This window comes from Sphingosinicella sp., assembly GCF_041916975.1.
Classification (GTDB): Bacteria; Pseudomonadota; Alphaproteobacteria; order Sphingomonadales; family Sphingomonadaceae; genus Sphingosinicella.
The window spans coordinates 392,416-446,814 of sequence record NZ_JAYRYK010000001.1; the positions used below are offsets into that span (position 1 = coordinate 392,416).

The window sequence follows — 54,399 nt, forward strand, 5'->3', positions numbered from 1 at the left end:
AGCGGAAGGTCACGTTTTCGAAGCTCACGCGCCCTACCGGCGGCTGCGGCAGCGGCACGGGGTTCGCCGGCGCCGTGATCCGCGGCACCGCGCTCAGCAATTCCTTCATGCGGCCCGCCGCGCCCGTCGCCCGCATCACGTCGCCGTAAACTTCGGTAAGCGCGCCGAACGCGCCCGCAACGATCGCGGCGGTCAGCACGAAGGCCGTGATCTGGCCGCCCGTCATCACCTTGTTGATCACGTCGCTCGCACCTTCCCACAGCACCATCGTGATGCCGCCGAAGATGATCGTGATCACGATCGCGGTCAGCACCGCGCGCATACCGATGCGTCGCCGTGCCGCGGCAAAGGTCGATTCCACCGCACGGGTGAAGCGCGCTGCCTCGTTCCGTTCCTGCGTGAACGCCTGCACAATGCGGATCGCGCCCAGCGCCTCGCTCACGATCGTCCCGACACTCGCGACATTATCCTGCGAGCTGCGAGAGAGCGCCTGCACGCGCCGGCCCATGATCGCCATCGGCAGAACCGCGAGGGGGATGCCGAGCAGCAACATGCCGGTGAGCTTGGGGCTGATCGTGAATAGGTAGATGACGCCGCCGATGCCGAGAATGGAGTTCCGAAGCGCCATCGAAAGGCTGCTGCCCACCACCTGCTCGATGATCGCCGTATCCGCCGTTAGCCGCGAGGCGATCTCGGAGGGCCGGTTTTCCTCGAAGAAGGCCGGATCGAGTGTCAGCAGGTTGGCGTGGACGCTCTGCCTGAGATCGGCCACGACCCGCTCGCCAAGCCACGACACGTAGTAGAAGCGCACCGCCGTGGCGATGCCGAGCACAGCGACCACGCCAAGCATACCGTAGAAATAAGGCGCGATCGTCGTGTCCGTTTCCGCGCCGAAGCCGTTGTCGACGATACGCTGGAAACTGCGCGGAATCGCCAGCGTCGCGAGCGCCGCGATGAACAGCGAGACGAAGAACGCCGTCACTTGCACGGGATAACGTCGCGCAAAGTTCCAGAGCAATTGCAGATTGCTGAGGGAACGCTTTTCCTTGGGCTCTTTGCCGGACTCGCTGATGCTCATTGCGGCGGATTAGCAGTGGCCGCGGCCGCGCTCAATGCTGCTCAGCCCTTCGGCGGCCAGTGCACCTCGATCTCAAGGCTCGCCGGACGCCGCGCGGGCGGCGGCGGCAACTGGCCGACCTTGAAGAACAGGTCGTCGGTGGAGCGCGTGAGAATCGGCTCCAAGCACGGTTTCACGATGTCGTAGCGCGTGATCAGCCCGTTGCCGTCCACGGCAATCCGCACTCGCGCCACGCAGGTCGCGCGCCGAACCACGGCCGAGCGCGGCATCGCCTGCGCCGCCCGCACCGCCCCGGACGCCGCCTCGGGCCACGTTGTCGCAGCCGCCGCCGGCGCCGGGGCCATCAGAACCAGAAACATAATGAACAGACGCACGCACATCGCTCCCGCGAGATGGATCACACGCCGGCATTGCGCCCGAATGGTTTCCGGTTTCGGAAAGCGCCCGTGAATTTTTCGTGACAGCACCCCAACGATCAGGCGGGTGTGGCCGTGCCTCAGGTCCCCTCGGCGGGCCAGTCCGGTTCCGGTCGGCCTCGGGTCTTCCACAGCGAATAGACGATCCCCGCCGCGATCAGCGCGAAGGTCACGCCTAGGCTCAGCACAGGCGGAAATTTGTCGCCGCCGAGCAGGAAGTCCGCGATGAAGATTTTCGCGCCGATGAAGATGAGCACCGCCGCAAGCGCGTATTTCAGGTAGTGGAAGCGATGTACCATCGCGGCGAGCGCGAAGTAGAGCGCGCGCAGGCCGAGGATGGCCATGATGTTCGACGTATAGACGATGAACGTATCGGTCGTAATCGCGAAGATCGCGGGCACGCTGTCGACCGCGAAAACCAGATCGGCGAGATTGATGACCATAAGCGCCAGAAACAGCGGTGTGGCCGCCGTCACCAGCTTTCCGGTCCGGGCATCCGGTGTCTTCACGAAGAAGTGCTGACCATGCAGGTCAGGCGTCACGCGCATATGACGCGATATGAATTTCACCGCAGGGTTATTCGCCACGTCCATCGGTTCGTCACCGGCGAAGAACATCTTGATGCCGGTGAAGATCAGGAAGGCGGCGAACAGATAGAGCACCCAATAGGCCTCGTTCACCAGCGCGGCGCCACCCGCGATCATCAGGCCGCGCAGCAGGATCACCGCAATGATGCCCCACAGCAGCGCGCGGTACTGATATTTGGGAGGGATCGCGAAATAGGTGAAGATCAGGCTGATGACGAAGACGTTGTCGATCGACAGTGCCTTTTCGATGAAGAAGCCGGTGTAATATTGCATCCCGGACTCAGGCCCACGCGCATACCAGACCCAGGCGCCGAACAGCAGCGCGATACCGATGTAGAATGCAGAGAGTCTCAGGCTCTCGCCGATGCCCATTTCGCGGTCCTCCTTATGAAGCACGCCGAGATCGAACGCCGTCAAAGCGATGACGAGCCCCAGGAAGGACAGCCAGAACCAGGCCGGTGTGCCAAGCCAATCAGCAAACAGAAACTCCATCAGCGCACCTCGGGGGCGGAGCGCCGGGAACGACAGGGATTAAGCATTCGTCTATCTCCTCTTGTGGACCGTATCGGTCGCCGGAGGATCCGCGCTTTCAGGGAACAGACGTAAGCCGTCGGGCCACAAGCATCGGATCATCCGATGCGGTCCGACATCACGAGACGTGTCTCGTCAGAGGGGCCCGGGCCGCGCCCCGTTAATGGGAATGCCCGGTGCAGCTGTCAATGGGGGGCTGGAAAGGTCACTGCGATGGTCTGGGTCACAGCGAATATCCCCCGTCGCTTTGTATCAGCGCGCCGGTAATCGTTGCCGCGGCGTCCGACAGCAGGAACGCGATCTGCCCGGCGATTTCGTCTGCGGTCGCGAAGCGTCCGAGCGGGGTCGCCGCAGTCGCCATGGCCTGCAGCGCAGCTTCGCGGCTGCCGAGGTCACGGACCATGTCCTCGAAAAAGGCCATTCCGTTCCAGATCGGCGTATCGACACCGCCCGGCAGAATGGCGTTCACGCGGAGGCCCCGCGACGCGCCTTCCTTGGCGGCGACCTTCGCGAGATGCGCGGCGGCGGCCTTGGATGCCCCGTATGCCGCGACGCCGGGCTCGGCCTTGATCCCGGAGATCGAGGAGACGACCACGATCGCCCCCGCCCCTGTTATCAGCCGCATCGCCGCGCGGAGCGTCAGGAAGGCGCCGTCGAGGTTCACCGAGAGCACGCGGCGCCATTCGTCGAAGCTGAGGTCGGCGATCGGGCCGGCGCCGGAGACGCCGGCGTTGACGACGGCGAGATCGAGCCGACCGAAACGGTGCGTGATGGCGCGTTCGGCTTCCTCCCAGGTGGATGGGTCGGCGACATTGCCGGTGATCTGCAGGACGTCGGCGTCAGCAAGGGGTGGCGCGTTGTCGATATCCACCAGCGCGAAACGCCTGACGCCTTCGGCATGGAGTCGCTCGGCCGTTGCCTTGCCGATGCCGGAGGCCGCACCGGTGATCAGCACTGCCGTGGCAGACGAAAAGCTCACCGCGCCGTCCAGCCGCCGTCGATCGAGAGGATGTCGCCGGTGAACGAGCGCCCGGTTTCGCCCGCGAGGAACACCGCGAAATCGGCGACTTCTTCCGGTTCGATGAAGCGCTTGTTGGGTTGGGCGGCGAGGATGACGTTCCGCACGACCTCCTCCTCCGACATATTGTGCACCTTCGCCTGGTCGGCCACCTGACCGGCAACGAGCGGCGTGCGCACGTAGCCGGGGCAGATCGCATTCACCGTGATGCCCGTTTCGGCGAGTTCGAGCGCCGCCGTCTTGGTGAAGCCTACAATGCCGTGCTTCGCGGACACATAAGCCGCCTTGAATGGCGAGGCGACGAGGCCATGTGCGGACGCGATGTTGATGATGCGGCCCCAGTTCTTCGCCTTCATTGCCGGCAGTGCCGCCTGCGTCGTGTAGAAAGCGGCGGAAAGGTTGATCGCGATGATCGCTTCCCACTTCGCCGGTGGAAATTCGTCCACCGGTGCGACGTACTGGATGCCTGCGTTGTTGACGAGGATGTCCACCCCGCCGAGCGCCGCCGCGCAGTCGGACACGAGCTTCGTCGCTTCCGCGCCCTTGGAGAGATCCGCGGGCAGGAACGCGCAGCGCACGCCGAAGTCCGTCTCGATCCCGGCGCGTTCGCGTTCGATCGCGTCCGCATCGCCGAAGCCGTTGATGGCGATGTCGGCGCCCGCGGCGGCCATGCCGCGCGCGACTGAAAGCCCGATTCCGCTTGTCGAGCCGGTGACGAGGGCAATGCGGCCCTCAAGCGTTCTGGCGGTCATGGCGTTCTCCTTTGCAGCATTTGCGAAGCGCTTGCAGAACCGTCGTTAACGGCCCGCTCATTGTGCAATGCAATAATCGATGGACTCGCGATTTGCACGGGTTAAGCTGATCGGGAGACGACCGGCGTTCGATGCAAATGCCGGCGTTGCGAGCGGGGTATTGTGAATGATTTATCATAGCTACGAGCTGCATCGTTCCATGATGGCCGGGGCCAGCGCCTTCGCCAGCATGGGCGCCAACTGGCTGGCACATCCGTCAAATCCCCTGGCCTATATCGGCATGAGCCCGGTGATCGCCTCAGCACTCGATGTGTTCGCCCATGCCTCGGCGCCGCGCGGCAAGCCGGAGTTCGGTATCCGAAGCGTCAAGATCGGCGACGACGATGTCGCCGTGCATGAAGAGATCAGCTTCCGCCTGCCGTTCGGGCAGCTCAAGCATTTCGTGAAGCAGAATGGCGTGGCGGCAGGGCCGAAGCTGCTGATCGTCGCGCCGATGTCCGGCCACTATGCGACGCTGCTGCGCGGCACGGTGGAGCGCATGATTCCCGGCCATGACGTTTACATCACCGACTGGCGCGATGCGAAGCTCGTCCCGCTCGATGAAGGCCGCTTCGATCTCGACGAATACATCGACTACATCGTCGCCTTCCTCGAACACATCGGCCCCGGCACGCACATGATCGCCGTGTGCCAGCCTTCGGTGCCCGCCTATGCGGCGGCGGCGCTGATGTCCGCGAAGAAGCACAAGGCACGGCCGCGCTCGCTGACCATGATGGGCGGGCCGATCGACACGCGCGAGGCGCCGACCGAGGTCAACACGCTCGCCACCGGGCGCCAGCACAGCTGGTTCGAACACAACGCCATCACCACCGTGCCGCCGATGTATGCGGGCGCGGGACGCCGTGTGTATCCGGGCTTCCTGCAGCTTGCCGGCTTCATGTCGATGAACCTCGGCAACCACATGATGAGCCACTGGGAGATGTTCAAACATCTCGTCGTCGGCGACGGCGAAAGCGCCGATTCCACCAAGGCGTTCTACGACGAGTACCGCGCCGTCTGCGACATGACCGCCGAATTCTACCTGCAAACCGTGGATGCCGTGTTCCAACGCCATCTGCTGCCCAAGGGCGAGTTCATGCATCGCGGCACGCGGATCGACCCCGGCGCCATCACCGATGTCGCGCTCCTGGCCGTGGAAGGCGAGCGCGATGACATCTCCGGCGTCGGACAAACGAAGGCGGCACTGACGCTCGCCACTGCGCTTCCCGACGCGAAGAAGACATATCTTCTCGCAATGGAGGTCGGCCACTACGGCATCTTCAACGGCCGCCGCTGGCGCGAGAAGATTGCGCCTGTCGTCGAGGACTTCATCGCGAAGCACGACTGACACACCCGGCGCTTTCACCGAACAGACAAAAAAACAAAAAAAGGGGCGGACCGTCAGGTCCGCCCCTCTTCTTTTGGATCAGAGACCTCGCCCTAGTTGGCGTAGGCCTCGTTGCCGACGAAACCGATCTTGGTGACGCCAGACATCTGCGCCTGCGCCATGACGTTGTTCACAACGTCGTAGCGCGACAGCGCGTCGGGCTTCAGATGGATTTCGGGCTGAGGCTCCATGCGGGCCGCGTCGTTGAAATACGTACGCAGCGTCGCAAGGTCCACTTCCTGATCGTTCCAGTAGATCGTGTTCAGGAAGTCGATGCTCACGCGGTTGATCACCGGATCGACCTGAGAGTTCTGCGGCTGGTTCTGGTTCGACGGGAGGTCGAGCTTCACCGCGTGCGTCTGGATCGGAATCGTGATGATGAACATGATGAGGAGCACCAGCATCACGTCGATCAGCGGCGTGGTGTTGATGTCCACCATTTCGCCGCCCTCGGCTCCGCCTACACTCATTGCCATAATATGGTTTCCTTGCGGCTTAGCGGGTGACAGAACCGGCGGGCGGTTCTGAAATGAAGCCCACCTTCACGAAACCGGCACGCTGCATCGTGTAGATGACGCCGCCGATGTTGCTGAACTCCGTACCCGCGTCGCCGCGGATGTGGACTTCAGGCAGTTCGATCGGTGTGCCCGCGGCTTCCTGACGCTCGATTTCCTTCTTCAGGTGCGTAACCGCCTTGTCGAAGAGCTCCTGCTTGCTGTCGAGACGCTGGACACCCCAGAAGATGTCGCCGGCGTTATCGACCGCGATGAGGACGTTCTCCGGCTTCGTCGTTGTCGGCATGCTGCTCACTTTGGGAAGTTCGAGCGGCACGGTCTGGATGACCACGGGAACGGTGATGAGGAAGATGATCAGCATAACCAGCATGACGTCCACGAGGGGCGTCGTGTTGATGTCCGCCATCGGCGCGTCATCGTCGTCCGAGGGTCCTACTTGCATCGCCATGTCTAGCGATCCTTCCTGATATCAAACAAATCGGGAGGGGTGCGGCGGACGGGCCGCCGCACCCCTTCGTGCAATCAGGCCTTCGGCGCCGCAGCCGGAGCCACGCCCGTACGTGCCACGCGTGCACCCGACATCATGTAGCCATGCACGTCGGCAGAGAAGTTGTTCAGGCGGTCCTGAACGTCCTTGTTGCGGCGGATCAGCCAGTTGTAGCCAAGCACGGCCGGAACGGCCACGGCGAGGCCGAGCGCGGTCATGATGAGCGCCTCACCGACCGGACCCGCGACCTTGTCGATCGAGGCCTGACCGGCGACGCCGATGTTGATGAGCGCGCGGTAGATGCCGACAACGGTACCGAACAGACCGACGAACGGCGAGGTCGAGCCGACCGAAGCGAGCCAGGCAAGACCGCTCTGCAGGCGGGCGTTGATCGAGTGCGTCGAACGCGCCATCGACATCGTCACCCACTCGTTCTTGTCAATGCTGTCGGTCAGGCGACCTTCATGGTGATCGGCGGCGCGCAGGCCGTCGTCGACGATCTGACGGAACGCCGAGTTCTTGTCGAGCTTGGCAGCACCGTCCTTCAGGCTCGGCGCCGACCAGAACTTCTTGTCGAGTTCCTTGGCTTCGATGAGCAGCTTCCGCTGGTCCCACCACTTCGTGAAGATCACGTACCACGATGTCAGCGACATCAGCACGAGAATGGCGAACGTGCCCTGGGCGATCGGACCGCCCTGCTCGAGCGCGGCGCGAAGGCCGTACGGGTTTTCGGTGGCGATTTCTTCCGCCGCGAACGCCGGAACCGAAACCATCAGCGTGCCGAGCGCAACACTTGCCGCAAGGCCGGCGCGCGAAACAAAATTCTTCATGTGTAGTCCCCTAGACTGAATAAAAATGTTGGTTTGAAAACGGAAAGGCCGCAGGCCGGTCTTGCCCAGCCCACGGCGACATCCTGCTTATTTCGGAATCTGCCAGCGGAACGCCTGGCTGCGCGTCTCCTGAACCGGCTGGCCGTTCTGCTGCGCCGGATTGAACCGGAAGCGGCGTTCGATCAGGCTGCAGGTCTGCGTATCGAGGCGGCTGAAACCGCTCGATGTCTGAATCGAACAGCTGCCCTTCACGACCTTACCATCGGTATCGATGGTGTAGCGCGCAACCACCGAACCCTCTTCCTCTGCACGGATGGAGGCTTGCGGATAGTCGTCAGCCGTGATGGTGGCGCCGAGACGCCCCCTCGGCTGAGCACGCGTGGTCGGACCAGCAGGCGGCGGCGCGGGAGGTGCCGGCGGCGCAACCCGAGGCGGATCCGGACGCGGTGTTTCGGTCTGAATCGTAATCGTCGGCTGCGGCGGTGCGATCGTTTCGACGATCACTTCCGGCGGTGGAACATACGGCGGAATCTCTTCGAGTTCCGGCGGCGGAGGCGGCGGCTCTTCATCGACCGTAGGCTCCTCGACCTCGAACGTCTCCATCGGACCTGTCACGACCTTAACCACACGCAGCGCAAGGCCGCTTATGAATGCGTAGCCGAGAAAGGCATGGAGTAGCGCAACGAGCGCCAAGGAGACCATGCGCTTCGAGCTTACGCCTTGATCTGCATATGCCATGGACGCGGGTTACTCCCTCTTAGCTGACCCTTAACCATCGATCCCATAGGAATCGATCAGAAACCAGTTGCGGCTATGACCGCAATCTTATCCCTTTTTGCAACGCTCATGAAGCGGTTGAAAACCGGCTCAAACCGTCCCTGAGCGACCTACTAGCTTGGGCGCCCTGCACCCGCAACTGCTTTGTGGCAGGGTTGTGGCGCGATTGGCCGCTTGCCCAATTCATGCCACGGTCATGTCAAACATGGCTCAAATGCGTTAAGCTGCCAGCAAATATGGATTTTGTTCGATTTCATAACAAAAGGGACGGCCTGATGCGCCTGTGGGCTTTTTTTGCGCTTCTTCTCTCCGGGGCACTGATTCCGCTTACCGGCGTGTCAGCGAACCCGGGGCGGGCGGACCTCGTGGCACTGACCACCGAGGCGCCGATCATCGTCCGCGCGACGGTGGCGAAAGCTTCAAAGCTCAGCGAAAAACTGTCTCCCGGCCTCGCGCCCGGCTTTCGCCGTCACCTGGTCACTGCTGAAATCAGCAACGTGCTGATCGCGCCGGGATTCGTTCCGAAGAATATCGAGTATCTCGTCGATATCGGTACCGATCCGCGCGGAAAGGCGCCAAAACTCAGGGGGCTTCCCGTTCTGCTGTTCCTTGCGCCAAGCGGCCGTGAAGCGCAGTTCCAGCTCGTCCGTCCTTGGGCTCAGGTGGACTGGACGGCCGAGCGCGACGCCTATGTGCGCGCCGTCGCGGCCGAAGCCGTTGCTGCGCCCGACATTCGTGACATGCAGATTTCCGGCCTCGGACAAGCCTTCCATGTCCCCGGCAGCCTGCCCGGCGAATCCGAAAGCCAGATCTTCATTCAGACGAAGGCGGGGGAACCGATGTCGCTCGTCGTGCTGTCGCGCCCCGGCCAACCAAAGGCGTTCAGCATCGCGACCGGAGACATCATCGACGATTCTGCCGCAGGCGTGAAGGACGGCAGCCTGCTCTGGTATCAACTCGCCTGCGGTCTGCCGCGCAGCCTGCCTGCGACGAGCACCACGACGCTCGATTCGGAAACCGCAGCCGCAGCGAAGGCAGACTATCGTTTCGTGCTCGATTCGCTCGGCCCCTGCGACCGGTCCTATTCGAAATAACCCATCGGCAACGACGACAGCTCCACGCCCACGAAATCGCAGTCGGGATAGATGTCAGGCTTGGCGGTGGCAACGCGCAGCGCCAGCACACCCTTGCGCGCCGCGATGATATCGTAGACCGCGCGGCAGAAGGTCTCCTGCAGGTTGAAGCGCCGCGACGCCGCCAGCGTCTTCACGGTTTCGCGCAGGAAATCGTAGTTCCACGCGCTTTTCACCTGATCGTCCGTGGGAAACGACGCTTCGTCCACCCACAGATCGACATCGACGCGCAGCCGCTGCGGCGCGCCGACCTCGAAGCTGTGGAAGCCGATATCGACGAGCAGTTCGTAGCCGTGCAGCCGAATCCGCCGCGCCTTGGGCGCCAGCGCTTCGGGAACGAGGCCGCGCGGCGCGGGGCTCATGCGCCCTCTCCCACCATGAAGGCGACGTCGCGCGGCATACCGAGCATACGCTGCCCGGCATCGAGCACGATCACCTGGCCGGTGATGGTCGGAAGGGCGATCAAATATTGCATCGTCATGACAACATGCTCCACCAGCACGCCGCGCCGCAGCGGGTTATACACATGCGCGCGATCGAAGTTCTCTCGCGTCTGCGGGCCGCTGACCAGCGTCACCGAGGGCGCGATGCCGTTCACACGGATATTGGGGGCGAGCGCCCTCGCCTGCAGTTCGGTGAGGCCGGCAAGGCCGAGCTTGCTCACCGTGTAACTGTAGAAATCGGGATTCGGGGCGGCGACCTTCGCGTCGAGCAGGTTGACGACGAGGCCGTTCCGCCCGGCACAACGCGCTGCGAACTGCTGCGTCAGCAGCGCCGGCGCGCGCAGGTTCACGTCGATCTGTTCGTCCCACTGTGCGGCGCCAAAGTCCGTCTGCGTGTCGTAGCGAAAGACGGAAGCGTTGTTGATAAGCAAGGAAACCGGCGGTTTTCCGGGCGCCAGGCGATCGAACAGCGTGCGGCACGCCTCCGCATCGGCAAGGTCGGCCCGGACAAGCGAGGCACTACCGCCGGACGACGCGATCTCGGCGACAAGCGCTTCCGCCTCGGCCACCGATTCGTTGCAGTGGATATGGACGTGCCAGCCGTCCGCCGCGAGCGCGCGCGACAGCGCGGCGCCGATGCGCTTCGCGCCACCCGTGATGAGCGCACTTGCAGGATTGTCGAACTCGGGTGTCATCGGCGAGCGCTTACCCGCCGGCGTACCAACGGGCAAGCCGCTGCCTTTTTTTTCGGCAGTCACGGCAGATCAGTGCCAGCGCAGGTGAGGCCGACATCTCCAGAGACTTATCCACAGGCACCGGGGACAAGTCATTTTCGTGACAGTTGAGAGGTCCGCCTCCCTCGCCTACATCTGAAGGCGATGGCTGAACCCCCGCAGATTGATCGCTTTTCCGAGGAGCAGGCGACGTATGCCGTGCGCGGTCGCGACACGCCCGACCTCGACGCGGGCGTGTCGGCGATCCGCAACGTGCTGAAGACGTTGCCGGTGCGGCCGGGCGTCTACCGGATGCTCGATGCGGGCGGCGACGTGCTCTACGTGGGCAAGGCGCGCAGCCTCAAGAACCGCGTGACTAACTACACGCAGGTCGCGCGGCTGCCGAAGCGGTTGCAGCGCATGGTGTCGCTGACGCGCGCGATGACGATCGTCACCACCGCGAGCGAAGCCGAGGCGCTGCTGCTCGAAGCGCAGCTCATCAAGCGCTTCCGGCCCGCGTTCAACGTGCTGCTGCGCGACGACAAGAGTTTTCCGTTCATCTTCCTCAACGAAGACCACGCCTACCCGCGCATTTCGAAACATCGCGGCGCGCGAAAGGGCAAGGGCATCTATTTCGGCCCCTTCGCAAGCGCGGGCGCGGTGAACCGCACGCTGAACGCGCTTCAGAAGGTGTTCCTGCTCAGGAGCTGTTCGGACAGCTTCATGGCGAATCGCGCCCGCCCCTGTCTGCTCCACCAGATTCGCCGCTGCTCGGCGCCCTGCGTCGACCGGATCGATGCGGCGGGGTACGCGGAGCTTGTCGGAGATGCGAAGGACTTCCTTGCCGGCAAAAGCCAGGCCGTGCAGCGCAAGCTCGGCGAGGCCATGCAGATCGCCGCCGAAAAACAGGATTATGAACTGGCCGCGGTCTACCGCGACCGCCTGCGCGCGCTCACCTACATCCAGGGCCAGACGGGCACCGCCGAAGGCGTGAAGGACGTCGATGTCATCGCGCTCGCGGAAAAGGCCGGGCAGTTCTCGATCCAGGCGTTCTTCATTCGCGGCGGCCAGAACTGGGGCCACCGCGCCTTCTTCCCGAAGAACACGGCGGGCAGCACCCCCGAGGAGGTGCTGGGCAGCTTCATCGTACAATTCTACGAGGACATGCCGCTGCCGCCCGAAATCCTCGTCGACCGCCTGCCCACCGAATGCGATCTGATCGCGGAGGCGCTCTCCAGTCGCGGCCGCCGCAAGGTCGCAATCCGCCAGCCGCAGCGCGGCGCACTCAAACGCCTCGTCGATCAGGCGGCACGCAACGCCATCGAAGCGCTCGACCGCAACCTCGCCGAGGGCGCAACGCAAACCAAGCTGCTCGTCGAGCTTGCCGACATCTTCGAGCTGCCCGAACCACCGCGTCGCATCGAGGTTTACGACAACAGCCACATTCAGGGCACGAACGCCGGCGGCGGCATGATCGTCGCGGGGCCGGAGGGCTTCCTGAAGAACAGCTACCGCAAGTTCAACATCAAGGACGCATCGATCACGCCCGGCGATGATTTCGGCATGATGCGCCATGTGCTCGGCCGCCGCTTCGCGCGGCTGGGCAAGGAAGACCCAGACCGCAAGGGCTCGGACTGGCCCGATCTCGTGCTCATCGACGGCGGCAAGGGGCAGCTGTCTGCGGCCATGGATATCCTCGCCGAGCAGGGCATCGACGACGTGACGCTCGTCGGCGTCGCCAAGGGGCCGGACAGGAACGCCGGGCGCGAGGTGTTCCACCTGATGGACGGCCGCGAACTCACCCTGCCGCTCAATTCGCCGGTGCTGTTCTACCTCCAGCGTCTGCGCGACGAGGCGCACCGCTTCGCCATCGGCGCACACCGCGCCAAGCGCAGCAAGGCGATCGCCGCGAATCCCCTCGACGACGTGCCCGGCATCGGCCCGACCCGGAAGCGTGCGCTGCTGATGCACTTCGGCACGGCAAAGGCCGTGCGCTCCGCCGCACTCGAATCGCTGATGGCCGCGCCGGGCATTTCAAAGGCGATGGCCGAGGCGATCTACGACCACTTCCATCCGCGCGGATAAAGGCTAACGTGAGCGCGACTCGAATCGGGCCTTTGGGGAGGCGTTCCGTATGATGAAGCTCTACACCGCAGCGACGCCGAACGGTTACAAGGCCTCGGTCGCGCTCGAGGAAATGGGCTTCGATTACGAATTCGAGAAGATCGACCTCACCGGCGGTGTGCAGAAGCAGGACTGGTTCCTGGAGATCAACCCGAACGGCCGCATCCCGGCGTTCGTCCACGACGATTTCCCGATCTTCGAATCGGGCGCGATCATGCTCTACCTCGCCCGGATTTCCGGAAAATTCTATGGCACCGACGCCAAATCGCAGAGCCGTGTCGAGCAGTGGCTGATGTTCCAGATGGGCGGCATCGGCCCGATGATGGGTCAGGCGAACGTCTTCTACCGCTACTTCCCCGAAAAGATTCAGCCCGCGATCGACCGCTATCAGAACGAAGGCCGCCGCCTGTTCGAAGTGCTGGAGCGTCAGCTTTCGCGCACCGAATATCTCGCGGGCGACTATTCGATCGCAGACATGGCCAACTGGTGCTGGGTGCGCACGCACAAATGGTCTGGCATCCCGATCGACGGCCTGCCGAACCTCCAGCGCTGGCTTGAAGCGATCATGGCGCGCCCCGGTGTGCAGAAGGGCATCACCGTGCCCGAGGACATACGCGCGCGGATTCGCGACGACGATGAGGATTCGGCCAAGAAATTCGCCGAACAGGCACGCAAGATCGTGGTGACGGGCAAGCCCGCCTGATCGCCTTCAAGGAGGGGGGAAACAATGCAGATGTACCCGCTGACGCTGCTCGGCATGCTCGCCGCGCTGACCGTTTTCGTATGGGCGTCGATCCCGGTCGGGCAGGCGCGCGGCAAGCACGGTGTCAAGGCACCCGCCGTCACAGGCCATCCCGAGTTCGAGCGCGCCTTCCGCGCCCACCAGAACACGATGGAGCAGATCGTCCTGTTCCTGCCGCTCGTCTGGATCGTAGCGACGCTGTTCGGCGACCTTTGGGGCGGCATTTATTCGGCGGCCTGGGTGGTCGGCCGAATCGCTTACGTGATCGGCTACATCAAGGATGCGGAAAAGCGCGGCGCGGGCTTCCTCATCTCCAGCCTCGCCAGCCTCGCAGCACTGGTCGGCGCGATTGTCGCCGTAGTGATCGACCTCGTCCGCTAACCGTCGCAACGCTTCAGGAAATCCTCGATCAACGCCTTGTCGGGGCGGGCGAGCAGCGTCATCGCTGTCCCCTGCCCCGCCAGCGTTACACGCTTGCCGGCCCAGTCGCGCAAGAAGGTCGGCGGTAGGCTGGCCCGCGCGACGACCATCATCTCGCCCGAGGGATGATACTGGACCGACGCCATCAGCGGCGTGATCCGATTCGGCGGCCCGATGAGAAGCTGAGTACGCGTTCCTTCGGCCACGGACCGATCCGAATCCGCCGTGAAGAACGCGAGTTCGAAGACCTTGGCATCACGGTCGCAAACCGCGAACAGGTCCAGATCATCGCTGTTCGGTACGCCGTAGACCAGCTTCACGGCATTGCCCTCGGACGGCTCGGCATCGAAGATCGCCCAGCCGCGATTGTAAGTTGGCGCCCGCGTGGCGCAGGCCGCGACGAGCAGCAACATCGCAAGCGCGGCGACGCGCTTCATAGCCCCCTGAACTCCGCGAATTCGGCGAGCGGCACGCGCTTCGCATGGAGCTTGTTGGCCGGATCGTCGGGATCTTTCCAGCCGATCGCCATGCCGGTGAACAGCATCCATGCGTCCGGCGCGCCGAGGAATGTGCCGATCGTCTTGGGGTACATCGCCCAGCATTCCTGCGGGCAGGAATCGAGCCCTGCCTCGCGCAGCAGCAGCATCACGTTTTCGAGATACATGCCGAGATCGGACCATTGCGGCGGCCCCATCGTGCGGCTCACGTAGCAGAACAGCGCGACCGGCGCGCCGAAGAACATGAAGTTGCGCGCAAACCAGCGCCGCCGCGCTTCCCTGTCCTCACGCGGAATCCCGACATGGCCGTACATCTCCTCGCCGACCTGAAAACGGCGAGAGGCATAAGGTTCGCCGAGCGCCTTGGGGTAGATGTCGTATTCCATGTCCTCGCCGCGCGGCGCTTCGACGATGCGCCCCGCCATGATCTCTTTCAGCCGCGTCAGTTCGTCGCCGCCGACGGCATAGATGTGCCACGGCTGCAGGTTGCCGCCTGAAGGCGCGCGCGCCGCCTTCTCGATGATCTCGCGCAGCAACGCGGGATCAACGGGTCGATCGAGAAAGCCGCGTACCGAGCGGCGGGTTGCAATCGCTTCACTGACGTTCACTTCGATTCCCAAAGCCATGTTGAGCACGCGCATACGATAGCCTAACGTCCGCCCATGCTGTCCAGCCTCCCCAATCTACTCACGCTCTCGCGCATCCTCGCGGTGCCGCTTCTGGTCATCCTGATGTGGAACGCGAGCTGGTTTGGCTATCTCGTTGCGTTCGTTGTCTTCTGCATTGCCGGCGCGACCGATTACCTGGACGGATATCTCGCCCGCGCGCAGGGCACGGTTTCGAAGCTCGGCGTTTTTCTCGATCCGATCGCGGACAAGATCATGGTGGCGGGCGCGATCATCATGCTCGTGGAGAACAATATCGTTCGCGGCTGGACCGTGATTGCGGCGATCATCATCCTCATCCGCGAGATCACCGTGTCGGGGCTTCGCGAATATCTCGCCGGGATCCAGGTCTCCGTGCCTGTCAGCCGGCTCGCCAAGTGGAAGACCGCGTTTCAGATGATATCGCTCGGCGCACTGATTCTCGCGGGCGCGGCGGAGATCAGGTTCACGTCGCTCCCGGCCTATGAAGTGGGCGTTGCCTCGCTCTGGGCCGCCGCGATCCTCACGCTCGTCACAGGGTACGACTATCTTCGCGTCGGCCTCAAGCACATGGCCTGAACCGGTGAAGCTCGATCTCCTCTATTTTGCATGGGTGCGTGAACGCGTCGGCCTGGACGGCGAGACCCGCGACCTTGCCGCGAACACCGTGGGCGAAGCACTCGCGGCGCTTTCCGCGCTGGGGGACGGCTATGCGTCCGCCTTCGCCGAGCCGCACCGCCTGCGCTTCGCGCTCGATCAGGATTTTGTGGATGCGGACGCGGCGCTTCGCGAAGGCGCGGAGCTTGCCATCTTCCCGCCCGTGACCGGCGGATGATCACCGTCCGCGTTCAGACCGAAGCGTTCGATCTGGGCGCGGAGACCCGCGCGCTTTCGGACGGGCGCACCGATATCGGCGCCGTCGCCAGCTTCGTCGGCCTCGTGCGCGGCGGCGAGATCGAGGCGATGACGCTGGAACATTATCCGGCAATGACCGCGAAAGCGCTCGAAGCCATCGCCGCCGAGGCCGCAGCGCGCTGGCCGCTGCTCGGCGGAACGGTCATTCACCGGCACGGCAGGCTGCTTCCCGGCGATCCCATCGTGCTCGTCGCCATCGCCGCCACGCACCGCGGCGCCGCCTTCGACGCCTGCGCGTTCATCATGGACTATCTGAAGACCGGCGCGCCGTTCTGGAAAAAGGAAGAAACCGGCGGCGAGAGCCGCTGGGTCGAAGCCAAGGCCGAGGACGACGCCGCACGCGACCGCTGGAATTAGGGCGCGGGCGGCGGTTCGGGTTCGTCCGCGACAGCGTTGTTGATCCGATCCGAAAGCGCGCGCGCGGCCGCGCGAATCCCCTCCGCATCCTCAGGCGTATTGGCGATGACATTGCCGAGCTGACCAAGCAGCGCCGCCGCCCGCGCGACATCGATCTCTTCGCCGCGCATCACCGCCTCCGCATCCGGCCCGAGCAGGACCGAAAGGTCGACCTGCGCAGCGGCGTCCGCCTCTTCCCGCGCGCGCCGCTCTTCGGCCTGACGCTCGGAGATCTGCCGCACCTCCGGCAGCGCCTCCATCATGAACTCGTGCCACATCGCTGCCGGCATCGTGGAACCGAGCACGCCCTTCATCGGCGAATTGTCGTCATTGCCGACCCAGACGCCGACGACGAGATCGCCCGCGAAACCCACGAAGATCGCGTCGCGCGAATCCTGCGTCGTGCCGGTCTTGCCGAAGGCCGCGACCGGCAGCTTCGCACGCGTGCCCGTGCCGTAATCAATCGTGGCGCGCATCATTTCGCGCAACGCCGCGCGCTCGGGGAGACTATCGCCACCGAGCGCGCGCAGGCGTGACATCACGCCTTCATCGCGCGGCGGCGCCGAGACCGCATAGGGCGCCACCGGCGGCGTGCCGCCCGCAACCGACGCATACGCCGAAGTGAGATCGAGCAGCGACATCGTCGAGGTGCCGAGCGCGATGGTGAGGTCGTCGCCGATCTCGTCCTTGATGCCGAGATCGCGCGCCGCCTTGCGGATCGCCCCTGCCCCCACTTCGTTCGCCAGCCGTGCTGCCGCGACGTTGGAGGACAGCGCGAACGCGCGCTTCAGCGTGATCGGGCCGCGGTATTTGCCGTCGTTGTTCTTGGGGCTCCAGTCGCCGATGGTGACGGGCTCGTCCTCGATCTCGGTGTCGACATCCATGCCGCTGCGCAGCGCGGCGAGGTAGACGAACAGCTTGAACGCTGAGCCCGGCTGCCGCTTCGCCTGCACGGCGCGGTTGAATTCGCTCTTCTGGTAGTCCCGGCCGCCGACCATCGCGACGACGCGGCCGTCCGGGTGCATGGCGACGAGCGCCGCCTCGCCGACGTTGTGCCAGCCCGCGCGGTCGAGGTTGCGCTTCACGACGCGCTCGGCGAGCTTCTGCAGGCGGCTGTCGAGCGTCGTCGCGACCTTCACCTCGCCGAACGTGTCGGGCGCGCTGTTCGCAGCCTCGCTCCAGGCCCAGTCGGCGAAATAGCTCCCGGTCGGCAGACCTTTCCGGCCCGGACGCAGCGCCGCACGCCGGGCGCCGCGCCATTCCGTATCGGTGATGAGCCCCTGTTCCCTCATCGCGGCAATGACAAGCTTTCCGCGTTCGCGCGCAGCTTCATAGTTATTGGTCGGCGCGAGCCGCGACGGCGCTTTCACGAGACCCGCCAGCATCGCCGCCTCGCCGAGCGTCATCTGCTCGGGTTCCTTGCTGAAATACTGCTCCGACGCCGCGCGCAGGCCATAAGCACCGTCGCCGAAATAGACGCTGGAGAGGTAGCGCGAGAGGATTTCGTCCTTGGTCAGCCAGGCTTCCAGCCAGAAGGCGATGATCACCTCCTGCGCCTTGCGCGTCAGGCTGCGGTCGAGGCTGAGGAAGCTCGTCTTGGCAAGTTGCTGCGTGATCGTGGAGCCGCCCTGCACCACGCGGCCCGCCGCCGCGTTCGCCTGCGCGGCCCGCAGGATGCCGCGAATGTCGATGCCGATGTGATCGTAGAAACGCCGGTCCTCGATCGCGACGAACGCTTCGCCGACATGATCGGGCAGCTTCGTCACGTCGACCGGCTCGGCTTTGAAGCTGCCCCGGCGCGCGATCGGCGTGCCGTCGGCGGCAGTCAGCACCAGTGCAGGCGTTTCCAGCGGTTCGAGCGCCTTGCCGAGCGGCGCCGTGATCGCGAGCCACGCGACGATGCCGAAGAACACGAGAAGCACGCCCGCCGCGATCTTGGGAAGCCAGCGCAGCCAGCGGGAACGCGGCTTCGGCGCCTCGTCAGGAGGGGGGCCCTCCTCTCCGCCAAACTCGGCAGACCATGCGCGGTAATCATCCGGATCGAGCGACTCGACGCGCGGGCGGCGGAATATCATTGCGGAGTCGCCATTCTCATACTGTCATACTTACGCAAAACAGTGGCCCGTTCAATCAGTCGTGGGCGGCCGATGGGGCGATGCGTGGTGGGCCCGGAGGGACTCGAACCCCCAACCTAGCCGTTATGAGCGGCCAGCTCTAACCATTGAGCTACAGGCCCGTCGCCCCGCCTTTTCCCCCGTGCCGGACGACCGCAGCGCTTAGACGCTCAGGGCGTGCTCCGCAAGAGCGGCGGCCTTCCCGTCGCGCTGGGCATGGGCCGCAGCAACGACCTCCTCGACGCTGGCGGGCTTCACGCCGGCGCGCGTCAAAGTCGTCAGCACGCCATCCCACCAGGCATAGAAATCGGCGAGGTCGCGCGCATCGCGCACATAGGGCGTGTGGCCCGGCTCGACGGAAGGCGAATGGAAGGAGATGGAGAATATCTGCGTTCCAGCCTCGACGAGCAGCTCGATCGCCTGGATCGCCTCGTCGAGCGGTATGCCTTCGGGCGTCAGCGCCACGCGGCCGAGCAGCGAGGTGCGCGAGAGGAGACCGTTCAGGCGGGGCACGCGCGTTGCGAGTTCAAAAGCACGCTCGCCGAATACGCGCAGACCGCCGGTGAAGGTCGAGGTCAGCGGCAATTCGAGAAGTCGGCGTTCCGGCCCTGTCCAGTAAAGCTGCGGGCGGATGTTGCGGAAACTGGGGCCACCTTCGTCGCTGTAATCGAAATAGGGTCGAACGGACACGTCCATCCGATAGCCGAGTTCATCGAGCAGCGCCTCGGTGTTCGGCCCCACACCATAACGCCCTGCCCTGTAGACGATCGGCGCCGCGCCGAAGTTCTCGTCGATGGCCTCGGTCAGCGCCTTGATCTTGGCCCGCTCCACCTCGCGCGGCAGATTGCCGGGAAAGCTGTTCGGGCCGCCCACACGTTCGAGGAACGGCGGGTTCACCCACGGATGCAGCTGCGTGCCGATCGTGGCGCCGCCATTTTCGGAAAGTGCGCGCAGCACCTCGACGCTCTCGGGGGTCGTCGCCACCGGATAGTCGACCATGTACGCAGGCTTGATGTCGAAGCCGCGCATCAGACTGTGCACCTTCGGCAGCGACTTCACCGTTTTCACCGAAGTCGAATCGCGGCTCTTCGGCTGCGTCCAGTCGAACTCCTCTTCGGTGTCGACGAAAACGAGCACGCGTTGGCCGAATTCCGGGCCGAATGAGATGTACTGATTGTCCGAGGGGGCCAGCATGTCGCGACAATAAGCGTTCGGACGTTTCCGGCAAGTAAAGCTGCAAAAAGGGGAGGTTTCGGAAAGGGTTAGGTCCCCGGCTTCTTGGGAGGGAGGGAGGTGAAGCCGGGGACCCGTCTACCGAGGCCCGCGGGGAGGGAGGGGAGCGGGCCTTCGATTTCCTTTGCAGCGGTGTGTTGCTGCGTTGGAAGTGATGTACGGAAAGCCGGCTCTATTGTGCACTGCCGCAAATCACAATGCAGCTATGCGTCCAGCGCATAACTCTCGTCGATGTCGAGTGTCGCGGGGGTCATCTTCTCGATGAGAAAATCACGTAAAACTTTGATTCTTATAGCATTTCTAAGCTCGGGCACATAAACGAAATAGGTTCGGAATACTGGCCCCTGCACCTCCGGCAGGATCACCTTCACACGCCCGGAAGCCCGGATCAGATAGCTCGGCAATGCTGCGATGCCCACACCGGCTTCCACCGCCTGCAGGATCCCGAAAACACTGTTCACAACGAGCACCGGACGGCGCGGCGGCCCTTGATGCCCGACATCCTGAATCCAGTTGACGCCGCGAATCGTCGAAGGCGCGGTCTCACCGAAGGCGATGATGCGGTGATGATCGAGATCGGCGATGGTTTGCGGTACGCCGTAACGCGCGAAATAGTCGGGTGAACCGCACAGGCGGTAGCGGATCGCTGCGAGCTGCCGCTGCACCAGATCGTTCTGCGTGGAGGGATGAAACCGGATGGCGACATCCGCCTCTCGCCTTTGAAGGTCGAGATCGTCATCCGCCAGCACCATGTTGATCTCGATATCCGGGTAACGCTCCAGAAATTCGGGAAGCATGGTCGGCAGCCACGTCGAGCCGAACGACATGGTCGTTGTCAGCCGAATCTCACCGGTCGGCCGGTCTTTGGAAAGATCGATCGCCTGGCGCGTGCGTTCGACGCTTTCGAACATCTCGGTGGTGGTGGCGGCAAGCTGCTCGCCCTCATGCGTCATCGCGAGGCCGCGCGCGTGGCGATGGAACAGCTTGGCGCCGAGCGTCTCCTCGAGCGATGCGATCTGGCGCGACAGCGCCGGCTGGCTCATGCCAAGCCGGCGCGAAGCCTCGGTGAAGCTGCCCGCTTCCGATACCGTATGAAAAAGCCTGAGCTTTTCCCAGTCGAGCACGGCTACTCGGCCGCTTCCGCGAGTCCGGCTTCATTGTGCGCAAGGAAGCGCTCGGCCTCCAACGCCGCCATGCAGCCCATGCCGGCGGCCGTCACGGCCTGACGGAACACCTTGTCCTTCACGTCGCCCGCCGCGAACACGCCGGGCACGGAGGTTGCGGTGCTGTCGGGCGCGGTGAGGATATAGCCCTCCCCGTCCATGTTCAGCTTGCCCTTGAACAGCGCCGTCGCCGGATCGTGACCGATCGCGATGAACAGGCCGTCGACATCGAGCGTACGGTCGGACCCGCCGTTCGTGCCGCGCAGCTTGAGGCCGGTGACGCCAAGCGGATCGCTGGCGCCGATCACTTCGGCGACCTCTGCGTTCCAGACAGCCTCGACCTTCGGATTGGCGAGCAGGCGCGCCTGGTTCGTCTTGTCCGCGCGCAGTTCGTCGCGGCGGTGGATCAGATACACCTTCTGCGCGAAGTTGGTGAGGAACAGCGCTTCCTCCACGGCCGTGTTGCCGCCGCCGACCACCGCGACGGTCTTGCCGCGATAGAAGAAGCCGTCGCAGGTCGCGCAGGCCGAAACGCCAAAGCCGCGGAAGCGTCCCTCGCTCTCAAGCCCGAGCCAGCGCGCCTGCGCGCCGGTCGCGATCACGACCGTATCGGCGAGGTAGACGTTCCCCGAATCGAGCGTCAGCCGAAACGGCCGCTGCAAGAAATCCACGTCGGAGACAATGTCATCGACGATCTCTGCGCCCACGTGCTTCGCCTGCGCAGCCATTTTCTCCATGAGGTCGGGGCCCATGATCATCGATTCGCCCGGCCAATTCTCGACATCCGTGGTGATGGTGAGTTGTCCACCCGGCTGCAGGCCACGGATGATGACGGGATTGAGCGCTGCGCGCGCCGCATAGACGCCGGCCGTATATCCCGCCGGACCCGAACCAATCACCGCAACGCGAACCTGCTTCGTATCACCCATCACACCTCATCCCTGCTGCCCAAAAGTCGACAGGAGATGTAGTCGCTGGATGCGCGAATTACGAGGCCTCGCTTGCGTCTTCATCCTGACGCTGCGGCGGCTGCCCGAGCGGGATCGAAAGCTCGAAGACATGCGGCGCCAACCGGAACGTGCCGCCCACCGTCGCGGCAAGACTGCCGACAAGCTTGAGCCCGAAGCCAACGCCCAGAATCGGTGCTGCGTCCTCGCCGCGCGGGATGCCCGCAGGATCGAACAGCTCGTCCTCGCTCTTGCCGAGCGTGGCACGCGGCCGGGTCACTGCAACGCGAAGCGCACTGCCTTCGGCCTGCACGATCACCAGAACCGATTCGTCGGCCGCTGCAGAAGCCACGGCGGCGGTGAGCAGACGCGCCAGCGCGCGCTCGAAAATAGACGAATCGGAAGCGACGGCAGGGATATTGTCGGCCACGAAAGGCACCAGCGCCACGCCGCGATCCCCGGCGAGCCCCTCGTAGCGCGCGATCACCTCACGCGCCTTCGCGGCCGCATCGAACGTGCCGAGTCCCGGCCGGTAACGTCCCTGCTCGATACGCGCGGCATCTGACAGGTCATCGAACGCGCTCAGCAGCTTCTCAGCCTGCTTCAGAATGCTGCCCGCCTGCGATCGGTATTCGGCCCCCGCCTCGCCAAGGATTTCACCCTCGATCAGCTGCGCGAAGCCGATGATGGCGTTGAGCGGCGTCCGCACCTCGTGCGCCATCGTCGCGAACGCCTCGCTCGACGCACCCGTGCCGAAGAGGCCCGCCGCCTGCGATGCCGCCACGGCAATGCGCTCGGGCGGATCGAGCGCGATCGCGCTTCCCCAATAGCCCGTGAAACGCCCGGTCTTGCGATCGAACTGCGGCAGGCCGGACATGCGCCAGCGGCCGGGAAGCCCAAGCTCCGGCTGGCAGGTGACGATCACGTCGCGGAACGGCACGCGGCGCTCCGCCGCGCGGCGCACCTGCCCACTGCCGTCCGGCGTATCGAACTCGACAAGCCAGTGGCCGACAAGCTGCGGCGGCGTCGCCGGGCTTTCGATGAGAACGCCCTGCTCGTCGCAGCGCCAGGTCCATCGGCGTTCCAGCTCCTCGACAGGCGGGCTTTCACGCGATTCGAAGCCAGCTTCACCTGGGGCTTCGCCATCTTCGGGCTCGTGCCCGCGCGAGCGGAATGCCGAAATCCGATCCAGCAGTTCCTTTATCTGGCTGCGCCCCGATTCGAGCGCCGGGGCGGCCGGTTCATCGAGCACTGCGGGCGGCATCGTGGGCGCGAAGCGGGCTTTGTCGACCACGGCGGCGGGCGTTACGGCAATCGCGGCATCGGGCACGAACAGCCGTTCAGCCCCACCCCCGGCAGCAGGCCCCGCACCGCCCGAGAGCAGCTCACGCACCGGCCCCGGCAGATCGCGGCGAGACAGCATCCCGGCATGGAGGTGCCTCGGCGCGCGTCTTGCGAGCCGCCACCATTCCGGCTCGTCGAGGCGCGCGACCTGCAGCATCCGGTCGTAGTGGTGCGAAACATGGCCCCGGAACAGGCGCAGGTGCAGGCTCCGCGCACCCGCGCGCGCCGCCTTGTCGATCATCGCGTTCCTGAGCGATTCGGGCACATCCCGGCTCAGCCGCGACAGTGCCCGCAGCGCACGCCGCCGCAGGCGCGCATCCGCGCAATCCCGGCGCTGGAGCGACAGGTCGATGAGCTGACGAAAGGCAGCCGCGCGGGCGTCGGGAGAATCCCGCTCCGCCAGCGCAACGGCCGTTCTTATGGTATCGTCATGGCGCATCGCGGAATCGCGCAGTCCTTTCGGGAACGTAATGTGTCCCGTTTGGCGCGAATTTTGAAGTCTTCCGGTTAAATCCGCCTTTACGACGTGTTCGAATTGCGCTTCTTCGCAACTATATTATAACCGTTCGCAAGAAATCATTGAAAGGTTGCGGCGAATGCCGTCGAATCGACATATTATCGACGAAACCGACCGGATCGTTTTGAAAAGCCTTCAGGATGAAGGCCGCCTCACCAATGTCGATCTCGCCGCACGCGCCGGACTCACCGCTCCCCCGACGCTCCGCCGCGTCCGCGCGCTCGAAACCGCCGGGATCATCCGGGGCTACCATGCGGACCTCAATCCCGAGGCGCTCGGCTACAGCATCATGGTCTTCGCGATGGTCAGCCTCAAGAGTCAGGCGGAGAACGACCTCCGCGCCTTCGAGGAGCACGTCGCGCAGCTCCCGCCCGTTCGCGAATGCCACATGCTGAACGGCGAGATCGACTTCATCCTGAAAATCGTCGCGCACGACCTTCAGGAGTTCCAGCGCTTCCTCACCGCGCATCTCACCTCGGCGCCGAACGTCGAGCACGTGAAAACGTCGCTCACCATCCGCACCTCGAAGAACCAGCCGGGCATCCCCGTCGACGACGCCTGACCGGGCGTTTTACCAGATCTTGCCAGGCATGACCGGATGCGAGGCGGACAATCCGCCGTCGACCGCAACCGCCTGCCCGTTCACATAGGACGCATCGCCCGAAACGAGGAATGCCGCCAGCCGCGCGACCTCGATCGGCTGCGCGGCGCGTTTCAGCGGGTTGAGCTGGCCGATCTTGCCTTCGGTGCCGCGTTCGCGCGCCATATCGAACATCGGTTGCGTCATCCCGGTTTCGATGACGCCGGGGCAGATCGCGTTGATGCGGATGCCCGTGCCGGAAAGCTGGTAGGCGCTCGTCTGCACGAAGTTGATCACGCCGGCCTTCGACGCGCTGTACGGCGAGCCGCCCGCGCCCGATCGAATACCCGCGACCGAGGCCGTGCAGAGGATTGCCCCCTTCCCCGTCTTCACCATCTCGCGCGCAGCGGCCTGCACCAGCAGGAACACGCCGATCAGGTTTACGCGCAGCACCTGTTCCCACTCGCTGACCTCAAGCTCGAGCAGCCGGTTGAAGCCGCCGGAAATGCCGGCGTTGGCAAAGGCGATGTCGAGCGGACCGTCCGCCGTCGCCGCCACCACGAGGCTATCGACGAAGCTCTTGTCGCCAGCGTCTCCAGTGAAGGCCGTGGCCGCACTCCCGATCTCGGCGGCGACATCGCGAACCGCATCGCTGCGGTCGGCGATGAAGACGCGCGCGCCTTCCTCCGCGAAAAGCCGTGCGCTGGCGCGGCCGATGCCACTCGCCGCGCCCGTGATGATCGCCGTCTTGCCTGCGAGCTTGCCCATATCGCGCCTCCCTCTGGTCCGGAGGCTATTTGTGACGTCACATCACCGCGGCGTCAGCTATGAAAACGGTCATCCACGAGCGGCTGCGGCGCCGCGTGTCAGCCCGAAAAAGGCCACCGCAGCGATCGTGAGCGACACGCACATCACCGCCGCCATGGGAACCGCCGTCCCGTCCGCGAACAGGCTGGCAATCGTCATCGCGAGGCCGCCCACCGTGAAACCGGTAGCCCCCATCAGCGCGCTGATCGAGCCCGCCCGAGACGGGTCCACGCTAAGCGCACCCGCGCTCGCATTGCCCATCATGAAGCCGAAGCTGGAAAGAATGCCGAACAGCATCACCATCGCCACCGGAAGCCCGCCGACGTCCAGAAGCGCAAACACGAGGAACGTGAACCCGAACAAGGCGGCGATGATACTCGCAACGGCAAGGATGCTGTCGGCCCGGAAGCGCGCAAGCGCAAAGCGATTGAACTGGCTGGCAAGCACAAGTCCGAGGGCATTGATCCCGAAAAGCCAACCGAAACCGGTCGGCGAAACACCGTGGGTGCCCATTATGAGCGCCGGAGACGCCGAGATATAGGTGAACAGGCACGCGCTGTTGCAGGCGCTCGCGAGCATATAGCCGAGCAGCTTGCGGTTGGTCGCCAGCAGCGTCAGCGCGGCGATCGGATGCTCGCCCCGCGCTGTCGCTTCGGTCGCATCGGAGCGCGTCTCGCCGAGACGGAACAGAACGGCGTAGAGCATCAAGAGACCGAACAGCGTCATGAAGACGAAAATCGCCCGCCAATTCGTCACCACCATCAGATAGCTGCCGAGCAGCGGTGCCAGCACCGGCGCCAGCCCGAACACGAGCATGATCATCGAGAACACCCGCGCCGATTCCTGATGATCGAACACGTCTCGAACGATGGCGCGTGAAATCACCATACCCGCGCAGGCTCCCAGCCCCTGTCCGAAGCGAAGTGCGGCAAGCATGTTGGGAGACGTCGCGAAAACGCACAGCACGGACGCCAGCACATAAATGGCAATGCCCGCGATCAGCGGCGGCTGCCGCCCGATCCGGTCCGAAAGCGGCCCGTAGAACAACTGCCCGAGTGCGAGGCCCGCAAGGAAAGTCGCCAGCGAGCGTTCGACGACACCATCGGATGCGCCGAAATCCGCGGCGATCACGGGAAGCGCGGGCAGGTACATGTCGATCGAGAGTGCACCAAACGCCGTCAGGCCGCCCAGCAGGACGACCATGCCCAGCGTCGATTTCGACGCATTTTCCCGTGAAGTTCCGTGCACGCTTCCTGTTCCTCTAGGCGGGTGACTCTCCGCACAGGTGTCACTATGCGTGATCGCCGATTCGGGCCATCGGATGGAGAAATGCCGCTATGACTGCCATCAACGACGTTGTCGACCTTTCCCGCGACGGGGAAATCGCCGTGATCACGGTGAATTCGCCGCCCGTGAACGCGCTCTCCGCGCCGGTGCGCGACGGCATCGCGGAGGGCGTGACGTCTGCCGTGGCCGACGCCGAAGTGAAGGCGATCGTGCTGATTTGCGCGGGCCGCACGTTCATTGCCGGCGCCGACATCACTGAGTTCGGCAAACCGCCGCGCGGCACCAGCCTGCACCAGATGATCGACGTCATCGAAAGCGCGACGAAGCCGGTGATCGCCGCGATTCATGGTACCGCGCTTGGCGGCGGTCTCGAAACCGCGCTCGGAGCGCACTACCGCGTCGCCGTGCCGTCCGCGAAACTCGGTCTTCCCGAAGTGAAACTCGGCCTCCTTCCCGGCGCGGGCGGCACGCAGCGCCTGCCGCGCGTCGTCGGCGCTGAAGCCGCGCTCAAGATGGTCACGTCCGGAAACCCGATCGGTGCGAAGGCGGCGCTCGATTCGGGCCTCGTCGACGAACTCGTCGATGAAGCCAACCTCCGCGGCGGTGCGATTACCTTCGCGCAGAAGGTCGTCGCCGAAAATCGCGCGCTCAAAAAAATTCGTGACCGCAGCATCACCGCAGATCCTGCGCTGTTCGCCGAATTCCGCGCCGCGAACGCCCGTAAGTTCCGCGGCTTCGATGCTCCCGAGGCCAACATCAAGTGCATCGAGGCCGCCGTCACCCTGCCCTTCGAGGAGGGCATGAAGCGCGAGCGCGAGCTGTTCATGGGGCTGATGACGGGCACGCAGTCTGCCGCACAGCGGCACATCTTCTTCGCCGAACGTCAGGCTGCACGCATCAAGGATCTGCCGGAAGGCACCACGCCACGCCCCGTGAAGTCGGTGGGCGTGATCGGCGCGGGCACGATGGGCGGCGGCATTTCCATGAACTTCCTGTCGGCGGGCATCCCGGTCACGATCGTGGAAACAAACCCCGAAGCGCTCGAGCGCGGCGTCGGCATCATGCGCAAGAACTATGCGGCAAGCGCCGCCAAGGGAGCGCTCAAAGCCGAAGCGGTCGAAGCTAACATGGGGCGCCTCACCCCCGTGCTCGACCTCGAAGCGCTGAAGGACTGCGACCTCATCATCGAGGCGGTGTTCGAGGACATGGCCATCAAGAAGGAGATTTTCGCGAAGCTCGACCGCATCGCGAAGCCCGGCGCGATCCTCGCCAGCAACACCTCGTACCTCGACGTCGACGAGATCGCCTCGGCCACATCGCGGCCGCAGGATGTCGTCGGCCTCCACTTCTTCTCGCCCGCGAACGTGATGAAACTGCTCGAGGTCGTCCGCGGCGCGAAAACGGCGCCTGATGTGCTGGCCACCGCGATGGGCCTCGCCAAGACGATCGGCAAGGTCGCAGTCGTCGCCGGTGTCTGCTTCGGCTTCATCGGCAACCGTATGCTGCGCGCCCGTCAGGATCAGGCGCAGGCGCTGATCCTCGAAGGCGCAATGCCGTGGGACGTCGACCGCGTGCTCTACGACTTCGGGTTCCCGATGGGGCCGTTCCAGATGGCCGATCTCGCCGGGCTCGACATCGGCTGGTCCGCCGCGACCTCCAAGGGCGAAACCGTGCGCGACCGGCTCTGCGAAGCAGGCAAGCGCGGGCAGAAGACGGGCAGCGGCTTCTACGACTACGACGAGAAGCGCAACCGCACGCCCTCGAAGGTCGCCGAGGAGATCATCCTTGCGAAGTCTGCCGAACTCGGCATCGCGCGCCGGCAGATTTCTGACGCGGAGATTCTTGAACGCTGCATCTATCCGATGATCAACGAGGGGGCGAAGATCCTGGAAGAGGGCATCGCACAGCGCCCGTCCGACATCGATGTCGCGTGGATCTACGGCTACGGCTTCCCTGTCTACCGCGGCGGCCCGATGTTCTACGGAGACACCGTCGGTCTCAAGGCCCTACTCGAAGGCCTCGAAAAGTACCAGAAAGCCCACGGCGCCGCCTTCGAGCCCGCCGCGCTCCTCACCAAGCTCGCGGCCGAAGGGAAGGCCTTCCGCGACCTCAACTAAGACATACGCGGAACAATCCGCCGTTTGCTTCGCTTTATTGGCTCAGGTTCAGCACCTGAGCCAATAGAGGGAGCTCGCCATGAATCTCATACTCGTGCTTATTGTCGGCGGTCTGATCGGCTGGGTTGCCAGCATGATCATGCGTACGGATGCCCAACAGGGGCTTTTCCTCAATATCGTGGTCGGCGTCGTCGGCGCGCTTATCGCCGGCTTCCTGCTCGGTGGCGGTGCATCGATCCTGAACGCACCCCTTAACCTGATGACCATCCTGTGGTCACTGCTGGGCGCGGTCGTCTTGCTGGCAATCGTCAATCTGGTTCGTCGCGGCGCTGTCCGCTAGCATCAGGTTGCTGCGAACGAAAAGGGCGTCCCACGGGACGCCCTTTTTTTGTTACGCTTCCGAGCGGAACTTTAGAATTTTGCCCGGTTCACGCGGCGGCTCGCCCTTGGGCAGCGCATCGATGTGCTCCATGCCCTCGATCACCTCGCCCCACACCGTATACTGGCGGTCGAGGAAGCGGGCGTCATCGAAGCAGATGAAGAACTGGCTGTTGCCCGAGTTGGGGTTCGCCGAGCGCGCCATCGAGCAGACGCCGCGCACGTGCGGCACGTCGTTGAATTCAGCCTTGAGATCGGGCTTGTCGGATCCGCCCATGCCTGTGCCGGTGGGATCGCCGCCCTGCGCCATGAAGCCGGGGATCACGCGGTGGAACACGACACCATCGTAAAAGCCTTCGTCGGCAAGCGTCTGAATGCGTTCCACATGGCCCGGCGCCACATCGGGACGAAGGCGGATTTTCACATCGCCCGTTGCGAGCGTCATCACGAGTGTATCTGCGGTCACGGCTTGTCCTTTTTGCTGATATAGGGCTTGCCGCGTCCCTAGCCGTTGGGCAAAAGCACGCGCAAGTGAATAAGGGCGGTTAGCTCAGTTGGTAGAGCATCTCGTTTACACCGAGAGGGTCGGCGGTTCGAGCCCGTCACCGCCCACCACCTTCCCTGCGGAACCCCGGAACGCCCTCACCCGTTGAGCGGAAAACCGCAATGGAAGGATCCGCATGACAGACGTTTTCAAGCTTTTGAAGGCCGACCACGACAGGCACCGCGCGCTTCTCAAAGCGCTCGACGAGATGAGGGGCGACAGCCCGGAACGGCGCGAACTCTTCGAAGCCTTTCGCGTAGAGGTCAGCGCGCACGCCAACGCCGAGGAGCAATCGCTCTATGCCGTCATGCTCGGCAATCCGGATCTCCAGAAGGAAGGCCGTCATTCGGTCGCGGAGCACAAGGAAATCGACGACTTCCTGGAAGAACTCCAGGAGGCGGACATGGCCACCCCCGAATGGGAAGCGACCTTCCGCAAGATGAAGCACCGCTACGAACACCACATCGACGAGGAAGAAGAGGACATCTTCCCCGCCGCGGAACAAGAATTGTCGCGTGCGTGTGAAGAGGAACTCGGCGGCGTGTTCGCGAAGCGAAAGGCTGCCGAAAAGGCTGAAATTCGTGCAGAGTCATAAAGGAAATGGTGGGCGCGACAGGGATTGAACCTGTGACCCCTCCCGTGTGAAGGGAGTGCTCTACCGCTGAGCTACGCGCCCGCCGGATGTACCGGACCGGCGGAGCAGATACGGTCCTGCCCTGCCCCTGTCCAGCCCGTTTCTGACGAAACATGCCCCAAAATGCGAAGGGCGCCGCGGATGCGACGCCCTTCGACTAAACCCTTGCGGGCGCGGTCTTAGTTGACCGCGTCCTTCAGGCCCTTGCCGGCCTTGAACTTGGGCTGCACGCTGGCGGCGATCTTCATCGTTTCGCCCGTGCGCGGGTTACGGCCCGTCGAAGCCTTGCGCTTCGCCGTCGCGAAGGTGCCGAAGCCGACGAGGCGAACTTCGTCACCCTTCTTCAGGGCCTTCGTGATGCTCTCGAACACGGCCTCAACGGCCTTGCCCGCGTCAACGCGCGAAAGACCTGCTGCGTCCGCAACCGAGCCGATAAGTTCCTGCTTGTTCATTCCCTGTACCCCCAAGACGGAAGAGTGGTTGGATCGGCGAATAAAAGCCGGGCGCCATGTAAGTGCCCGGCTTTATGAGAGTCAAAGGGAAAACCGCAGAATTTGGGGCTTTCCCGAACTTTTTATCGCTTTTTCGTCTCAATGACGGACGGAAAGGTCTCCAGCCTCCGAAGCCGGAGCCACGGCGGGCGCCGGAAGCACCGGTTCGACCCACTCGATTGGCTCGATAGGACGCACGAGCGCCGCCGCAAGCACCTGATCGACGTGACTCACGGGACGAATCGTCAGCCCCTCCTTCACGTTCGCCGGAATATCAGCGAGGTCCTTCTCGTTTTCTGCCGGGATCAGCACCGTGGTGATTCCCCCGCGCAGTGCCGCGAGCAGCTTCTCCTTGAGACCCCCGATCGGCAGCACACGGCCGCGCAGCGTCACCTCGCCCGTCATCGCCACATCTTTGCGAACGGGAATGCCGGTCAGCGTCGAAACGATCGAGGTCACCATGCCGACGCCCGCCGAGGGGCCATCCTTCGGCGTCGCGCCTTCCGGCACGTGCACGTGGATGTCCTTGACCTGGAACACGGTCGGCTTGATGCCATACTGCGGCGCGCGCGACTTGATGAACGAGTTCGCGGCTTCGATCGATTCCTTCATCACGTCGCCAAGCTTGCCGGTCGTGCGGATCGCGCCCTTGCCGGGTACCGTCACCGCCTCGATGGTCAAAAGCTCGCCGCCCACTTCCGTCCAGGCGAGGCCGGTGGTCGCGCCGACCTGATCCTCTTCCTCGCCGATGCCGAAGCGGAATTTCTGGACGCCGGCATATTCGCCGAGGTTTTCCGGTGTGATCGTGACCTTCTCGGCTTTACCCTCCAGAATCTGGCGGAGCGCCTTGCGTGCCAGTCTGGCCAGCTCGCGTTCGAGCGTGCGGACGCCCGCCTCGCGGGTGTAGTAGCGGATAAGGTCGCGCAGGCCTGCGTCCAGAATCGCGAACTCGCCATCCTTCAGGCCGTGCGACTCGATCTGCTTCGGCAGCAGGTGCGCCTTGGCGATCTCCAGCTTCTCGTCCTCGGTGTAGCCCGAGAGGCGGATGATCTCCATGCGGTCGAGCAGCGGCTGCGGCATGTTGAGGCTGTTCGCCGTCGTCACGAACATCACGTCCGAAAGGTCGTAATCGACCTCCAGATAGTGATCGTTGAACTTGGCGTTCTGCTCCGGATCGAGCACCTCGAGCAGCGCCGACGACGGATCGCCGCGGAAATCCTGACCCAGCTTGTCGATCTCGTCGAGCAGGAAGAGCGGGTTAGACGTACCAGCCTTCTTCAGGTTCTGGATGATCTTGCCGGGCATCGAGCCGATGTACGTGCGCCGGTGGCCGCGAATCTCGGCCTCGTCGCGCACGCCGCCGAGCGACTGGCGAATGAACTCGCGCCCCGTCGCCTTGGCGATCGAGCGGCCGAGCGAGGTCTTGCCGACACCGGGCGGGCCGACGAGGCACAGGATCGGCCCCTTCAGCTTGTTCGCACGGCTCTGCACCGCGAGATATTCGAGGATGCGCTCCTTGACCTTGTCGAGGCCGTAGTGGTCCTCATCCAGAATCTTCTCGGCTGCGCGGATATCCTTGCGAACCTTCGTCTTCTTGCCCCAGGGCAGCGCCAGCAGCGTGTCGAGGTAGTTGCGCACCACCGTCGCTTCGGCAGACATCGGCGACATCGCCTTCAGCTTCTTCAGCTCGCCTTCCGCCTTGTCGCGGGCTTCCTTGGAAAGCTTGGCCTTCTTGACCTTGTCGGCGAGCTCATCGACCTCGCTGCGGCCCTCATCGTCGCCGTCGCCCAGCTCGCGCTGAATCGCCTTGAGCTGCTCGTTTAGGTAGTATTCGCGCTGCGTCTTCTCCATCTGGCGCTTGACGCGGTTGCGGATCTTCTTCTCGACCTGCAGCACGCCCATCTCGCCTTCCATGAAACCGAAGACCATCTCCAGCCGTTTCGACGGCGAGCGCTCGGAGAGCAGCGCCTGCTTGTCCGCGATCTTCAGGCTGAGGTTGGACGCGATCGTGTCGGCGAGACGCGAGGGTTCCTCGATCTGGCCGACCTGCACGACGACTTCCGGCGCCACCTTCTTGTTGAGGCGCACGTACTGCTCGAAATGCTTCACCGCCGAGCGCACGAGGGCTTCGAGGTCGGCCTCGTCGGCGCCCTCTTCCTCGATCGGCGCAACGTCCGCCTCCAGATAGGAATCTTCCACGCGCACGGTCTTCACTTCGGCGCGGTGCTGACCTTCCACGAGCACCTTCACGGTGCCGTCCGGCAGCTTCAGCAGCTGGAGCACCGTGGCGACGGTGCCGACATCATAGAGATCCTTGCCTTCGGGGTCTTCCTCGGCAGGGTCGCGCTGCGAGAGCAGCAGGACGTTCTTGTTCGCCGTCATCACCGCTTCGAGCGCCGCGACGGACTTTTCGCGCCCGACGAACAGCGGCACGATCATCTGCGGGAAAACCACGATGTCGCGCAACGGGAGGACGGGATAGGTCTCGGTCATTCTCTCAACAACTCCACAGCCAGGCGCGTCACCAAGGGCAGCGCGCGCCTCCTTGTGTGCCAATATGGGCACGGTCGCGGCGCTGCACAATGGCGACCCTACATGCTTTCACTGAAGAGGGAGTGAATTCCTCGTTTCGCAAACGAAAAGAGCGGACCCGCCGGGCCCGCCCTTTCCGCTCGTCTCTCGTGAAGCGATCAGAACTCGAACTTTACGCCCACACGAATCTGGTAGAGCGACTGCTTCGCCTGATTCTGCACAGTGATGTTCGGCTCGGAGAAGCCCGAGTAGCGATACTGTGCGCAGGTCTGGCTGGAGGCCGTATTCGCAACGCCTGCCGTTCCCGTCGGCGTCGCAACCGCCAGGCACTGCACGTTGACCGTGGCCGACTGGTAGGCAAACGCCACCTGGCGCTGCACGCCCCAGTCGTTGTTGATCATGTTCAGCACGTTCTCGATGTCCGCGAACAGCTTCACACGGCTCGATCCCACGAAGGTCGGCACTTCCTGTTCGAGATGCAGGTCGACCTTCCAGAAGCTGGGCGAACGCTGTGTGTTCTTCGAGATGATGCTGCCGCGATACTTCGAGAGGCCGTTCTCGTCGATGAAGGTGTTGAACGCTGCCTCGGTCGCCGCGCTGTCGAAGCTGACGAGCGGATCGCTCGCCGTCGGCACATAGAGCAGGTAGCGCGTGTTGGTACCGTTGGTGCCGAACACGGGCGAACGGCCGGTCGAGGTGTCGCGCATCGTCAGGCTGTACGGACGGCCGGTACGATACTCGCCGAACAGCGCGAAGCGGGTTTTATAGTCCCCGAAGAACGCGTGTTCGTAGTCCACCGAGAACTTCAGCGAATGCTTCACTTCGTAGATCGACGTGCCGTAGTCCGCGACGTTCGGGTCCGCCATCGTGGCGTTGCCGTAAAGCGAGCCCGCAGTCGCAGACGTGATCGGGTTCACGTCCTTGATATCCTGGAACGTGTAGCTCACGCTCGTCGTCAGGCCGAAATCCCATGCCTTTTCGACGCGGCCCACCGCGATGATCGAGCGGCCCTTGCTCGTCGAGGCGAGCACCAGATCCTGGTTGGTCTGGTTGGTATCGCCGGGCAGGATGCCGACCGACGTGCGGCCATAGCGCGGGCGCCCGTCCGGCAGCGTGCCGATCACGACCGAGCGCGCATCGTAATATGTATTGGCGTGGGCGGTCTTACCGTAAACGAGGTCGGCGCCCAGAAGCCAGCCGTCGCCGAGCGCCCCGAAATCGGCATCATAGTTCGCCGAAAGCGTCGCGCGCCATTGCGCCGGAAGCTCGTAGTCCGGGTGGATGGCGTTGACCGGCGCCGCTGCGAGCGATGCGGTATTGGTTTGGAGATAGTCGAGCACCAGCGGATCGAAGGCAGACGGGTCCACCCCGTTCAGTGCCGCCGCGCAAAGCGCCGCTGCAGTCGGCCCCGCCGGAACGTCACAACCGTCCGTGGACGTATTGCGACGGATATCGATGGCGTTCGTCAGCTGGCCCGTATTGGAAAAGCTGTTCGACAGGAACACGTCCGGCGCACCGCCCGCGAACTTGCCGACACCGCCGCGCAGCACGAAGCGGTTCGTCGGCTGCCAGTCGAAGCCGACCCGCGGCTGGAACACGCCCATGCCCTTGAAGGTCTTCGTGTTTGAAAAGCCGGTGCGGGCAAGGAAGTTTTCGTTGAACGGCACCCTGCTGTTGCTGCCCTGCAGGTCGTAGCGCGCGCCGATCGAAAGCTGCAGCGTGTCGGTCGCGTGCCAGTCGTCCTGCAGACCGAACGTATAGGTCTGCGTGCTGAACCGGGCCGCTGCATCGGCCACGTCGCCGCTCGGCACGGCACCCGCAAGGCGGACGCGATTCGCGATTCCAGCTTCGAAGTCGGTGATCGAGTCGAAGTAATATTCGCCGTTCGCGCGCTGCAGGAACAGGTTGAAGACATCGACATCGGTGTAGCCGACAAGGAACTTGAAGCTGTGCGCCCCGGCCTCCAGCCGCGCCGTCAGGTCGATGGAGAGGTTCTCGGTGTTGAGCTGGTTCGCATGGCGGCTCACGTCCGGGCCAAAATACACGATCGGCTGGGACGTCGACGTGTTGCCGCAAGACGTGCGATCATTGCCCGTCCCCGCTGTGATGGACGTTTCATCAAGGCAGACACCAATCTGACCGAAGCTCGTGTCGCCGAACGGCGTCTGTCCGCGGTTGTAATCGCGGTAGGCAGCCCGGAATTCGGTCGAAAAAGCGTCGGACCACTGCGAGTTGAGCTGGAACGTGCCCGAATTGACCTCTTCGGTCAGCTCATAGCCGTTCGAACGGTAGCCGAAGGTCGGCCCCGTGTTCGACGTGTTCATGTTCTGACTGAACTGCTGGTTACCCTCGTTGCGGATGTAGGTGAGCGAGACGCGGTGGTCGTCGGTGACGTTCCAGTCCAGCTTCGCCGTCATCTTCTCGTCGGTTTCGCTGGCGCCCTGGAACACGCCGAGCGTGTCGTAGCCGTAAACCGACTGCGCGATCGCCGAGACGCGATCGACCGCCGTCTGCGACAGACGCGGAATCTCCGTCGCAAAGCCCATGCCGGCGGGGCCTTCGTCGACCGGATCGCTTTCCTTCAGCTTTTCATAGGCGATGGCGAAGAACAGCTTGTCCTTCACGATCGGTCCCGAAAGGAAGCCGCCGTACTGCTTGGACGTGAAGTCGAGGTTCACCGGGTTGCCGCGGATGCGGTCGCCCGTCAGGCTGTCGTTCGAATAGGTGTAGAAGGCCGAACCGGTGAACCGGTTGGTGCCCGAGCGCAGCACGACGTTGACCGCGCCACCCTGGAAGTCGCCCTCGCTGACGTCATAGGGCGCGATCTTCACGGACATCTGCTCGATCGCGTCGAACGGCACGGGGCCACGCGAAGTCGGCAGGCCGCCGTTGTTGATGCCGAAGTCATCCGAGAACTGGATGCCATCCACCGAGAAGCGGTTGAGACGGCCGTTCTGGCCCGCGATCTCGATCGTGCGCGCGTTGGATGCGTCGATGCTGACGAACGGATCGCGCCGCGCCATGTCGCGGATATCGCGGTTCACCGAAGCGACGCCCTCGATCTCGTTGCGGCCAAGCGTCGTGATCGGACCCTGGCTCTTCGAACCGGCGCCCGAAACCGAAGAGGCGGTGACGGTGATGATCTCGGTGGCGTTGAGTTCGATGGGAAGGCGGAAGGGCTGACCGGCCGTGAGGAAGACGTCGGTGACCTGCGCGGTTTCGAAGCCGGGCGCCGTCACCTCAACCGTGAACGGGCCGCCGATGCGCAGGCCCGATGCGGAGAAGCTGCCGTCCGCACTGGTCGTCGCGCGGGCGACGGTGCCGGAGGGCGTGTGCGTGATCAGGACATCGGCACCGGCAACGGGTGCACCGGCGGCTTCCACGGTGCCGCGGACGGACGATGTCGTTTCCTGGGCGGACGCGGGTGTGGAGAGAGAGACCACCAACGGCACCGATGCAACACTCGCTGCCAGCAAGATCTTGATCGCACGCATTTCCAGATTTCCCCACTTTCGACGGTCGTTGAATGATCGGTTGTGCGGGGAGGACCACACCTCGCACACCCCTTCTTCGGGCCGCTTAGGTGTGCTTTGTTACAGAATTTCTGCGGGAGCAAGGCAAGATTGCGATTCAATTGCTGCATCGCAGCGTGTGGCTTTTTCAGCACATATCAACCACGTGGGTACGCAAAAAAACGGCGGCACGAGGCCGCCGTTTGAAACAATAATGCCCGTCTGCCGGAATTAGGCGGCGTCGCCCGAGACCTTCTCCTTGGACTTCTTGGCGAAGACCTTGACCGGCTCCTTGCTGCCCCCAACCACATCCTTGTCGATGCGGACCTCGTCGACATCGTCGAAGCTCGGCAGGTCGAACATGGTATCGAGCAGGATACCTTCCATGATCGAGCGGAGGCCGCGTGCGCCGGTCTTGCGCTCGATGGCCCGCTTGGCGATCGCCAGCAGCGCGTCGTCGGTGAACGCGAGCTTCACGTTCTCCATCTCGAACAGCTTCTGATACTGCTTCACGAGCGCGTTCTTCGGCTCGGTGAGGATCTGGATCAGCGCCTTCTCGTCGAGGTCTTCCAGTGTCGCGATCACCGGCAGACGGCCAACGAACTCCGGAATCAAGCCGAATTTCAGCAGGTCCTCCGGCTCGCAGTTCTTCAGAACCTCGCCCGTGCGGCGTTCGTCCGGCGCGGCGACATAAGCGCCGAAGCCGATCGACTTGCCCTGCAGACGGTCCGCGATGATCCGTTCGAGGCCCGCGAAAGCGCCGCCACAGATGAACAGGATGTTCGTCGTGTCGACCTGCAGGAACTCCTGCTGCGGGTGCTTGCGGCCGCCCTGCGGCGGAACACTCGCGGTCGTGCCTTCCATGATCTTCAGGAGCGCCTGCTGCACGCCCTCGCCCGAAACATCGCGCGTGATCGAGGGATTGTCGGCCTTGCGGCTGATCTTGTCGATCTCGTCGATGTAGACGATGCCGCGCTGCGCGCGCTCGACGTTGTAGTCGCTCGCCTGCAGCAGCTTCAGGATGATGTTCTCGACGTCCTCGCCGACGTAGCCCGCCTCGGTGAGCGTCGTCGCATCGGCCATCGTGAATGGCACGTCGAAGGTCTTGGCGAGCGTCTGCGCGAGCAGCGTCTTGCCGCAGCCGGTGGGGCCGACGAGCAGGATGTTCGACTTCGCCAGCTCGATCTCGGAGCCCTTGGCGCCGTTGTTGAGCCTCTTGTAGTGGTTGTGCACCGCGACCGAGAGCACACGCTTCGCCTGCGCCTGTCCGATCACGTAGTCATCGAGGACGTCGCAGATCTCGCGCGGCGTCGGCACGCTGCCATCGCTTTTCTTGGCGAGCGCACCCTTGGTTTCCTCGCGGATGATGTCGTTGCAGAGTTCGACGCATTCATCGCAGATGAACACCGTCGGTCCGGCGATCAGCTTCCTGACCTCGTGCTGACTCTTCCCGCAGAAAGAGCAGTAGAGCGTGTTCTTGGAATCGCCGCCGCCGCTGAGCTTGGTCATAAAACGCCTCTTCCGGCCTCCGCGCCGGTTCCTAGTCCGCCTGCCATCCTAGCGCGCACACACGCCGCTTCAATGGTCAATGCGGTCACATTCCCGAAATATATAGCGCCGCCTTGCTCAACGGAACGTGAACGGGCGGGCCGTATCTTCACGCCGCCTTGGCTTCCTCGTCGGCGGGCGACGGGCGTGTTTCGAACACATCATCGATCAGGCCGAAAGCCTTGGCCTCTTCCGCCGACATGAACTTGTCGCGCTCCACCGCGGACTCGATCGTTTCGACCGGCTGCTTGGTGTATTTCGCCATCAATTCGTTCATGCGCGAGCGAATGCGCAGGATTTCACGGGCCTGAATCTCGATGTCGGTCGCCTGCCCCTGAGCGCCGCCAGAGGGTTGGTGGACCATGATCCGCGCGTTCGTCATGGCCATCCGCATTCCCGGCTCTCCGGCCGCGAGGAGAAAAGCCCCCATCGAAGCGGCCTGTCCGATGCACACGGTGCCCACGCGCGGGCGGATGTACCGCATCGTATCGTGGATCGCCATGCCCGCCGTGACGACCCCGCCCGGCGAGTTGATGTACATGAAGATGTCCTTCTTCGGGTTTTCCGATTCGAGGAAGAGGAGCTGCGCCGTGATGAGCGACGCCATGTGGTCCTCGACCTGCCCGGTCACGAAGATAATGCGCTCCCGAAGCAGCCGCGAATAGATGTCGAAGCTGCGTTCGCCCCGGTTCGACTGCTCGATGACGATGGGGACGAGAGCGTTCGTGAGGCTGCTGACGGGATCGATCATGAGTGTCCTTCGCGGGCGTTTGTCTGTTCCGATAACGGGATAGGTCGGCACAGGCGCGCCCGCTGTCAAGTGGGCGAAGTGGAGGCGAAGGAAGCCCGGGGGTCGGCATGGCCGCCCCCCGGCATCAGTTCGCTCGGTTCAGGCCTTCGCGGCTTTCTTGGCCGGGGCCTTTTTCGCTGGCTTTTTTTCCGGTTCCGCATCGGCTTCCGCCTTTGCAGCCGTTTTCTTGGCGGCGGGCTTCTTTTCGGCCTTCACCGCATCTTCTTTCGGCGCGGCGTCATCCGCCTTCGCCGTCTTCTTGGCAGCCTTTTTAGGCTTGCCCTCCCCATCCGCATGATCGTGGTCGTGATGGTCATGGCCGCAGCCCGGGCCGTGGACGTGGCCGGTCGGCGTCTCGTCGTCGTCCTCGATCGCCTGCTGAAGGTCCTCGCGGCTGACGCTGCGCTCGGTCAGCTCGGCCTTGCCGAGAAGCACGTCGACGACCTTGTCCTCATAGAGCGGCGCGCGGAGCTGCGCGGCGGCCATGGCGTTCTCCTGGAAATACTTGACGACCTGCTGCTGCTGGCCCGGATAGCGCGCGGCTTCCTGACCAATCAGGCGGTTCATCTCGGCCTGCGTGACGTTCACGCCTTCCTTCTGACCGATTTCGGAGAGGAGCAGGCCAAGACGCACGCGGCGCTCGGCGATGCGGCGATACTCGTCCTTGTCTTTCTCAAGCTCGGCGACCGCGGCGGCGGGGTCCGCCTCGTGGCTCGCCTCGTGCTCCAGCTGCGCCCAGATCTGGCCGAACTCGGCCTCGACCATCGTCGGCGGCACGTCGAAATCGTGGTTCGCCGCGAGGTGATCGAGCAGCTTGCGCTTCAAGTGCGTGCGGGTCATGCCCTGCAGCTCGCCGGAAATCTGGTCCTTCAGGATTTCCTTGAGCTTGTCGAGGCTCTCGAGGCCGAGATTGGTCGCGAGCGTGTCGTCGATCGCGGCTTCCTGCGGCTGGCGCACTTCGGTGACGAGCACGTCGAACACCGCGGGCTTACCCTTGAGGTAGGCGACGTTGTAGTCTTCCGGGAAGCTCACTTCGACCTTCACCTTGTCGTTCGCCTTGGCGCCGACGAGCTGGTCCTCGAAGCCGGGGATGAGGCGGCCGGAGCCGATCTCGATCTGCATCCCCTCGCCCTTGCCGCCTTCGAACTCCTCGCCTTCGACCGAGCCGACAAAGTCCATGACGACGACGTCGCCCTGCTGCGCCTTGTAGGTCTTTGGCGCGGCTTCGAAACGCTTCTGCTGGTCGGCGAAGCGCTTCAGCGCATCTTCGATCTCGGCATCGCTCGGCTCGACGACGAGCTTTTCGAGCGCGATGCCCTCGATGTTCACCGACGTGATTTCCGGGAGCACTTCAAGCTCGACCGTGAACACGACGTCCTTGCCCTGCGCGTAGTCGTCAGCGAGCGCAACCGACGGCTGCATGGCCGGGCGCAGCTTCTTGTCCGCAACGAGCTTCTGCACGCCTTCCTGAACGGCGCTGTTCAGCGCATCGCCGTGCATCGCTTCGCCGTGCATCTTCTTCACGAGGTTCTTCGGAACCTTGCCGGGGCGGAAGCCGGGCATACGAATCTGGCCGGAGACCTGCGTGATCTGGGCGTCGATGCGCGATTCGAGATCCTTCGCCGGGATCGTCACTTCGTACTGGCGCTTCAGGCCTTCGTTCGTCTTCTCGGCAATCTGCATTTCGTCCGTCGGCTTTCGTTCAAGAACCCAAGTATTTGACCAAAGTCTGGTGCGGGCGAAGGGACTCGAACCCCCACGTCTTTCGACACCAGAACCTAAATCTGGCGCGTCTACCAGTTTCGCCACGCCCGCAGGTCCACCAAGGGGTGACCCCGGCGGCTTTGGCGGCGGTCTATACGCACGCCCGCACAAGGTGGCAAGGCTTAGGAGACGGGGGCTTCGCGCACCGCGCCGATCAGGAACTCGATGTTGCCTTCGGGGCCCTTGATCGGGCTTTCTGTGATCCCGAACACACGCCAGCCGGGCAGCGCCGCGAGCCACGCCTCCACCTCGGCGCAGACACGGGCATGTACCGCGGGATCGCGCACGACGCCGCCCTTCCCGACCTCCGCCGGCCCCGCCTCGAACTGCGGCTTGATGAGCGCGACGAGCCGCGCGCCTGCGCCCGCAAATTTCAGCGGTGTGTCCAGCACCTTGGCGAGGCCGATGAAGCTGGCATCACAAACGATGATGTCGATGCTCTCGGGAATCTGCTCCGCCGTCAGATGCCGCGCGTTGGTCTTTTCCAGAACGATGACGCGCGGATCCTGCCGCAGCTTCCACGCCAGCTGGTTGGTGCCCACATCGACCGCATAGACGCGCGCCGCACCGCGTGTGAGCAGCACATCGGTAAAGCCCCCGGTTGAGGAGCCCACATCCATCGCAATCAGCCCCGTGGGATCGATCGCGAAATAGTCGAGGCCCTTTTCCAGCTTGAGCCCGCCGCGCGACACCCACGGATGATCCTTGCCCCGCACAGCGAGCGCCGCGTCGTCGGCCACCATCTCACCCGCCTTGGCAACCTTGCGTTCGCCCACGAACACCAGCCCCGCCATGACAAGCGCCTGCGCCTTCGCCCGGCTCTCCACGAGCCCGCGCGCAACAAGAAGCTGATCAATGCGGGTTTTGGGCATACGATCTCAACGCGCCTTGGGCCGGATCAGCGTCGTCTTGTGAGGCATTCCGGCCTTGTCAAAGGTCGTCCACTCGCCGCACTGCTCTCCGTTCTCGAACCAGCCCGAGCGTAGCTTCGTGCCGTCTTTGCGGAACCACTCCCAAAAGCCGGTCATCTGACCGTCCAGCATCTGTCCGCGCGCCCAGAGGCTGCCATCCTTGTGGTGCTTGACGAACGAAACAGGCTCCGAGGGCACTGTCAGGCCCGCGCGCCCTCGGTTACGTTCGCGCTGTTGTGGCGGAGTGCCGCGAGTACGGTCTTCACGATGCCCACCGCGTCGAGGCCTGCCTCGGCGTATTGCTTCTCGGGGCTGTCCTGCTCCTGGAACACATCCGGCAGGCGCATGGTGCGAATCTTGAGGCCTGCGTCGAGAAGGCCGGTGTCCGACGCCATCGTCAGCACATGCGCGCCGAGACCGCCGATCGCGCCCTCTTCCACCGTCACAACAACCTCGTGCGTGGCGGCAAGCTTGCGGATCAGCGCGTCATCGAGCGGCTTTGCGAAGCGGAGGTCGGCGACTGTCGTCGAGAGCCCCTTGGCGTCCAGCTCGTCGGCCGCCTTCAGCGCCTCGCCGAGACGGGTGCCGAGCGAGAGGATCGCGACCTTGCGGCCTTCGCGAACCACGCGACCCTTGCCGATCTCCAGCCGCTCGGGCGTTTCGGGAAGAGCGAGGCCGACACCGCTGCCGCGCGGATAGCGGAACGCGATCGGACCATCGTCGTGAAGCGCCGCCGTGTGCACCATGTGGACGAGTTCGACCTCGTCCGCCGCCGCCATCACCACCATGTTGGGCAGCGTGGCGAGATAGGTGACGTCGAAGGAGCCCGCGTGCGTGCTCCCGTCCGCACCCACGAGGCCTGCGCGGTCGATCGCGAAGCGTACGGGCAGATTCTGGATCGCGACGTCGTGCACGACCTGATCGTAGGCGCGCTGCAGGAAGGTCGAATAGATCGCGCAGAACGGGCGGTAGCCCTGCGCGGCAAGGCCAGCCGCGAAGGTGACGGCGTGCTGCTCCGCAATGCCCACGTCGAAGCTGCGGTTCGGGAATGTCTGCTGAAACTTGTCGAGGCCGGTGCCCGAGGGCATCGCCGCCGTGATCGCAACAATCTTGTCGTCCCGCTCGGCTTCCGCGATCAGCGCCTTGGCGAACACACCCGTGTAGCTCGGCGGCCCCGCCTTCGCCGGCGCCATCGCACCGGTGATCACGTCGAATTTGGTGACGCCGTGGTACTTGTCCGCCGAGGCTTCGGCAGGCGCGTACCCTTTGCCCTTCTTCGTCACGACATGGATCAGGCATGGGCCTTCGGCCGCATCGCGCACGTTTTCGAGCACCGGCAGCAGGTGATCGAGATTGTGCCCGTCGACCGGCCCCACATAGTAGAAGCCCAGCTCCTCGAAGAGCGTCCCGCCCGTCGCCATGCCGCGCGCGAACTCGTCCGCCTTGCGGAGGCCGGAGTGCAGCGGGCGCGGCATCTTGCGCGCGAGCCGCTTCGCAAGATCGCGCAGGCCAAGGAACTCGCGGCTGGAAATGAGGCGCGCGAGATAGGCGGAAAGTCCGCCCACCGGCGGCGCGATCGACATGTCGTTGTCGTTGAGGATGACGATGAGCCGGTTGCCTGCGGCCTCGGCGTTGTTCATCGCCTCATAGGCCATGCCGGCTGACATGGCGCCGTCGCCGATCACCGCGATCGCCTTGCCCGGCGCACCCGAAAGCTTGTTCGCGACCGCGAAGCCGAGCGCGGCGGAGATCGAGGTCGAGCTGTGCGCCGCGCCGAACGGATCGTATTCGCTCTCGCCGCGCTTGGTGAAGCCCGAAAGCCCGCCGCCCTGTCGGATCGTGCGCATCCGGTCGCGACGGCCGGTGAGGATCTTGTGCGGATAGGCCTGGTGCCCAACGTCCCAGATCAACCGGTCGCGCGGCGTATCGAACACATAGTGGAGCGCCACGGTCAGCTCGACGACGCCGAGCCCGGCGCCAAGGTGGCCGCCCGTCTGGCTCACGGCGTCGATCATCTCCGCGCGCACCTCACCCGCCAGCTGCCGGAGCTGCGAAGGCGCCAGTTTCCGTAAGTCTGCCGGGTCTTTGACCGTGTCGAGCAGCGGCGTGTTCGGCGGGTTGGTCAAGGAATCCCCCAAGTGGAATGTCTTTGTTTCTTAGCCTTGCAGGGCCGTCTTGTCGATTGCGGTGCGGCGGTCAGGCGCAGCTTGCGCAGGTTCCGCGGACTTCCAGCACGGGCTGCACCGGCCTGAAACCGGCCTGACGCGCACGTTCGCGAACGCTTTCGCTCAGCGAATCGTCGTCGAGGTGCGTCGTCCCCCCGCAGCTGTCGCAGACGAGGAAGATGCAGTCGTGGACGCATTCCGGATGTGCGTTGACGATATAGGCGTTCTTCGATTCGACCCGCTTGGCGAGATTCGTCGTCACGAACAGGTCGAGGATGCGGTAAACGCTGTTCGCAGCCACGCGCTTGTCGCGCGCCTTCGAAACCGCCTCCGCGACGTCATAGGCGGAAACCGGGCGATCAAAATCCGCAAGCGCCGCGAACACGCTCGCGCGCATGTCGGTCCACTGCTCGCCCGCTGCCGTTAGCGCGCCGGCAGCAGCCGACGTCAAACTCTGGCCGTGAGGTTCATGATGCTTGTGCTGCGTCGCCATGCCCCGATTATGGGCATCCGCAGCCTTCGCGGCAAGTTCCGCCATGCAGGCAGCGGATGTTGAGCCAGTGCGCCCATGCGACGAACGCCGCGCCGAGCACGGTGAAGCCGAGTTCGGCATGGCCGTGCTGCATCGTCAGCGCGAACGCCATGAAGCCTATGCCGACGAAGCCGAGGGCGATGACCACCCAGCGCCGGTGGCGGAAAACCCCGCGCCCGAGCCCGATCACAGCCAGCGGAATCGCGAGCGCGAGGCCGATCTTGTGGATGTCGTGCTGGAAGAAGCCGGTCGTGCCGACCGAAAGCAGCGCGATCACCAGCGTCGTCGCGAGGCAATGCAGGAGGCACAGCCCCGAAAGGCCGATCGCCGACTTGTCGATCCAGAGGTTGAAGCGGTCCTGCATGGCGCGAGGATATAATGTAACATTATCACATGCGCAAGCACTTAAACGTTGACCATTCCCCGCAACCGAACGTCAACCAGCGCGGCGCTATTGGCCCGTTTGGGCCAGCACAACAACATCATTCAGGATTCGGGTGGTAACCGGCATGAGCAGCGGCATCGTCAGCGTCTATGTTACCTTCGCCACCGCCGAAAACGCGACGCGTCTCGGCCGCCAGATGGTGGAGGAGCGCCTCGCCGCGTGTGTCAACGTGCTCGGCCCCGCGCTTTCCATCTATCGCTGGCAGGGCAAGGTGGAGGAAGCGAACGAGGTCGCCGTTCTCTTCAAGACCACGGCGGGCTGCGCCGAGATCCTCGCGAAACGGCTCACAGAAGTGCACGGATACGAGAACCCGGCCGTCACCGTCTGGCCGATCGAGCACGCCCCCGCACCTTATGTGCAGTGGGTACGCGCGCAGGTACGTTAGGCGGCAACCGCTCCCGGCATCACTGCATCCGTGTAATCGCTGTCGGCGAGCGCGATGAGCTTGCGGTCGTCGTGGTTCCACGGGTGGAAGCCGGGCAGGAAGAACGCGCTCCACGCCGGGATCAGCTTTCGCACCACGCCGGGCCGGCCGAACCAGAACCACAGGATGCGCGCCCAGGCGCCCGGCCCTTCGATACCGTCCTGCTTCAGGAGGAAGAGCATCCCCTGGAAGCGCTTCTTCCAGAATTCCTTGCTGACGAGCAGCATCATGATCGTCTTCACGCGCCAGCGCTGCCAGCGCGACCAATCGCGCGTGGCGTGGAGCCAGGTGTCGTAGGCGACGCCCTTGTGCTCGATCTCCTCGATGGCGTGCCACTTCCACATGGCGACGAGCTCGGGGTCGGCGTCCTTCCAGTAATCGATGTCGCCGAGCATCCGCTGCGCCATGATCGCCGTGTAGTGTTCGAGCGCCATGGTGACGGCGAGGTTCAGGATCTGCGGACGCCCCTTCGTCAGCTCGAGCGATTCGATGACGACGTCCTCAAGGTGTCCGATCTCGTAGCCGGCTTCCGCAACGCGCTTGTTGAACGACACGTGCTCGCGGCTGTGCATCACCTCCTGCTTGATGAAAGCGTTGATCTCGCGCTCCAGCTTGGGCGGCACGCCATCGCGAAACGCGCGGACGCTTTCCACGAAGAACGCCTCACCACGCGGAAACGTCACCGACAGCGCATTGTAGAAAGCCGTTGCAATCGGATCGCCGCGCATCCACCAGCGTGATTGCGTCATCCCTCGCCCAAAGCGTCGGTCTCGGGGGGTGATGGTCAGATCCGCAGGCGTTTTTTCACGGGTCATTGCAGTGCTCCTCGGTGCACAGAATGGGCTTTACTTACACAAATGTCAATACAACGGAAACGACTGAGCCCTGAAGACAGCCGCGCCGCCGCGGTTCAGGCCGCGCGCGCGCTGCTGATCGAAGCCGGGCCGCAGGCCGTGACGCTGAAGGCCGTGGCGGGACGCATCGGGCGCACGCACGCGAACCTGCTGCACCACTTCGGATCGGCGGCCGGCCTGCAGAAGGCGCTCATCGAATCGCTCGCGGAGTCGGTGACGGCGCAGATCGGCGAGGCCGTACTGCGTGCTCGCGCCGAAGGCAGTGACCCGCGCGAGGTGGTCGACCTCACTTTCGACGCGTTCGATCGCGGCGGCGGCGCGCTTGCGAGCTGGATGGTGCTTTCCGGGAACGAAGACGCGCTGAACCCGATCCTGGAGGCGATCCACCGCCTCGTCGACAAGCTCGGCGAAGGCCACGACACGGCCGACGCTCCGATCGAGGAGCAGACGCTGTCGCTTGTGCTCACCGCGCTCGGCAACGCGCTCCTCGGCGGGCCGATGGCGGCCGCGCTCGGCCTCCCCCGCGAAAAGGCGCGGGAGATCGCAGCGAACCAGCTTCGCGCGTCGATCGCGGCGAAGCGGGAAACTAGAACGGAAGCTTGAAGCCCGGCGGCAGCGGCAGCGCCGACTGCATCTTCTGCATTTCCTCGTTGGAGGCCGCGTCCGCCTTCCCGCGCGCATCGTTGAACGCGGCGGCGAGCAGGTCTTCCAGCACTTCCTTGTCGTCCGGCACAAGCAGCGAGGGATCGATATCGATCTTGATGATGCGGCCCTTGGCGCTGGCGCGCACCTTCACCAGGCCGCCGCCCGCAACGCCCATCACCTCGATGGTATCGAGCTTCGCCTGCGCTTTCTGCAGCTCTTCCTGCACGTTCTGCGCGGCCTTCATGATGTCCTGAAGGTTCTTCACTGCGCGCTCCTCGATGATTCGGTTTCGGTTGTATCGCCGATCTCATAGTCGACGAGTTCGGCGTCGGGGAAGACCTCGAACACCGCGCGCACGGCCGGATCGGCCATCACGCGCGCACGCTTCGCCGCCGCCTCAGCCTCGGCCTGCGCCTTGAGGCTCGGCATCCCCGGTGAGGTCGTCAGCGTCACCGTCCAGCGCTCGCCGGTCCATTCCTTCAGGCACGCACCGAGCCGCGAGGCGAAGTCGGCGGGGGCATCCCCGGCGTTGAGTTCGATCGTCGGCGGCGCATAGCGCAAGAGCTGGCAGCGATCATGAAGGATGGTTTCGAGCACGGACTCGTGCCCGTCCTCGAACATCTTCACGAACGCCTTGAAATCACACGGCGCCTCTTTGAATGCCGAGGGCGCAGACGGCGGCGGCGGACGCAGTTCGGTCGGCGCGGATGGCGCACTCCCCTCCCCGCGCGGTTCGGCGAGCAGGCGGCGCACGAGGTCGCCCGGATCGGGCAGCGTCGAGGCGTGGATGATGCGCAGCAGCGCCATCTCCGCCGCCTGCATCGGCATCGGCGCGCTGCGGATTTCCGCGAGGCCCTTCAAGAGAAGCTGCCACAGCCGGTGCAGCACCGGCGCGCCAAGGCTGCCTGCCCAATCCGAAACGGCAGCGCGTTCCTCCTCGGACATCGCCGCATCGGGCGCGCCCGTCACCTGCGTGCGCGTGATGCCGTGAACGAGTTCGAGCAGCGCCTCGAACAGCGCATCGGGGCTGGTGCCGAGCGCATATTGCGCGGCGAGGTTGTCGAGCGCGCCCTTGCCGTCCCCGCCGATCAGCGCCGCCAGCAGCTCGCGCGTGCGGCCGCGATCGGAAAGGCCGAGCATGTCGCGCACGTCCGCGGCCACCACCTTGCCGTGGCCATGCGCGAGCGCCTGATCGAGGATCGAAAGCCCGTCGCGCACCGAGCCTTCGGCGGCGCGCGCGATCAATTGCACGGCCTCACCCTCGATCTCCGCGCCTTCCTTGGCGGCGATGCCGCCGAAGTGCGACGCGAGCAGCTCGGTCGGGATGCGTTTCAGATCGAAGCGCTGGCAGCGCGACAGCACCGTCACCGGCACCTTCTGGATTTCGGTCGTCGCGAAGATGAACTTCACGTGGCTGGGCGGTTCTTCGAGCGTCTTCAGCAGCGCGTTGAAGGCGTTGCGCGACAGCATGTGCACTTCGTCGATGATGTAGATCTTGTAGCGTGCCGAAACCGCCGCATAACGCGCCGCCTCGATGATCTCTCGCACGTCGTCGACGCCCGTGCGCGAGGCGGCGTCCATCTCGATCACGTCGATGTGCCGGGATTCGGAGATCGCGACGCACGGCTCGCAGACGCCGCACGGGCTGATCGTCGCCCCGCCCGTGCCGTCCGGCCCGATGCAATTCAATGACTTTGCAAGCAGCCGCGCGGTCGAGGTCTTGCCGACCCCGCGCACGCCCGTCAGCAGGAAGGCGTGGGCAAGCCGGTCGCTGGCGATGGCGTTCGCCAGCGTCTTCACCATCGCATCCTGCCCGATGAGCGTGTCGAAGCCCTGCGGACGGTATTTGCGCGCAAGGACGCGGTAGGGTTCGGGAATCAGTTCAGACATCGCGCGCAAAGTGGCCGCTGGGCGGCAGGGGCGCAAGGCCGCTTAGGGTCGCCGATGTCGATTGAGGGTGGGAGCCGGAACGACCCGAACGAAAATCGTTACGGCTGCTTCCTTCCGGACCTGACCGGGTTGGCGACGCGTCCGTCCGCCCGACTCCCGGCGCGCATATGGCGCGGGCGGATGCGGAAAGCAAGGGTAGGTGGTTTCAAGAGATACACTCTCATTGCCCACGCTTTCGCCAGATTGAATAGCGATTTCGCATTTATCCGATCTTAGAAATTCCGTTTCAGTATCCGACAATCAAGGGGGCGCCATGTGACTTTCAAAGCTTACTACCGAAAAGACAAGATTCTCGTTTTCCTTATTTTAGCCCTCATCTGGACCGCTCTAGGATTATCTATAACGTTCTCAGATTCCGAGTTAAGCTCTTCGAGAATACGAGGACTAAAGAGCCTCATAGGCGAGGCCCCGACAAGATTTATGTTGGGTGGAATAAGCACCTTCTTGGGCGCGGCCTGCGCATATATGTTCGCAAGAATGCTTCTGCACCATGGCCCCTCAATTCAGATTGACGCCAACGGGGTCTATTGGGATCGCTGGTCTCCCGATCCGACACCATGGAGTAATATCGCAGATATCAAGCTTTTCCCTCATCATACCGGGAGGATCGCGGGACTGTTTCTACGAGACCCCAAGCTCAATCCATGCACAGCACGAACTGCCTTGAGATATTTCGCAGGCCGCAACAGGAAATTCGGTGATGTGCCTATTTCTTTGAGGCTAACACACCGCACACTGGCTGATTTTATTGAGGCAGCCGAGCGTTATTCCAAGCAACAAAAACACTGCCCGTAGCAAACGACGGCCGCTTGAAACATCAAGTTGCGCGCCGCCACCCGCCCTGCTTTGTCCTCCCGATGACCGACCTTTTCGCACCCCGCTTCCCCCTCGCCCACACCGGCCTCATCGGCTCCCCCATCGAGCGGGACGACCGTATCCAGCGCAGCCCGGAGACACTTTGGGCGGCGCGGAGGGCAAGGTCAGGCACTCCGCACCACGTCACGCGTTAGGGTGCTCTCCAGCCGCTACCATTCCAGATACCGGTGAGTTGCGGAGGTCCGTAATCGTACCAAGCCCGGCAGATGAGGCGCGCTGTTCCGCGCTCAATTATGTGAACAGTATGCTTTTCCTGATCCTCCAAGTGGGGAGCATCCGGAGACTGTGAACGACTTTCCAGGTAGGTTTTGCCTTCAAAACGAAACCAGCGCGGATCATCATCCCAGCAGTTGGGAGCGCCAAATCTGCCCTGTGCTTCACGGAGAAGTCGAGCAGCCGGCGAATCCGGACGATCGACTGCCTCAAAAACTCTCTGGCTACAACCGGCGCCCGCACTGATATCCATCATGGCGATGCGTGTTTTTCTGGAGCGTCCTTCGTTCGTGAAATCGACCCGCCATGTGCCCGATGAATCATCGTTGCGCTCGCTTTCAGGAGCGATAAACTTGACTTTATTGTCCTCGATCGCGTCACAGATGCCCTGCTCCTCGGGGCTTTCAGCGACGAGCCGCTTTTCCACTTTGGGCTGAAAGCGGCAGATGGGATGTTCGTTGCCATCAAGGTTGTGGAGACCAAGATAAAGCGGATATCCGAGGCCGTTTCCGGCGAACCTGACAGTATAGGCGCGCCTGTTGTGGATCAGCCAACGCACGCCGCGCGCCCAGCGCACCTCCTCGCCAACACCGTCCTGACCGGGTCCGCCTAGCTCCTCCGGTTTTGCGCCATGCCGGATTACGATCGCCTGTTCGAAATGGGCTGTACCTTGATCTTGCACACCGAGGCGGTCGGCCACCCCATCGCCGTCAGTGTCAAAGGCCGCTCCGGCAACAACGAGATTCGCGACCGGTGACACACCGCGATCCGCTGCGCCGGTTTGGAAAGCAGCCAGAAAGCGACAGGCGGCGATATCGTCGGCATCCGGGACGCGGCCATTTGAAGCGCGGTCGTATGGCCCCGCACCCACAGCGAGAAGCAATGTCCCCCGCGCAATCATACGAAGCAGAATATCTCTACGCGTGTTCATTTCTCGCTGTCTAAGGCTTCCAAATTTCCAAGCTGTGAAGATACGAGGCTCGGAATACTCCCCGGTTGCGCGCCGCCACCCGCCGTGCTTTGTCATCTCCCGATGACAGACATCTTCGATCCCCGCTTCCCCCTCGCCCACACCGGCCTCATCGGCTCCCCCATCGAGCGGGACGACCGTATCCAGCGCAGCCCGGAGACACTTTGGGCGGCCCGGATGCATCCGGGGGCGCGGTGGATGGTGCTGGACGGGCTCAATCCGCTGCTCGACGAGGACGGGCCGGATATTGCGTGGCTGCGCCGTTCCGAAGTGCCGGAGGCTGCGGTCGAGGTTTATCTCGGCCTTGAGGACGGCAACCCGCGCTTCGCGGTCACCGCCAGTGCGACGGGGCTGTCGGGGACGCCGGTCGATGCGCGCCGCGCCGCGATGCTGATGGACGATGGCCGGGCCGCGATCATCGCGCAGGCACGCTCGCTGATCGATTGGCACCAGCGCCACGGCTTCTGCGCCAATTGCGGCGCGCCGACGGAGATGGTGAAAGCCGGTTACGGACGCAACTGCGGCGGCTGCGGCGCCGAGCATTTCCCGCGCACCGACCCCGTCGTCATCATGCTCGCGATCGATGGTGACCGCGTGCTGCTCGGCCGCCAGTCACGCTTTCCGAAGGGTTCGCTGTCCGCGCTCGCGGGCTTCGTCGAGGCGGGCGAGTGTTTCGAGGACGCCGTGCGCCGCGAAATCCGAGAGGAAGCGGGCATTCTCACCGGGCGCGTGGTCTATGTGGCCAGCCAGCCGTGGCCCTTCCCATCCAGCCTGATGATCGGCTGCTTCGCCGAAGCGCTCTCCACCGAGATCAGCATCGACGAGGTGGAAATGGAGGAGGTGCGCTGGCTGACGCGGGACGAGTGCGTCGCCGCGCTTGCCGGAAACGGCAGCTTCACTGTGCCGCCGCCGCTGGCGATCGCAAGGACGCTGCTCGAAACGTGGTTGGCGGCGACGGCCTGAAGCGGTTCAGGCCTGCGCCAGCGCCCCGGCCAGCCGGTCGCGGATCGCGCGGAGCGAGGTGACGAACGCAGCGTCCACCGCAGTCGGCTGCACGGGCCGCGCAAAGAGCTCGCCCGGCGGCGCGGCTTCGGGAAGCGTCGTCACTGCCGGAGACACGGGGATCACCGGTGCCGGCTCGGCAAGCAGGCCTTTCGGCCCCTTGTCCTTCAAGAGTTTCTGCACCCCCTTGATCGTGTAACCGTCCGTGTAGAGCAGGCGGTTGATCGCGCGCAGAAGTTCAACATCTTCAGGGCGATAATAGCGGCGGTTGCCACCACGCTTCAACGGCTTCACCGCCGGAAAGCGCGTCTCCCAGAAGCGCAGCACGTGCTGCGGCACGCCGATCGTCTCGGCCACCTCGCTGATGGTGCGGAAAGCGTCGGCGCTCTTGTCCGCCATCACGCGCCTTCGTTGATGCGTTCGCGGAGAATCTGGCTCGGGCGGAAGGTGAGCACGCGGCGCGGCTCGATCGGCACTTCCTCGCCCGTCTTGGGGTTGCGGCCGATGCGGCGGTTCTTGTCGCGCAGGATGAAGCTGCCGAACGAGGAGATCTTCACGTTCTCGCCCGCGATCAGCGCATCCGACACCTTGTCGAGCACGGTTTCGACGAGCTGCGAGGACTCGGCACGCGACAAACCGATGGCACTGTGCACCGCTTCACCGAGTTCGGCGCGCGTCAACGTCGATGACTTGTCCATGATCCGCTCCAGCGCAGAAAACTTCAATGACGCCCGTATAATAGCGCAGTTTGTTGAAGAGTCTACCAGCGCAGCGCGGCGGCGCCCCACGTGAAGCCACCGCCCATCGCTTCGAGCACCAGCAGGTCGCCGGATTTGATGCGCCCGTCGCGCACCGCGGTGTCGAGCGCGAGCGGAACCGAGGCGGCCGACGTGTTCGCATGGCGATCGACCGTGATCACCACCTGATCGATATCGAGCCCCAGCTTCTTCGCCGTGCCTTCAAGGATGCGGAGGTTCGCCTGGTGCGGGATCACCCACGCCACGTCCTCCGTCTTGCAGCCCGCCGCCTCCAGCGTCTCGGTCATCACCGAGGCGAGGTTGGTGACGGCGTGGCGGAACACTTCCTTGCCCTTCATGCGGACCTTGCCGACCGTGCCGGTCGAGGACGGGCCGCCGTCTACATAGAGAAGGCTGTTGTGGCGCCCGTCGGCGTGGAGCCGCGCCGCAAGGATGCCGCGATCGTCGGCATCGCCGTTGCCCTCGGAGCGTTCGAGCACCACTGCGCCCGCGCCGTCGCCGAAGAGCACGCAGGTCGTGCGGTCTTCCCAGTCAAGGAGCCGGCTGAACGTCTCCGCGCCGATCACAAGCGCATGACGCATCGGCCCGGCGCGCAGCATCGCGTCCGCCACGGTGAGCGCGTAAAGGAAGCCGGAACAGACGGCGGCAACGTCGAACGCCACGCAGTCGACGATGCCGAGCTTTTCCTGAACCGTGGTGGCCGTCGCCGGGAAGGTCTGGTCGGGCGTCGCGGTGGCGACGATGATGAGGTCGATTTCCGAAGGCTCGCGCCATGCCGCCTTCAGCGCCGCACGCGCAGCCGCGACCGCGAGGTCGGAGGTCAGCTCGCCATCCGCTGCGATGTGGCGCTGGCGGATGCCCGAGCGCTCGATGATCCACTCGTCGCTGGTGTCGACGGTTTCGGCGAGTTCCGCGTTGGAAACCACCCGCGCGGGCAAATAGCTGCCCGTGCCGGTGACGATGGTGCGTGCGACAGCGCCCGTCATTGCGCGGCCTGTATCGCGCTTTGAGCGCCGCCGCTCTGCGCGCCGCGATGCGCCTGGAAATTGTCGAGATCCTCGCGGATGCGGTGGGCGATGTCATCCACCACGAGATCGTGCGCGACGCGGATGGCGTTCGCGAAACCCTGCGCGGTCGCGCCGCCGTGGCTCTTCACGACGAGGCCGTTGAGCCCGAGGAAAACCGCGCCGTTGTGCGCGTTGGGATCGAGGTGACTGCGCAGCGAACGAAGCGCGCCGCGCGACATGAAGAACCCTGCCATCGAGAAAATGCTGCTCTTGAACGCGCGGGTGAGAAGCTCGACGACGAGGCGCGCGGTGCCTTCGGCCGTCTTGAGCGCGATGTTGCCGGAAAAGCCGTCGCTGACGATGACGTCGACGTCGCCCTTGCCGATCTTGTCGCCCTCGACGAAGCCGGCGAACTGCATGGGAAGGTCCGCGGAGCGGAGCAGCGCCGCGGCGTGCTTCAGCTCGTCGGTGCCCTTGAGGTCTTCCTCGCCGATGTTGAGCAGCGCGACACGCGGCGTCGCGAGGCCGAGCACGGTGCGCGCGAAGGCGGCGCCCATCACGGCGAACTGGACGAGGTTTTCGGCGTCACACTCGGCATTGGCGCCGAGGTCGAGCATCACGGAATCGGTCTTCGCGGTCGGCAGCAGCGCGGCGAGTGCGGGCCGGTCGATACCGGGCATGGTGCGAAGGCCAAGCTTGGCGATGGCCATCAGCGCGCCGGTGTTGCCCGCCGAAACGGCGGCCTGCGCCTCCCCGGCCTTCACGGCATCGACGGCAAGACCCATCGAGGAGTGGCGCGCGCGGCGAAGCACCTGGCTAGGCTTGTCGGTGCCGAGGATTTCGCCATCGGTATGGATGACGACCGCGTCCCTGGCGACGAGCGGCGCTTTCGCCAGCTCGG

The 54,399-nt window shown here is 64.2% G+C and carries 55 protein-coding genes, 4 tRNA genes and 1 other RNA gene (2 of these 60 cut by a window edge); 16 read left to right on the forward strand and 44 right to left on the reverse strand.

Going from position 1 to position 54,399, the window contains the following annotated elements; genetic code table 11:
• From ACE3TJ_RS01920 to ACE3TJ_RS01940, 5 genes are all read right to left on the reverse strand, one after another.
• A protein-coding gene (locus ACE3TJ_RS01920; protein WP_374593315.1) for an ABC transporter transmembrane domain-containing protein crosses the window boundary here: on the reverse strand, positions 1-1,078 show its 5' portion. The gene continues 704 nt to the left of window position 1, outside the view; 1,078 of the gene's 1,782 nt are visible here — the first part of the coding sequence; it begins with the start codon at positions 1,076-1,078; the stop codon falls past the left edge of the window.
• Positions 1,079-1,119: 41 nt separating this feature from the next.
• The gene (locus ACE3TJ_RS01925; protein ID WP_374593317.1) at positions 1,120-1,452 is read right to left on the reverse strand and encodes a hypothetical protein; all 333 of its coding nucleotides are present in this window, start codon (positions 1,450-1,452) and stop codon (positions 1,120-1,122) included.
• A 122-nt stretch (positions 1,453-1,574) separates the two neighbouring features.
• Complete coding sequence (locus ACE3TJ_RS01930) at positions 1,575-2,573, reverse strand: TerC family protein (protein WP_374593319.1); 999 nt, start codon at positions 2,571-2,573, stop codon at positions 1,575-1,577.
• 262 nt (positions 2,574-2,835) lie between these two features.
• Positions 2,836-3,591, reverse strand: coding sequence for an SDR family NAD(P)-dependent oxidoreductase (locus ACE3TJ_RS01935; RefSeq protein ID WP_374593321.1), 756 nt, complete (start codon positions 3,589-3,591; stop codon positions 2,836-2,838).
• Complete coding sequence (locus tag ACE3TJ_RS01940; protein ID WP_374593323.1) at positions 3,588-4,382, reverse strand: 3-hydroxybutyrate dehydrogenase; 795 nt, start codon at positions 4,380-4,382, stop codon at positions 3,588-3,590. The genes ACE3TJ_RS01935 and ACE3TJ_RS01940 overlap by 4 nt, the downstream gene beginning before the upstream one ends.
• Before the next feature lie 166 nt (positions 4,383-4,548).
• On the opposite strand from ACE3TJ_RS01940, the gene ACE3TJ_RS01945 reads away from it, so the two are divergent.
• The gene (locus tag ACE3TJ_RS01945; RefSeq protein WP_374593325.1) at positions 4,549-5,769 is read left to right on the forward strand and encodes a polyhydroxyalkanoate depolymerase; all 1,221 of its coding nucleotides are present in this window, start codon (positions 4,549-4,551) and stop codon (positions 5,767-5,769) included.
• 92 nt (positions 5,770-5,861) lie between these two features.
• Here the strand turns inward: ACE3TJ_RS01945 and ACE3TJ_RS01950 are convergent, their stop codons facing one another.
• From ACE3TJ_RS01950 to ACE3TJ_RS01965, 4 genes are all read right to left on the reverse strand, one after another.
• Positions 5,862-6,284 carry an ExbD/TolR family protein gene (locus tag ACE3TJ_RS01950; protein WP_374593327.1) on the reverse strand — a complete coding sequence of 141 codons (423 nt, stop codon included), beginning with the start codon at positions 6,282-6,284 and terminating at the stop codon, positions 5,862-5,864.
• 19 nt (positions 6,285-6,303) lie between these two features.
• Positions 6,304-6,771 carry an ExbD/TolR family protein gene (locus tag ACE3TJ_RS01955; protein ID WP_374593329.1) on the reverse strand — a complete coding sequence of 156 codons (468 nt, stop codon included), beginning with the start codon at positions 6,769-6,771 and terminating at the stop codon, positions 6,304-6,306.
• A 74-nt stretch (positions 6,772-6,845) separates the two neighbouring features.
• A complete protein-coding gene (locus tag ACE3TJ_RS01960) occupies positions 6,846-7,640 on the reverse strand; it encodes a MotA/TolQ/ExbB proton channel family protein (protein WP_374593331.1) in 795 nt (264 codons plus the stop codon).
• 87 nt (positions 7,641-7,727) lie between these two features.
• Positions 7,728-8,378: an energy transducer TonB gene (locus tag ACE3TJ_RS01965; RefSeq protein ID WP_374593333.1), complete on the reverse strand. Its 651-nt coding sequence runs from the start codon at positions 8,376-8,378 to the stop codon at positions 7,728-7,730.
• Positions 8,379-8,692: 314 nt separating this feature from the next.
• Between ACE3TJ_RS01965 and ACE3TJ_RS01970 the strand changes: the two genes are divergently transcribed.
• Entirely contained in the window at positions 8,693-9,511 is an 819-nt protein-coding gene (locus ACE3TJ_RS01970) for a hypothetical protein (RefSeq protein WP_374593335.1), read from the forward strand.
• Here the strand turns inward: ACE3TJ_RS01970 and ACE3TJ_RS01975 are convergent.
• Together ACE3TJ_RS01975 and ACE3TJ_RS01980 are read right to left on the reverse strand one after the other, a co-directional pair.
• Positions 9,499-9,912 (reverse strand): dihydroneopterin aldolase, encoded by a 414-nt coding sequence (locus ACE3TJ_RS01975; protein ID WP_374593337.1) that lies wholly within the window; start codon positions 9,910-9,912, stop codon positions 9,499-9,501. The two genes, ACE3TJ_RS01970 and ACE3TJ_RS01975, sit on opposite strands and share 13 nt — an antisense overlap.
• Positions 9,909-10,724, reverse strand: a complete 816-nt coding sequence (locus ACE3TJ_RS01980) for an SDR family NAD(P)-dependent oxidoreductase (protein WP_374593339.1) — start codon at positions 10,722-10,724, stop codon at positions 9,909-9,911. Before ACE3TJ_RS01980 ends, ACE3TJ_RS01975 begins: the two co-directional genes overlap by 4 nt.
• Before the next feature lie 147 nt (positions 10,725-10,871).
• On the opposite strand from ACE3TJ_RS01980, the gene uvrC reads away from it, so the two are divergent.
• The 3 genes from uvrC to ACE3TJ_RS01995 are packed head-to-tail and all read left to right on the forward strand — an operon-like array spanning position 10,872 to position 13,953.
• A complete protein-coding gene (gene uvrC / locus ACE3TJ_RS01985; RefSeq protein WP_374593341.1) occupies positions 10,872-12,791 on the forward strand; it encodes an excinuclease ABC subunit UvrC in 1,920 nt (639 codons plus the stop codon).
• Positions 12,792-12,840: 49 nt separating this feature from the next.
• A complete protein-coding gene (locus ACE3TJ_RS01990; RefSeq protein ID WP_374593343.1) occupies positions 12,841-13,533 on the forward strand; it encodes a glutathione S-transferase family protein in 693 nt (230 codons plus the stop codon).
• Positions 13,534-13,557: 24 nt separating this feature from the next.
• Positions 13,558-13,953: an MAPEG family protein gene (locus ACE3TJ_RS01995; protein WP_374593345.1), complete on the forward strand. Its 396-nt coding sequence runs from the start codon at positions 13,558-13,560 to the stop codon at positions 13,951-13,953.
• Here ACE3TJ_RS01995 and ACE3TJ_RS02000 read toward each other — a convergent pair.
• A complete protein-coding gene (locus ACE3TJ_RS02000) occupies positions 13,950-14,429 on the reverse strand; it encodes a hypothetical protein (RefSeq protein ID WP_374593347.1) in 480 nt (159 codons plus the stop codon). The two genes, ACE3TJ_RS01995 and ACE3TJ_RS02000, sit on opposite strands and share 4 nt — an antisense overlap.
• Positions 14,426-15,130 carry a nitroreductase gene (locus ACE3TJ_RS02005; RefSeq protein ID WP_374593349.1) on the reverse strand — a complete coding sequence of 235 codons (705 nt, stop codon included), beginning with the start codon at positions 15,128-15,130 and terminating at the stop codon, positions 14,426-14,428. The genes ACE3TJ_RS02000 and ACE3TJ_RS02005 overlap by 4 nt, the downstream gene beginning before the upstream one ends.
• Positions 15,131-15,154: 24 nt before the next feature.
• Here ACE3TJ_RS02005 and pgsA point away from each other — a divergent pair, with 24 nt between their 5' ends.
• Genes pgsA through ACE3TJ_RS02020 form a run of 3 tightly spaced genes read left to right on the forward strand, consistent with a single transcriptional unit; the run spans position 15,155 to position 16,405 of the window.
• On the forward strand, positions 15,155-15,712 hold the full coding sequence (gene pgsA, locus ACE3TJ_RS02010) for a CDP-diacylglycerol--glycerol-3-phosphate 3-phosphatidyltransferase (RefSeq protein WP_374599273.1): 558 nt from the start codon (positions 15,155-15,157) through the stop codon (positions 15,710-15,712).
• Positions 15,713-15,716: 4 nt separating this feature from the next.
• Positions 15,717-15,968, forward strand: a complete 252-nt coding sequence (moaD, locus tag ACE3TJ_RS02015) for a molybdopterin converting factor subunit 1 (RefSeq protein WP_374593351.1) — start codon at positions 15,717-15,719, stop codon at positions 15,966-15,968.
• Positions 15,965-16,405 (forward strand): molybdenum cofactor biosynthesis protein MoaE, encoded by a 441-nt coding sequence (locus tag ACE3TJ_RS02020; RefSeq protein WP_374593353.1) that lies wholly within the window; start codon positions 15,965-15,967, stop codon positions 16,403-16,405. The genes moaD and ACE3TJ_RS02020 overlap by 4 nt, the downstream gene beginning before the upstream one ends.
• Here ACE3TJ_RS02020 and ACE3TJ_RS02025 read toward each other — a convergent pair.
• The 6 genes from ACE3TJ_RS02025 to ACE3TJ_RS02050 all read right to left on the reverse strand — a co-directional run bounded on the left by ACE3TJ_RS02025 (position 16,402) and on the right by ACE3TJ_RS02050 (position 23,684).
• Positions 16,402-18,519, reverse strand: coding sequence for a transglycosylase domain-containing protein (locus ACE3TJ_RS02025; RefSeq protein WP_374593355.1), 2,118 nt, complete (start codon positions 18,517-18,519; stop codon positions 16,402-16,404). The genes ACE3TJ_RS02020 and ACE3TJ_RS02025 overlap by 4 nt on opposite strands.
• 85 nt (positions 18,520-18,604) lie before the next feature.
• Positions 18,605-18,680, reverse strand: a tRNA-Ile gene (locus ACE3TJ_RS02030).
• Positions 18,681-18,720: 40 nt separating this feature from the next.
• Positions 18,721-19,695 (reverse strand): polysaccharide deacetylase family protein, encoded by a 975-nt coding sequence (locus ACE3TJ_RS02035; RefSeq protein ID WP_374593357.1) that lies wholly within the window; start codon positions 19,693-19,695, stop codon positions 18,721-18,723.
• 299 nt (positions 19,696-19,994) lie between these two features.
• Entirely contained in the window at positions 19,995-20,915 is a 921-nt protein-coding gene (locus tag ACE3TJ_RS02040; protein WP_374593359.1) for a LysR family transcriptional regulator, read from the reverse strand.
• A gap of 2 nt (positions 20,916-20,917) precedes the next feature.
• Entirely contained in the window at positions 20,918-21,883 is a 966-nt protein-coding gene (gene trxB, locus ACE3TJ_RS02045; RefSeq protein WP_374593361.1) for a thioredoxin-disulfide reductase, read from the reverse strand.
• Between the two features lie 58 nt (positions 21,884-21,941).
• Positions 21,942-23,684 (reverse strand): sensor histidine kinase, encoded by a 1,743-nt coding sequence (locus ACE3TJ_RS02050; protein ID WP_374593363.1) that lies wholly within the window; start codon positions 23,682-23,684, stop codon positions 21,942-21,944.
• A gap of 157 nt (positions 23,685-23,841) precedes the next feature.
• Here ACE3TJ_RS02050 and ACE3TJ_RS02055 point away from each other — a divergent pair, with 157 nt between their 5' ends.
• Positions 23,842-24,324: an Lrp/AsnC family transcriptional regulator gene (locus ACE3TJ_RS02055; RefSeq protein ID WP_293781529.1), complete on the forward strand. Its 483-nt coding sequence runs from the start codon at positions 23,842-23,844 to the stop codon at positions 24,322-24,324.
• Positions 24,325-24,333: 9 nt separating this feature from the next.
• Here the strand turns inward: ACE3TJ_RS02055 and ACE3TJ_RS02060 are convergent, their stop codons facing one another.
• Positions 24,334-25,110 (reverse strand): SDR family NAD(P)-dependent oxidoreductase, encoded by a 777-nt coding sequence (locus tag ACE3TJ_RS02060; protein WP_374593366.1) that lies wholly within the window; start codon positions 25,108-25,110, stop codon positions 24,334-24,336.
• Between the two features lie 69 nt (positions 25,111-25,179).
• Positions 25,180-26,397 (reverse strand): multidrug effflux MFS transporter, encoded by a 1,218-nt coding sequence (locus tag ACE3TJ_RS02065; RefSeq protein WP_374593368.1) that lies wholly within the window; start codon positions 26,395-26,397, stop codon positions 25,180-25,182.
• Positions 26,398-26,486: 89 nt separating this feature from the next.
• Between ACE3TJ_RS02065 and ACE3TJ_RS02070 the strand changes: the two genes are divergently transcribed.
• Positions 26,487-28,553: a 3-hydroxyacyl-CoA dehydrogenase NAD-binding domain-containing protein gene (locus ACE3TJ_RS02070; RefSeq protein WP_374593370.1), complete on the forward strand. Its 2,067-nt coding sequence runs from the start codon at positions 26,487-26,489 to the stop codon at positions 28,551-28,553.
• A gap of 79 nt (positions 28,554-28,632) precedes the next feature.
• Positions 28,633-28,893 carry a GlsB/YeaQ/YmgE family stress response membrane protein gene (locus ACE3TJ_RS02075; RefSeq protein ID WP_121049302.1) on the forward strand — a complete coding sequence of 87 codons (261 nt, stop codon included), beginning with the start codon at positions 28,633-28,635 and terminating at the stop codon, positions 28,891-28,893.
• Positions 28,894-28,944: 51 nt separating this feature from the next.
• Here ACE3TJ_RS02075 and ACE3TJ_RS02080 read toward each other — a convergent pair whose 3' ends face one another.
• Complete coding sequence (locus ACE3TJ_RS02080) at positions 28,945-29,376, reverse strand: peptidylprolyl isomerase (protein WP_374599275.1); 432 nt, start codon at positions 29,374-29,376, stop codon at positions 28,945-28,947.
• A 94-nt stretch (positions 29,377-29,470) separates the two neighbouring features.
• On the opposite strand from ACE3TJ_RS02080, the gene ACE3TJ_RS02085 reads away from it, so the two are divergent.
• Both ACE3TJ_RS02085 and ACE3TJ_RS02090 read left to right on the forward strand, forming a co-directional pair.
• Positions 29,471-29,546, forward strand: a tRNA-Val gene (locus tag ACE3TJ_RS02085).
• Between the two features lie 65 nt (positions 29,547-29,611).
• Positions 29,612-30,070 (forward strand): hemerythrin domain-containing protein, encoded by a 459-nt coding sequence (locus tag ACE3TJ_RS02090; protein ID WP_374593372.1) that lies wholly within the window; start codon positions 29,612-29,614, stop codon positions 30,068-30,070.
• 6 nt (positions 30,071-30,076) lie between these two features.
• Here the strand turns inward: ACE3TJ_RS02090 and ACE3TJ_RS02095 are convergent.
• From ACE3TJ_RS02095 to ACE3TJ_RS02155, 13 genes are all read right to left on the reverse strand, one after another.
• Positions 30,077-30,151 (reverse strand) — tRNA-Val (locus tag ACE3TJ_RS02095).
• Between the two features lie 137 nt (positions 30,152-30,288).
• On the reverse strand, positions 30,289-30,561 hold the full coding sequence (locus ACE3TJ_RS02100; RefSeq protein WP_121049309.1) for an HU family DNA-binding protein: 273 nt from the start codon (positions 30,559-30,561) through the stop codon (positions 30,289-30,291).
• 138 nt (positions 30,562-30,699) lie between these two features.
• A complete protein-coding gene (gene lon / locus ACE3TJ_RS02105; protein WP_374593375.1) occupies positions 30,700-33,093 on the reverse strand; it encodes an endopeptidase La in 2,394 nt (797 codons plus the stop codon).
• 197 nt (positions 33,094-33,290) lie between these two features.
• Positions 33,291-36,626 carry a TonB-dependent receptor domain-containing protein gene (locus ACE3TJ_RS02110; protein WP_374593377.1) on the reverse strand — a complete coding sequence of 1,112 codons (3,336 nt, stop codon included), beginning with the start codon at positions 36,624-36,626 and terminating at the stop codon, positions 33,291-33,293.
• A gap of 249 nt (positions 36,627-36,875) precedes the next feature.
• A complete protein-coding gene (clpX, locus tag ACE3TJ_RS02115; protein WP_374593379.1) occupies positions 36,876-38,153 on the reverse strand; it encodes an ATP-dependent Clp protease ATP-binding subunit ClpX in 1,278 nt (425 codons plus the stop codon).
• Between the two features lie 148 nt (positions 38,154-38,301).
• Positions 38,302-38,943 (reverse strand): ATP-dependent Clp endopeptidase proteolytic subunit ClpP, encoded by a 642-nt coding sequence (clpP, locus tag ACE3TJ_RS02120; protein WP_374593381.1) that lies wholly within the window; start codon positions 38,941-38,943, stop codon positions 38,302-38,304.
• A 138-nt stretch (positions 38,944-39,081) separates the two neighbouring features.
• Positions 39,082-40,665, reverse strand: a complete 1,584-nt coding sequence (gene tig / locus ACE3TJ_RS02125) for a trigger factor (protein ID WP_374593383.1) — start codon at positions 40,663-40,665, stop codon at positions 39,082-39,084.
• Positions 40,666-40,712: 47 nt separating this feature from the next.
• Positions 40,713-40,797: transfer RNA gene (locus ACE3TJ_RS02130), tRNA-Leu, on the reverse strand.
• Between the two features lie 71 nt (positions 40,798-40,868).
• Positions 40,869-41,618, reverse strand: a complete 750-nt coding sequence (locus ACE3TJ_RS02135; RefSeq protein ID WP_374593386.1) for a TlyA family RNA methyltransferase — start codon at positions 41,616-41,618, stop codon at positions 40,869-40,871.
• 6 nt (positions 41,619-41,624) lie between these two features.
• The gene (locus ACE3TJ_RS02140) at positions 41,625-41,855 is read right to left on the reverse strand and encodes a toxin-antitoxin system YwqK family antitoxin (RefSeq protein ID WP_374593388.1); all 231 of its coding nucleotides are present in this window, start codon (positions 41,853-41,855) and stop codon (positions 41,625-41,627) included.
• Positions 41,856-41,857: 2 nt separating this feature from the next.
• Positions 41,858-43,783 carry a 1-deoxy-D-xylulose-5-phosphate synthase gene (gene dxs / locus ACE3TJ_RS02145; protein WP_374593390.1) on the reverse strand — a complete coding sequence of 642 codons (1,926 nt, stop codon included), beginning with the start codon at positions 43,781-43,783 and terminating at the stop codon, positions 41,858-41,860.
• A gap of 70 nt (positions 43,784-43,853) precedes the next feature.
• On the reverse strand, positions 43,854-44,315 hold the full coding sequence (locus ACE3TJ_RS02150) for a Fur family transcriptional regulator (RefSeq protein WP_374599277.1): 462 nt from the start codon (positions 44,313-44,315) through the stop codon (positions 43,854-43,856).
• Positions 44,316-44,322: 7 nt separating this feature from the next.
• Positions 44,323-44,718 carry a MerC domain-containing protein gene (locus ACE3TJ_RS02155; protein ID WP_374593392.1) on the reverse strand — a complete coding sequence of 132 codons (396 nt, stop codon included), beginning with the start codon at positions 44,716-44,718 and terminating at the stop codon, positions 44,323-44,325.
• A gap of 145 nt (positions 44,719-44,863) precedes the next feature.
• On the opposite strand from ACE3TJ_RS02155, the gene cutA reads away from it, so the two are divergent.
• Positions 44,864-45,184 (forward strand): divalent-cation tolerance protein CutA, encoded by a 321-nt coding sequence (gene cutA / locus ACE3TJ_RS02160; RefSeq protein WP_374593394.1) that lies wholly within the window; start codon positions 44,864-44,866, stop codon positions 45,182-45,184.
• Here the strand turns inward: cutA and ACE3TJ_RS02165 are convergent.
• Positions 45,181-46,038, reverse strand: a complete 858-nt coding sequence (locus tag ACE3TJ_RS02165) for a metal-dependent hydrolase (protein WP_374593396.1) — start codon at positions 46,036-46,038, stop codon at positions 45,181-45,183. The genes cutA and ACE3TJ_RS02165 overlap by 4 nt on opposite strands.
• Positions 46,039-46,080: 42 nt before the next feature.
• Here ACE3TJ_RS02165 and ACE3TJ_RS02170 point away from each other — a divergent pair, with 42 nt between their 5' ends.
• Positions 46,081-46,680, forward strand: coding sequence for a TetR/AcrR family transcriptional regulator (locus ACE3TJ_RS02170; protein WP_374593398.1), 600 nt, complete (start codon positions 46,081-46,083; stop codon positions 46,678-46,680).
• Here the strand turns inward: ACE3TJ_RS02170 and ACE3TJ_RS02175 are convergent.
• The 4 genes from ACE3TJ_RS02175 to ACE3TJ_RS02190 all read right to left on the reverse strand — a co-directional run bounded on the left by ACE3TJ_RS02175 (position 46,664) and on the right by ACE3TJ_RS02190 (position 50,692).
• A complete protein-coding gene (locus tag ACE3TJ_RS02175; RefSeq protein ID WP_374593400.1) occupies positions 46,664-46,987 on the reverse strand; it encodes a YbaB/EbfC family nucleoid-associated protein in 324 nt (107 codons plus the stop codon). The genes ACE3TJ_RS02170 and ACE3TJ_RS02175 overlap by 17 nt on opposite strands.
• On the reverse strand, positions 46,984-48,612 hold the full coding sequence (locus tag ACE3TJ_RS02180) for a DNA polymerase III subunit gamma/tau (protein WP_374593402.1): 1,629 nt from the start codon (positions 48,610-48,612) through the stop codon (positions 46,984-46,986). The genes ACE3TJ_RS02175 and ACE3TJ_RS02180 overlap by 4 nt, the downstream gene beginning before the upstream one ends.
• Positions 48,613-48,675: 63 nt before the next feature.
• Positions 48,676-48,773: signal recognition particle sRNA small type (ffs, locus tag ACE3TJ_RS02185), an RNA gene on the reverse strand.
• Between the two features lie 905 nt (positions 48,774-49,678).
• Positions 49,679-50,692, reverse strand: coding sequence for a hypothetical protein (locus tag ACE3TJ_RS02190; RefSeq protein ID WP_374593404.1), 1,014 nt, complete (start codon positions 50,690-50,692; stop codon positions 49,679-49,681).
• A gap of 102 nt (positions 50,693-50,794) precedes the next feature.
• Between ACE3TJ_RS02190 and nudC the strand changes: the two genes are divergently transcribed.
• Entirely contained in the window at positions 50,795-51,694 is a 900-nt protein-coding gene (gene nudC / locus ACE3TJ_RS02195) for an NAD(+) diphosphatase (protein ID WP_374593406.1), read from the forward strand.
• Between the two features lie 6 nt (positions 51,695-51,700).
• On the opposite strand, the gene ACE3TJ_RS02200 is transcribed toward nudC, so the two are convergent.
• The 4 genes from ACE3TJ_RS02200 to plsX form a co-directional block, all read right to left on the reverse strand.
• On the reverse strand, positions 51,701-52,132 hold the full coding sequence (locus ACE3TJ_RS02200; protein ID WP_374593408.1) for a MerR family transcriptional regulator: 432 nt from the start codon (positions 52,130-52,132) through the stop codon (positions 51,701-51,703).
• Complete coding sequence (locus ACE3TJ_RS02205; RefSeq protein WP_293781480.1) at positions 52,132-52,431, reverse strand: integration host factor subunit alpha; 300 nt, start codon at positions 52,429-52,431, stop codon at positions 52,132-52,134. Before ACE3TJ_RS02205 ends, ACE3TJ_RS02200 begins: the two co-directional genes overlap by 1 nt.
• Before the next feature lie 62 nt (positions 52,432-52,493).
• Positions 52,494-53,477 (reverse strand): beta-ketoacyl-ACP synthase III, encoded by a 984-nt coding sequence (locus tag ACE3TJ_RS02210; RefSeq protein ID WP_374593410.1) that lies wholly within the window; start codon positions 53,475-53,477, stop codon positions 52,494-52,496.
• A protein-coding gene (gene plsX / locus ACE3TJ_RS02215; RefSeq protein WP_374593413.1) for a phosphate acyltransferase PlsX crosses the window boundary here: on the reverse strand, positions 53,474-54,399 show its 3' portion. Its footprint extends 142 nt past the window's final position; the window shows 926 of its 1,068 coding nt (coding positions 143-1,068); the start codon falls outside the window, past its right edge; its stop codon occupies positions 53,474-53,476. The genes ACE3TJ_RS02210 and plsX overlap by 4 nt, the downstream gene beginning before the upstream one ends.

What these genes read in the sequence shown, in the direction of transcription:
- ACE3TJ_RS01930 (WP_374593319.1), bottom strand. Translation starts at nt 2,573, where the DNA reads ATGGAGTTTCTGTTTGCTGATTGGCTTGGCACACCGGCCTGGTTCTGG.
- ACE3TJ_RS01940 (WP_374593323.1), bottom strand. Translation starts at nt 4,382, where the DNA reads ATGACCGCCAGAACGCTTGAGGGCCGCATTGCCCTCGTCACCGGCTCG.
- ACE3TJ_RS01945 (WP_374593325.1), top strand. Translation starts at nt 4,549, where the DNA reads ATGATTTATCATAGCTACGAGCTGCATCGTTCCATGATGGCCGGGGCC.
- ACE3TJ_RS01950 (WP_374593327.1), bottom strand. Translation starts at nt 6,284, where the DNA reads ATGGCAATGAGTGTAGGCGGAGCCGAGGGCGGCGAAATGGTGGACATC.
- ACE3TJ_RS01955 (WP_374593329.1), bottom strand. Translation starts at nt 6,771, where the DNA reads ATGGCGATGCAAGTAGGACCCTCGGACGACGATGACGCGCCGATGGCG.
- ACE3TJ_RS01960 (WP_374593331.1), bottom strand. Translation starts at nt 7,640, where the DNA reads ATGAAGAATTTTGTTTCGCGCGCCGGCCTTGCGGCAAGTGTTGCGCTC.
- ACE3TJ_RS01965 (WP_374593333.1), bottom strand. Translation starts at nt 8,378, where the DNA reads ATGGCATATGCAGATCAAGGCGTAAGCTCGAAGCGCATGGTCTCCTTG.
- ACE3TJ_RS01970 (WP_374593335.1), top strand. Translation starts at nt 8,693, where the DNA reads ATGCGCCTGTGGGCTTTTTTTGCGCTTCTTCTCTCCGGGGCACTGATT.
- ACE3TJ_RS01975 (WP_374593337.1), bottom strand. Translation starts at nt 9,912, where the DNA reads ATGAGCCCCGCGCCGCGCGGCCTCGTTCCCGAAGCGCTGGCGCCCAAG.
- uvrC (WP_374593341.1), top strand. Translation starts at nt 10,872, where the DNA reads ATGGCTGAACCCCCGCAGATTGATCGCTTTTCCGAGGAGCAGGCGACG.
- ACE3TJ_RS01990 (WP_374593343.1), top strand. Translation starts at nt 12,841, where the DNA reads ATGATGAAGCTCTACACCGCAGCGACGCCGAACGGTTACAAGGCCTCG.
- ACE3TJ_RS01995 (WP_374593345.1), top strand. Translation starts at nt 13,558, where the DNA reads ATGCAGATGTACCCGCTGACGCTGCTCGGCATGCTCGCCGCGCTGACC.
- ACE3TJ_RS02000 (WP_374593347.1), bottom strand. Translation starts at nt 14,429, where the DNA reads ATGAAGCGCGTCGCCGCGCTTGCGATGTTGCTGCTCGTCGCGGCCTGC.
- ACE3TJ_RS02005 (WP_374593349.1), bottom strand. Translation starts at nt 15,130, where the DNA reads ATGCGCGTGCTCAACATGGCTTTGGGAATCGAAGTGAACGTCAGTGAA.
- ACE3TJ_RS02020 (WP_374593353.1), top strand. Translation starts at nt 15,965, where the DNA reads ATGATCACCGTCCGCGTTCAGACCGAAGCGTTCGATCTGGGCGCGGAG.
- ACE3TJ_RS02025 (WP_374593355.1), bottom strand. Translation starts at nt 18,519, where the DNA reads ATGATATTCCGCCGCCCGCGCGTCGAGTCGCTCGATCCGGATGATTAC.
- trxB (WP_374593361.1), bottom strand. Translation starts at nt 21,883, where the DNA reads ATGGGTGATACGAAGCAGGTTCGCGTTGCGGTGATTGGTTCGGGTCCG.
- ACE3TJ_RS02050 (WP_374593363.1), bottom strand. Translation starts at nt 23,684, where the DNA reads ATGCGCCATGACGATACCATAAGAACGGCCGTTGCGCTGGCGGAGCGG.
- ACE3TJ_RS02055 (WP_293781529.1), top strand. Translation starts at nt 23,842, where the DNA reads ATGCCGTCGAATCGACATATTATCGACGAAACCGACCGGATCGTTTTG.
- ACE3TJ_RS02060 (WP_374593366.1), bottom strand. Translation starts at nt 25,110, where the DNA reads ATGGGCAAGCTCGCAGGCAAGACGGCGATCATCACGGGCGCGGCGAGT.
- ACE3TJ_RS02070 (WP_374593370.1), top strand. Translation starts at nt 26,487, where the DNA reads ATGACTGCCATCAACGACGTTGTCGACCTTTCCCGCGACGGGGAAATC.
- ACE3TJ_RS02075 (WP_121049302.1), top strand. Translation starts at nt 28,633, where the DNA reads ATGAATCTCATACTCGTGCTTATTGTCGGCGGTCTGATCGGCTGGGTT.
- ACE3TJ_RS02080 (WP_374599275.1), bottom strand. Translation starts at nt 29,376, where the DNA reads ATGACGCTCGCAACGGGCGATGTGAAAATCCGCCTTCGTCCCGATGTG.
- ACE3TJ_RS02090 (WP_374593372.1), top strand. Translation starts at nt 29,612, where the DNA reads ATGACAGACGTTTTCAAGCTTTTGAAGGCCGACCACGACAGGCACCGC.
- ACE3TJ_RS02100 (WP_121049309.1), bottom strand. Translation starts at nt 30,561, where the DNA reads ATGAACAAGCAGGAACTTATCGGCTCGGTTGCGGACGCAGCAGGTCTT.
- lon (WP_374593375.1), bottom strand. Translation starts at nt 33,093, where the DNA reads ATGACCGAGACCTATCCCGTCCTCCCGTTGCGCGACATCGTGGTTTTC.
- ACE3TJ_RS02110 (WP_374593377.1), bottom strand. Translation starts at nt 36,626, where the DNA reads ATGCGTGCGATCAAGATCTTGCTGGCAGCGAGTGTTGCATCGGTGCCG.
- clpX (WP_374593379.1), bottom strand. Translation starts at nt 38,153, where the DNA reads ATGACCAAGCTCAGCGGCGGCGGCGATTCCAAGAACACGCTCTACTGC.
- clpP (WP_374593381.1), bottom strand. Translation starts at nt 38,943, where the DNA reads ATGATCGATCCCGTCAGCAGCCTCACGAACGCTCTCGTCCCCATCGTC.
- tig (WP_374593383.1), bottom strand. Translation starts at nt 40,665, where the DNA reads ATGCAGATTGCCGAGAAGACGAACGAAGGCCTGAAGCGCCAGTACGAA.
- ACE3TJ_RS02135 (WP_374593386.1), bottom strand. Translation starts at nt 41,618, where the DNA reads ATGCCCAAAACCCGCATTGATCAGCTTCTTGTTGCGCGCGGGCTCGTG.
- ACE3TJ_RS02150 (WP_374599277.1), bottom strand. Translation starts at nt 44,315, where the DNA reads ATGGCGACGCAGCACAAGCATCATGAACCTCACGGCCAGAGTTTGACG.
- ACE3TJ_RS02155 (WP_374593392.1), bottom strand. Translation starts at nt 44,718, where the DNA reads ATGCAGGACCGCTTCAACCTCTGGATCGACAAGTCGGCGATCGGCCTT.
- cutA (WP_374593394.1), top strand. Translation starts at nt 44,864, where the DNA reads ATGAGCAGCGGCATCGTCAGCGTCTATGTTACCTTCGCCACCGCCGAA.
- ACE3TJ_RS02165 (WP_374593396.1), bottom strand. Translation starts at nt 46,038, where the DNA reads ATGACCCGTGAAAAAACGCCTGCGGATCTGACCATCACCCCCCGAGAC.
- ACE3TJ_RS02170 (WP_374593398.1), top strand. Translation starts at nt 46,081, where the DNA reads ATGTCAATACAACGGAAACGACTGAGCCCTGAAGACAGCCGCGCCGCC.
- ACE3TJ_RS02180 (WP_374593402.1), bottom strand. Translation starts at nt 48,612, where the DNA reads ATGTCTGAACTGATTCCCGAACCCTACCGCGTCCTTGCGCGCAAATAC.
- ACE3TJ_RS02190 (WP_374593404.1), bottom strand. Translation starts at nt 50,692, where the DNA reads ATGAACACGCGTAGAGATATTCTGCTTCGTATGATTGCGCGGGGGACA.
- nudC (WP_374593406.1), top strand. Translation starts at nt 50,795, where the DNA reads ATGACAGACATCTTCGATCCCCGCTTCCCCCTCGCCCACACCGGCCTC.
- ACE3TJ_RS02200 (WP_374593408.1), bottom strand. Translation starts at nt 52,132, where the DNA reads ATGGCGGACAAGAGCGCCGACGCTTTCCGCACCATCAGCGAGGTGGCC.
- ACE3TJ_RS02205 (WP_293781480.1), bottom strand. Translation starts at nt 52,431, where the DNA reads ATGGACAAGTCATCGACGTTGACGCGCGCCGAACTCGGTGAAGCGGTG.
- ACE3TJ_RS02210 (WP_374593410.1), bottom strand. Translation starts at nt 53,477, where the DNA reads ATGACGGGCGCTGTCGCACGCACCATCGTCACCGGCACGGGCAGCTAT.